The organism is Fundidesulfovibrio putealis DSM 16056 (genome assembly GCF_000429325.1).
In the GTDB taxonomy this organism is placed as follows: Bacteria; Desulfobacterota; Desulfovibrionia; order Desulfovibrionales; family Desulfovibrionaceae; genus Fundidesulfovibrio; species Fundidesulfovibrio putealis.
Window position 1 is genome coordinate 453,711 of record NZ_AUBQ01000004.1, and the last position, 57,671, is coordinate 511,381.

47 protein-coding genes, 1 tRNA gene and 1 pseudogene (2 of these 49 cut by a window edge) are annotated in these 57,671 nt (G+C 64.2%); 16 read left to right on the top strand and 33 right to left on the bottom strand.

What is annotated here, in order from left to right; translation table 11 throughout:
- The 8 genes and pseudogenes from G453_RS0105100 to G453_RS0105135 form a co-directional block, all read right to left on the bottom strand.
- A pseudogene (locus G453_RS0105100) lies at positions 1-501 on the bottom strand (ABC transporter ATP-binding protein); its annotated part reaches 96 nt to the left of the window's first position; the annotation flags it as partial.
- A 65-nt stretch (positions 502-566) separates the two neighbouring features.
- The gene (locus G453_RS0105105; protein ID WP_027190180.1) at positions 567-2,453 is read right to left on the bottom strand and encodes a heme lyase CcmF/NrfE family subunit; all 1,887 of its coding nucleotides are present in this window, start codon (positions 2,451-2,453) and stop codon (positions 567-569) included.
- 41 nt (positions 2,454-2,494) lie between these two features.
- Positions 2,495-2,920 carry a cytochrome c maturation protein CcmE gene (locus G453_RS0105110; RefSeq protein WP_027190181.1) on the bottom strand — a complete coding sequence of 142 codons (426 nt, stop codon included), beginning with the start codon at positions 2,918-2,920 and terminating at the stop codon, positions 2,495-2,497.
- Between the two features lie 187 nt (positions 2,921-3,107).
- Positions 3,108-4,154, bottom strand: coding sequence for a hemolysin family protein (locus G453_RS0105115; RefSeq protein ID WP_027190182.1), 1,047 nt, complete (start codon positions 4,152-4,154; stop codon positions 3,108-3,110).
- Positions 4,155-4,385: 231 nt separating this feature from the next.
- The gene (locus tag G453_RS0105120) at positions 4,386-5,240 is read right to left on the bottom strand and encodes a substrate-binding domain-containing protein (protein WP_027190183.1); all 855 of its coding nucleotides are present in this window, start codon (positions 5,238-5,240) and stop codon (positions 4,386-4,388) included.
- Entirely contained in the window at positions 5,237-6,424 is a 1,188-nt protein-coding gene (locus tag G453_RS22455) for an alginate O-acetyltransferase AlgX-related protein (RefSeq protein ID WP_051271733.1), read from the bottom strand. Before G453_RS22455 ends, G453_RS0105120 begins: the two co-directional genes overlap by 4 nt.
- A 47-nt stretch (positions 6,425-6,471) precedes the next feature.
- Positions 6,472-7,128 (bottom strand): nicotinate (nicotinamide) nucleotide adenylyltransferase, encoded by a 657-nt coding sequence (gene nadD, locus G453_RS0105130; protein WP_027190184.1) that lies wholly within the window; start codon positions 7,126-7,128, stop codon positions 6,472-6,474.
- Between the two features lie 78 nt (positions 7,129-7,206).
- A complete protein-coding gene (locus tag G453_RS0105135; protein ID WP_027190185.1) occupies positions 7,207-8,466 on the bottom strand; it encodes a glutamate-5-semialdehyde dehydrogenase in 1,260 nt (419 codons plus the stop codon).
- 177 nt (positions 8,467-8,643) lie between these two features.
- Between G453_RS0105135 and G453_RS22460 the strand changes: the two genes are divergently transcribed.
- From G453_RS22460 to G453_RS22470, 8 genes are all read left to right on the top strand, one after another.
- Positions 8,644-9,273, top strand: a complete 630-nt coding sequence (locus G453_RS22460) for a YfgM family protein (RefSeq protein WP_051271738.1) — start codon at positions 8,644-8,646, stop codon at positions 9,271-9,273.
- A 30-nt stretch (positions 9,274-9,303) separates the two neighbouring features.
- Positions 9,304-11,145 (top strand): indolepyruvate ferredoxin oxidoreductase subunit alpha, encoded by a 1,842-nt coding sequence (gene iorA / locus G453_RS0105145; protein ID WP_027190186.1) that lies wholly within the window; start codon positions 9,304-9,306, stop codon positions 11,143-11,145.
- Positions 11,146-11,733: an indolepyruvate oxidoreductase subunit beta gene (locus tag G453_RS0105150; RefSeq protein ID WP_027190187.1), complete on the top strand. Its 588-nt coding sequence runs from the start codon at positions 11,146-11,148 to the stop codon at positions 11,731-11,733.
- 13 nt (positions 11,734-11,746) lie between these two features.
- The gene (locus G453_RS0105155) at positions 11,747-13,303 is read left to right on the top strand and encodes a sigma-54-dependent Fis family transcriptional regulator (protein WP_027190188.1); all 1,557 of its coding nucleotides are present in this window, start codon (positions 11,747-11,749) and stop codon (positions 13,301-13,303) included.
- Between the two features lie 152 nt (positions 13,304-13,455).
- On the top strand, positions 13,456-13,833 hold the full coding sequence (locus tag G453_RS0105160) for a hypothetical protein (RefSeq protein ID WP_027190189.1): 378 nt from the start codon (positions 13,456-13,458) through the stop codon (positions 13,831-13,833).
- A 338-nt stretch (positions 13,834-14,171) separates the two neighbouring features.
- Positions 14,172-14,705: an RNA polymerase sigma factor gene (locus G453_RS0105165; RefSeq protein ID WP_027190190.1), complete on the top strand. Its 534-nt coding sequence runs from the start codon at positions 14,172-14,174 to the stop codon at positions 14,703-14,705.
- 11 nt (positions 14,706-14,716) lie between these two features.
- The gene (locus G453_RS26025; RefSeq protein ID WP_051271743.1) at positions 14,717-15,091 is read left to right on the top strand and encodes a hypothetical protein; all 375 of its coding nucleotides are present in this window, start codon (positions 14,717-14,719) and stop codon (positions 15,089-15,091) included.
- A gap of 125 nt (positions 15,092-15,216) precedes the next feature.
- Positions 15,217-15,585 carry a hypothetical protein gene (locus tag G453_RS22470; RefSeq protein ID WP_043644409.1) on the top strand — a complete coding sequence of 123 codons (369 nt, stop codon included), beginning with the start codon at positions 15,217-15,219 and terminating at the stop codon, positions 15,583-15,585.
- A 215-nt stretch (positions 15,586-15,800) separates the two neighbouring features.
- Here G453_RS22470 and G453_RS0105180 read toward each other — a convergent pair whose 3' ends face one another.
- A complete protein-coding gene (locus G453_RS0105180; RefSeq protein WP_027190191.1) occupies positions 15,801-16,118 on the bottom strand; it encodes a saposin domain-containing protein in 318 nt (105 codons plus the stop codon).
- Positions 16,119-16,498: 380 nt separating this feature from the next.
- On the opposite strand from G453_RS0105180, the gene hisH reads away from it, so the two are divergent.
- On the top strand, positions 16,499-17,140 hold the full coding sequence (gene hisH, locus G453_RS0105185) for an imidazole glycerol phosphate synthase subunit HisH (protein ID WP_027190192.1): 642 nt from the start codon (positions 16,499-16,501) through the stop codon (positions 17,138-17,140).
- Positions 17,130-17,909 (top strand): imidazole glycerol phosphate synthase subunit HisF, encoded by a 780-nt coding sequence (hisF, locus tag G453_RS0105190; protein ID WP_027190193.1) that lies wholly within the window; start codon positions 17,130-17,132, stop codon positions 17,907-17,909. The genes hisH and hisF overlap by 11 nt, the downstream gene beginning before the upstream one ends.
- Before the next feature lie 81 nt (positions 17,910-17,990).
- Here hisF and moaC read toward each other — a convergent pair whose 3' ends face one another.
- The 10 genes from moaC to G453_RS22480 all read right to left on the bottom strand — a co-directional run bounded on the left by moaC (position 17,991) and on the right by G453_RS22480 (position 31,922).
- Complete coding sequence (gene moaC / locus G453_RS0105195; protein WP_027190194.1) at positions 17,991-18,488, bottom strand: cyclic pyranopterin monophosphate synthase MoaC; 498 nt, start codon at positions 18,486-18,488, stop codon at positions 17,991-17,993.
- Positions 18,488-19,609 (bottom strand): molecular chaperone DnaJ, encoded by a 1,122-nt coding sequence (gene dnaJ / locus G453_RS0105200; RefSeq protein WP_027190195.1) that lies wholly within the window; start codon positions 19,607-19,609, stop codon positions 18,488-18,490. The genes moaC and dnaJ overlap by 1 nt, the downstream gene beginning before the upstream one ends.
- Positions 19,610-19,618: 9 nt before the next feature.
- Entirely contained in the window at positions 19,619-19,843 is a 225-nt protein-coding gene (gene rpoZ / locus G453_RS0105205) for a DNA-directed RNA polymerase subunit omega (protein WP_027190196.1), read from the bottom strand.
- A gap of 168 nt (positions 19,844-20,011) precedes the next feature.
- Positions 20,012-21,967 carry an OPT family oligopeptide transporter gene (locus G453_RS0105210; RefSeq protein ID WP_027190197.1) on the bottom strand — a complete coding sequence of 652 codons (1,956 nt, stop codon included), beginning with the start codon at positions 21,965-21,967 and terminating at the stop codon, positions 20,012-20,014.
- A gap of 45 nt (positions 21,968-22,012) precedes the next feature.
- Complete coding sequence (locus G453_RS0105215; protein WP_027190198.1) at positions 22,013-23,992, bottom strand: DUF6785 family protein; 1,980 nt, start codon at positions 23,990-23,992, stop codon at positions 22,013-22,015.
- 36 nt (positions 23,993-24,028) lie between these two features.
- On the bottom strand, positions 24,029-28,870 hold the full coding sequence (locus G453_RS22475) for an FtsX-like permease family protein (protein ID WP_084502108.1): 4,842 nt from the start codon (positions 28,868-28,870) through the stop codon (positions 24,029-24,031).
- Positions 28,871-29,611 carry an ABC transporter ATP-binding protein gene (locus G453_RS0105225; protein ID WP_027190199.1) on the bottom strand — a complete coding sequence of 247 codons (741 nt, stop codon included), beginning with the start codon at positions 29,609-29,611 and terminating at the stop codon, positions 28,871-28,873.
- 2 nt (positions 29,612-29,613) lie between these two features.
- On the bottom strand, positions 29,614-30,327 hold the full coding sequence (locus G453_RS0105230) for an ABC transporter permease (RefSeq protein ID WP_027190200.1): 714 nt from the start codon (positions 30,325-30,327) through the stop codon (positions 29,614-29,616).
- Between the two features lie 102 nt (positions 30,328-30,429).
- The gene (locus G453_RS0105235; protein ID WP_027190201.1) at positions 30,430-30,939 is read right to left on the bottom strand and encodes a hypothetical protein; all 510 of its coding nucleotides are present in this window, start codon (positions 30,937-30,939) and stop codon (positions 30,430-30,432) included.
- Positions 30,939-31,922: a pseudouridine synthase gene (locus G453_RS22480; protein ID WP_051271748.1), complete on the bottom strand. Its 984-nt coding sequence runs from the start codon at positions 31,920-31,922 to the stop codon at positions 30,939-30,941. The genes G453_RS0105235 and G453_RS22480 overlap by 1 nt, the downstream gene beginning before the upstream one ends.
- A 53-nt stretch (positions 31,923-31,975) precedes the next feature.
- Here G453_RS22480 and G453_RS0105245 point away from each other — a divergent pair, with 53 nt between their 5' ends.
- Positions 31,976-34,363: an AsmA family protein gene (locus tag G453_RS0105245; protein ID WP_027190202.1), complete on the top strand. Its 2,388-nt coding sequence runs from the start codon at positions 31,976-31,978 to the stop codon at positions 34,361-34,363.
- 53 nt (positions 34,364-34,416) lie between these two features.
- On the opposite strand, the gene G453_RS0105250 is transcribed toward G453_RS0105245, so the two are convergent.
- Positions 34,417-34,764: a hypothetical protein gene (locus G453_RS0105250; RefSeq protein WP_027190203.1), complete on the bottom strand. Its 348-nt coding sequence runs from the start codon at positions 34,762-34,764 to the stop codon at positions 34,417-34,419.
- Between the two features lie 214 nt (positions 34,765-34,978).
- Here G453_RS0105250 and G453_RS0105255 point away from each other — a divergent pair, with 214 nt between their 5' ends.
- From G453_RS0105255 to G453_RS0105265, 3 genes are all read left to right on the top strand, one after another.
- Entirely contained in the window at positions 34,979-38,317 is a 3,339-nt protein-coding gene (locus tag G453_RS0105255; RefSeq protein WP_027190204.1) for a UvrD-helicase domain-containing protein, read from the top strand.
- Entirely contained in the window at positions 38,314-41,292 is a 2,979-nt protein-coding gene (locus G453_RS0105260) for a PD-(D/E)XK nuclease family protein (RefSeq protein ID WP_027190205.1), read from the top strand. Before G453_RS0105255 ends, G453_RS0105260 begins: the two co-directional genes overlap by 4 nt.
- A gap of 133 nt (positions 41,293-41,425) precedes the next feature.
- Positions 41,426-42,253: a glycosyltransferase family 2 protein gene (locus G453_RS0105265; protein WP_027190206.1), complete on the top strand. Its 828-nt coding sequence runs from the start codon at positions 41,426-41,428 to the stop codon at positions 42,251-42,253.
- Between the two features lie 434 nt (positions 42,254-42,687).
- Here G453_RS0105265 and G453_RS0105270 read toward each other — a convergent pair whose 3' ends face one another.
- From G453_RS0105270 to G453_RS22490, 8 genes are all read right to left on the bottom strand, one after another.
- The gene (locus tag G453_RS0105270) at positions 42,688-43,287 is read right to left on the bottom strand and encodes a class IV adenylate cyclase (RefSeq protein ID WP_027190207.1); all 600 of its coding nucleotides are present in this window, start codon (positions 43,285-43,287) and stop codon (positions 42,688-42,690) included.
- Positions 43,288-43,291: 4 nt separating this feature from the next.
- Positions 43,292-44,368 (bottom strand): protein-glutamate methylesterase/protein-glutamine glutaminase, encoded by a 1,077-nt coding sequence (locus G453_RS0105275; protein WP_027190208.1) that lies wholly within the window; start codon positions 44,366-44,368, stop codon positions 43,292-43,294.
- Positions 44,369-44,379: 11 nt separating this feature from the next.
- Entirely contained in the window at positions 44,380-45,255 is an 876-nt protein-coding gene (locus G453_RS0105280) for a CheR family methyltransferase (RefSeq protein WP_027190209.1), read from the bottom strand.
- 19 nt (positions 45,256-45,274) lie between these two features.
- Entirely contained in the window at positions 45,275-47,368 is a 2,094-nt protein-coding gene (locus G453_RS0105285; protein ID WP_027190210.1) for a chemotaxis protein CheA, read from the bottom strand.
- 71 nt (positions 47,369-47,439) lie between these two features.
- Positions 47,440-47,799: a response regulator gene (locus tag G453_RS0105290; RefSeq protein WP_027190211.1), complete on the bottom strand. Its 360-nt coding sequence runs from the start codon at positions 47,797-47,799 to the stop codon at positions 47,440-47,442.
- Positions 47,796-48,131, bottom strand: coding sequence for an STAS domain-containing protein (locus G453_RS22485; RefSeq protein ID WP_043644413.1), 336 nt, complete (start codon positions 48,129-48,131; stop codon positions 47,796-47,798). The genes G453_RS0105290 and G453_RS22485 overlap by 4 nt, the downstream gene beginning before the upstream one ends.
- Positions 48,132-48,148: 17 nt before the next feature.
- Entirely contained in the window at positions 48,149-49,942 is a 1,794-nt protein-coding gene (locus G453_RS0105300; protein ID WP_027190212.1) for a methyl-accepting chemotaxis domain-containing protein, read from the bottom strand.
- A 237-nt stretch (positions 49,943-50,179) separates the two neighbouring features.
- A complete protein-coding gene (locus tag G453_RS22490; RefSeq protein ID WP_235731699.1) occupies positions 50,180-50,869 on the bottom strand; it encodes a DedA family protein in 690 nt (229 codons plus the stop codon).
- 314 nt (positions 50,870-51,183) lie between these two features.
- On the opposite strand from G453_RS22490, the gene G453_RS0105310 reads away from it, so the two are divergent.
- The gene (locus G453_RS0105310; RefSeq protein ID WP_169725289.1) at positions 51,184-52,437 is read left to right on the top strand and encodes an MFS transporter; all 1,254 of its coding nucleotides are present in this window, start codon (positions 51,184-51,186) and stop codon (positions 52,435-52,437) included.
- A 92-nt stretch (positions 52,438-52,529) separates the two neighbouring features.
- On the opposite strand, the gene G453_RS22495 is transcribed toward G453_RS0105310, so the two are convergent.
- A complete protein-coding gene (locus tag G453_RS22495; protein WP_051271750.1) occupies positions 52,530-53,354 on the bottom strand; it encodes an enoyl-CoA hydratase/isomerase family protein in 825 nt (274 codons plus the stop codon).
- A 273-nt stretch (positions 53,355-53,627) separates the two neighbouring features.
- Between G453_RS22495 and G453_RS0105320 the strand changes: the two genes are divergently transcribed.
- Entirely contained in the window at positions 53,628-53,870 is a 243-nt protein-coding gene (locus G453_RS0105320) for a helix-turn-helix domain-containing protein (protein WP_027190214.1), read from the top strand.
- 143 nt (positions 53,871-54,013) lie between these two features.
- On the opposite strand, the gene G453_RS0105325 is transcribed toward G453_RS0105320, so the two are convergent.
- From G453_RS0105325 to recD2, 4 genes are all read right to left on the bottom strand, one after another.
- Positions 54,014-54,096 (bottom strand) — tRNA-Leu (locus G453_RS0105325).
- Positions 54,097-54,337: 241 nt separating this feature from the next.
- Positions 54,338-55,141 (bottom strand): bifunctional hydroxymethylpyrimidine kinase/phosphomethylpyrimidine kinase, encoded by an 804-nt coding sequence (gene thiD, locus G453_RS0105330; protein WP_027190215.1) that lies wholly within the window; start codon positions 55,139-55,141, stop codon positions 54,338-54,340.
- Positions 55,138-56,097: a lysylphosphatidylglycerol synthase transmembrane domain-containing protein gene (locus tag G453_RS0105335; RefSeq protein WP_027190216.1), complete on the bottom strand. Its 960-nt coding sequence runs from the start codon at positions 56,095-56,097 to the stop codon at positions 55,138-55,140. The genes thiD and G453_RS0105335 overlap by 4 nt, the downstream gene beginning before the upstream one ends.
- A 23-nt stretch (positions 56,098-56,120) precedes the next feature.
- Positions 56,121-57,671, bottom strand: partial view of an SF1B family DNA helicase RecD2 gene (gene recD2 / locus G453_RS0105340; RefSeq protein WP_027190217.1) — the 3' portion only. It continues 624 nt past the right edge of the window; 1,551 of the gene's 2,175 nt are visible here — the last part of the coding sequence; its start codon lies off the right edge, out of view; the stop codon is at positions 56,121-56,123.

A 57,671-nucleotide genomic window follows, 5' to 3' on the forward strand; every position in this document is an offset into this window, starting at 1 on the left:
GGCCTTGGGCAGGTCGCGCTCCAGGTGATGGCTTACCCAGACCACTGCCCGCTCGCCGTCGCGGGCACGGGCGATCTCCTGGTGCAGCACGGCCTTGGAAGCCTCGTCCAGGCCGGTGTCCGGCTCGTCCAGGAACAGGAGCCTTGGCGCGATGCAGAACACCCGGGCCAGGTTCAGCCGCTGGGCCATGCCCCGCGAGAAATGCCCGGCGCGCTCCTCGGCGAACTTCCTAAGGCCCACGTGCTCGAGCGCTGCCAGAAGCGCCGCGTCGTCAAGCTTCAGGCCGTACAGCCCGGTCCAGAAACGCAGGTTCTCCATGGCCGTGGATTCGGCGTACAGGAAGGTCTGGTGGCCAAGATAGGCCATCTCACCACGCTCAAGGGAGGTCTCCACCGTCCCGGCGGACGGCCTGGACAGCCCGGCCATGACCCGCAGCAAGGTGGACTTGCCCGCGCCGTTGGCCCCGACCACCATGAGCGCCCTCCCCGGACGCACGGTCAGGTCCAGGCCCTTGAAGACCAGCCTGTCCCCGTAGAACTTGGCCGCGCCCTTGAGCGTCAGCACCCCTACTCCTCGCGCCCCTGGGAGCGGCCCAGGCAGAGAAAGCCCGCCAGACACATGAGCGTGCCGCCGATCCAGAACCAGTTCACCAGCGGGTTGATGCTCACCTTGATGCTGGCGCTCTTGTCCGGACTGAAGGCCAGCAGAGTGGAATACAGCTCCTCGCCAAGGGACGGGATGACCGACACTTCGGCGAAGGGCTGGGGGAAGTTGCGGTAGATGCGGCGCTCCGGGGTCATCTCGCCCAGGGTCTGGCCGTTCCTGCTGACCACGATCCTGGCCTGCCCGCCCGAAAAACGCTCGTTGGAGAGTTCCTGAAGATCAACATAGGTCAGGCGGTAGGAGCCAAGCTCCACGGTTTCCCCGGGAGATACCACGGCTTCCTTGGACTCCTGGTATGGCCCCGAAAACGCGACGCCCACCAGCACCATGGCCAGTCCGGCGTGCAGAAGCCACGCGCCCAGCCCTCCCTTCAGATTGCGGGACGCCTTGGAAGTGGACAGCAGCAGGGCCAGGCTGACCAGCGAGGAGACACCCGAGGCCATGCCCACCAGCGGCACGGGCTTCTGGTATCCCATGGCGTAGAACGCTGCGGCGCTGGCGACCATGACGCCGAGCGCCACCATGGCCCAGCGCGGCTCGCGCACGCCTTCCTTCCAGCTGAGCCAGGGGCAGAACGCCAGGATCAGGCCCACCATCACGAAGAGCGGGTTGCACACGCGGTTGTAGAAGTTGGCGTCCAGGCCCACGGTGCTTACGCTCCACAGCTTGGAGATCACCGGCCACATGGTGCCTAAAAACACCACCAGCGCGCAGGCCATGAGCAGCACGGCCAGTGCGGCCAGCATGCCCGGCAGGGACACCAGCCCGGACATGGGGCGCGAGGCCCGTACGGGCTTGCCGATCACAGCCACCAGAAGCGTCAGGCCCAGGCCCGTGAGAATGTAGGTCAGAAGCGGCCGGCTCACGCCGCCCTCGCCGAAGGCGTGCAGGGACTCGATGACGCCGCTGCGTACCAGATAGGTCGCGAAGAAGCACAGGAGCATGGTCAGGGCCATCAGCATCACGTTGGTGCGCTGCAAGGCCCCCCGGCGGGTTTCGATGACCGCCGTGTGGATGAAGGCCGTGGCCGAGAACCAGGGGATGAGCGAGGCGTTCTCCACCGGGTCCCAGGCCCAGTAGCCGCCCCAGCCCAGTTCCATGTAGGCCCACCAGCAGCCCAGGACGATGCCCGCAGTGAGCATGATCCAGGAGAAGATGGCGATGCCCCGCGTGCTTTTCAGCCAGGAGGTCTGCTCGCCGGAAATCCAGGCGGCCAGGGCCACGCAGCCGGGAACGGCGAAGCCCGCGTAGCCCAGGAACAGGAGCGGCGGATGGAAGATCATGCCGGGGTTCTGGAGCAGCGGGTTCAGCCCCTTGCCGTCGGCGGGCACGGGCACGAGCTTCAGGAAGGGGTTGCTCGGCCCGGTGAGCAGCAGCAGGAAGAAGGCCTCGGTCGCCAGGAAGAACAGCCAGAACCAGGTCTTGGTCTGGTCGGACAGGTTCGCGTAGCCCTTGGTCATGGAAAAACACACGCCGAAAAGCGCGGTCATCCAGGCCCAGAACAGCAGCGACCCGGCCTGCCCGGCCCAGAAAGCCGTGACGGCATAGAAGAGCGGCAGCACGCGGTCGGTGTAGCTGAACACGTACTCATAGGAGAAATCGTGCTTGATGAGAGCCACGAACAGGACCACGGACACTGCCGTGAGCACGGAGAACAGCACGCTCTGCGCGGCCTCGAACCAGGCGGCCTTGCCGGTTTCGCGGTTCCAGAGCTGCCAGGCGGCCATCCCGGCCACGACCAGCGTGCCGACCAAAGACAATAGAAGCGCCCAATGGGCGGTGAAATGCATAAAAGGACTCCCCCCTTTGGGCGTCTAGACGAGCGGCTTCTTCAGCCCCGGATGTCTTTGCGGTTTTCTTTCTGATATTTGGAAGGACATTTGGTCATAAGGGTGGTGGCTCCGAAAACCCCCTTGGAAGGGTTCAGGCCGCCCTCGACGATGACTTCGACCCCTGCCTTGAAGGTGTCGGGCACCGCGCCCTTGTACTCGACGTGCAGGGTTTTGCCTTGGTCGTCCTTGTCCAGCAGCGTGAAGCTGACGCCAAGCCCGCCAGGCGCAGGGGAGATGCCCTCTTCCGCCACGGTTCCGAAGAGCCGGGCCTTGCCCAGCTGCTCCGGCTTGGCGGCCAGGGCCTCGCTCACGTTGAGAAAATAGGCCGAGCCTTCGTCCAGGCCCGAATAGATCAGCCAGCCCAGCCCCCCGAGAAAGAGGACCAGCGCCGCCGCATAAACGCCCGTCTTGCTGCTGCCCGCCATACAACCTCCCAGCCTTGCGGCCCGATGTCCCGGCTCCCACCACAGGAGCCGCGACCCTTGCCGCCAGTTCAAGACACGCCCGCCCACGTTGCGCCCCACGCTTCGCTCGTCGGGCCTCACTGGCATCTCTGGCCTCCTGCCGCCGCCCGCACAGTCAGAAGCGGAGCAGAAAGGAGGCATCCGGCCGTCAGGCTCCCGGATTATGCCCGCGAAGCAGTTTTTCGCGCTGCACGCGTGCCAGCTCACGCATATCGGCCACCTCGTCGGTCTCGTCAACGATTTCCTTGCCCAAAATCTCTTCCAGCACGTCTTCAAGGGTGATGACGCCTCCCACTCCGCCGTATTCGTCCAGCACCACGAACAGGTGCATTCGCGATTCGATGAAGCGCAGAAGCGCCTTGTCCAGGGACATTGTGTCCAGCACGAACTGCACGGGACGCATGAGCTGGGCAAGCTTCACGCCGTGCTGGTCGTTGGCCAGGGCCTCGAACACCTGCCTGCGAAAGACTATGCCCACGATGTTCTCCGGGTCGTCCGCCTCGTAGACGGGAACCCGGCTGTGCGGCCAGAGCTGGTTCTCCTCCTTGGCCTCCAGAACGGTCATGTCCGCAGGCAGCGAGAAGACCACGGTGCGCGGCGTCATGATCTGATGGACGCTCTTGGTGTCCAGGGCCAGGATGTTGGAGATGGAGCGCTCCTCCATGGCGTTTATCTTGCCCGCGCGGCTGGACAGGCTGACCACGGCCCGGATGTCCTCCTCCGAGGCTTCCGGCCCCTTGGACTTGGGCTTGACCAGCTTGGTCAGGAAGCCGCTGGCCCAGATGAGGGGCGTCAGCAGCACCACCATGATCTTGAGCGGCCCAGCCAGGACGGGGCCAAGGCTGCGGGCGTAGACCACGCCGATGGTCTTGGGCAGGATTTCTCCGAAGACCAGGATTATCACTGAAAAAGCTGCCGTGAAATAGCCCACGGACTCTTCGCCCAGAACCTGCACCACCAGCGCGCCGGAGACGGCTGCGCCTGCCGTGGCCGCCAGGGTGTTCACAGTGAGGATGGCGGTGATGGGTTTTTCGATGTTCATGCGCATCTGGTACATGATCTCGCCGGAGCGTTTGCCTTCGGCGCGCATGCGTTCGATCCAGCTCCAGCGCAGGGAATACAGAACAGCCTCGCTCAGAGAACAGAACGAGGACATGACCAGGGCTATGGCCACTGCGAGAATGAGTTCAAACATGTGAGACACGGGGGGACAGAGGATGCGATGGTGGAGGCTGAGACACGTTTTCTTCCGTCAGGTTGCGGTTGATTTCGGGTTGATCATCACCTGTCATTCTAAGATATTCCCCGACATTGTAAAGCCCGATCCCGCCGGAACGTGCTGAAAACACCGGTCCCGACTCAGTAAACACCTCTGCGCCTGAACGCCCGGCCCCCGTTTCGCAGGAGCGGGCAGGCGGAGGCTGGCTCATGAGCCCCCCGCCAGTTTGTCCGGGTTGCCCACGGGCAGTATGCTCTCCCAGGAGGGCTTGTCGGCCAGGGGGAGGTAGCCGGTCTTTACCAGCAGAGCCTGGCCTTCAGGGCCGACCATGTAGTCCAGGAACGCCTTGGCGAGACGCGAGGGAGTCTGCTCGGTGACGGCATACATGAGTGCATAGACCCTGTAGCGGCCTTCCTTGAAGGCCTGCATCTGCGGCAGCACGCCGTCAACGGCCACGGGTTTGAGGCTCGCGTCAAGATCACGCAGGCTGATGCAGCCGATGGTCTCCTTGTTGCGCGCCAGGGTGAAGCGCATGGCGGGCTGGCTGGAGACGCTGACGTTGCCCGGCCTGGTGTCGGGTTTGCCTTCGGTTTCCGAGGCTTCGATGTAGATGGGCATGACGGGATAGTCGCCGCCGCCCAGGGCGTTCCAGAACCTGACCTTGGCGGAGAACACCTGCTTGAGCTGATCGGCGCTGAGAGGACCCACCGTGTTCACGGGATTCACCACCACTGCCACCGGGTCCACGCCGTAGGCCGCGGACGCAAGCGGCGCTCCGGCTGTGGAGATCAGGGCCGGGTCGCGGTCGAAGAGGCAGATGTCCGCCTGGCGCTGGCGGATGCGGCGCAAGCCAGTTCCCGAGCCGGTCAGGGCGAACTGCACGGAGATGCCCGGATTGTCGGCCATTATTTTGTCTGCGGCTTCGCGGAATGCCACCAGCCCCACATCCGAGCCCACGATGCGCAGCTCGCCCGAAAGCCCGGCAAACAGGTTCTTCTGGGCCATGGCGGGGGATGCGCCCAGGCAGCACAACACGGCGGCGATCAGGAAAAGCGGCCTCATTGTGCGCCCTCCCCGACCGTGGCCGCCTTGACGGCCACGGGAATGAAGAAGCGTTCGGCGATCTCCTCCACCACCACGTCGGGCTTTTCAGCCTCGATGAGTTCCTTGTCGAACAGGCTCTGCTTGCCCCCGAGCCCAGGCTTCACCCACACGTACACCGCCCTGCTGAAATGTTCCCCCAAGAAGCCCAGTATCTCCCAGAAGTAGGAATCGTGGAAGAACAGGGCCTTGGGCAGACTCTTGTCCTCCATGGCCGAGGCCTGGGCGGCCTGGGTGTATCCGGGCTTGAATATGCCGGTGCTCACGCCCCTGGCGCTCAGGGGGGTCTTTGGCATCATGAAGAACTTCTGTTCGGTGATAAGCTCCTCGATGCCCACCATGTAGGAAAGGTCTCCGCCCAGGAAGGTGAAGCCCTGAGGGAAGAAATTGGATGCCGGCATGGGCTTGAGCCCCGGGAAATCCTTGGCCAGCCGCTCGATGACAGCCTGGTAGGAGGGGAAAGCCCCGTTTGCGTTCCAGTGGCTGTCCGTGGAGTAGAACACCTGCGCGCTTTTCTTGGCCTCCAACAGGACGCCGCGCAGGTCCAGGACGTTCAGGGAGGATTTAGCCTCCAGATAGGCCATCACTTGATCCATGCGCGAGCGCTCGCCAACCTGCTTGAAGGCGTCGGGCAGATACTCGGGATAGATGGTGTCCTTGTTGGGGGCCACCACCACCAGGTAGCGGATGCCGCGCTCGGCCAGCCAGGCGCGGCGCTCTTCGTAGACGGCGGCCAGATGGGCAAGCTGCTCCTCCGTGAGGGGCTTCACGGCGCGGTGCTCCTCCAGCACGTCGATGGAGCGGTCGCGCGCCAGATACAGCCAGCCGTCCTTGCCCACCACTACGGGCGAGTTGGCAGACATGGAGCCGAACAACGTGGCGGAGGAGTAGTTGTACCAGCGGATGAGCGTGCTTCGGAAAGGAAAGTTCTTGTCCAGCCAGCCGGACGCAAGGGATTTTCCCGCAGCCTTCAGGGACGGCAGGGTCCAGGCCACCTCGGGAAAGGGGGAGCTGGTGGCTTCGGCCAGCTTGCCATGAGGCGCAAGCGAAAGAAGCTGCGCCGTCACCGGAAAGCAAATGGCCAGACAGAACAGGGCCGAACACCAGGCAGCGACGATCCGCCGCCCCGAAAAGACATGATTCACGCGCTATCCCTATAACGACACTGGTCGGATTTGATTTCAGGCCCGGTTCAGGTCCACAGTGTGAGAAGCTGGTCCCTGCGCCGGTTCAGCTCGTCCTCGACCCGCTTGGGGACGAGAAAACGCAGGTTCGCCCCGCGCCGGAAGCGGTCTCGTATAAAGGAGGCGCTGATGTCAAGCCGGGGAACGTCCACGAGCTCGATGCGCCTGCCGCATTCCTGCCGCCAGCGCCCGGGGCCGTCCGGCGAATATCCCATTTCCGGATGATCCGCCAGATAAGCCGCCAGCTGTTCCGCGCCGAGGCGGTCACGGGTGGAGACGGCAAGATTTGCCAGGGTTCCGAGCCGCGTCCCGTTCTTCCACGAATGCAGATTCAAGAAGTCCGTCACGCCCAGGATGAAGTAAAGCTCCACGCCGGGACGTCCGGCGGTCAATTCCAGGAGGGTGTCCCAGGTGTATGACGGTCCGGGCCGGTTGGCTTCCATGCGGTTCACGCCGACGCAGGGGAGGTCTTCCACCGCCATTTCCGCCAGTGCGGCCCGAAGCCAGAACGCAGGCATGGGGTCGTCCTGTTTGTGTGGCGGCCTGGCGGCCGGGACGAGCTCCACCCTGTCCAGGGCCAGGGCTTCCTGCATCTCCAGCGCCAGACGCACGTGTCCCACATGGATGGGATTGAAGGTGCCCCCCAGGATGCCAAGGCGCTGCATGTCAGCCGCGCCCGCCCGCCGCCCAGGCGCACCCGGGGAAGGCGCGTCCGGAACACAGCGCCGTCGCGGCGAAGGACATCAGGCCCGCACCTGTCCCTGGCCGAAAGCCACGAACTTGAGGCTGGTGAGCTCCTTCAGCCCCATGGGGCCGTAGGCGTGCAGCTTTGAGGTGCTGATGCCTATCTCCGCGCCAAGGCCGAGCTCCCCGCCGTCGTTGAAGCGCGTGGAGCAGTTGATGCCCACCATGGAGGCGTCGGCCTCGCGCAGAAAACGCATGGCGCGGCCGTGATCTGCGGTCAGGATGCACTCGGTATGGTTGGAACCGTAGGCTGCGATGTGCGTCAGAGCCGCATCCATGTCCTTCACCACGCGCACGGCCAGGACGTAATCCAGAAATTCATAGCCCCAGTCGTTCTCGCTGGCGGGCCTGGCCGTGGGCCCGAGCAGCGCGAGCGATGCAGGGCAGGCCCTGAACTCCACGCCGCGCCCGCCCAGGGCGGAGGCGATCATGGGCAGAAACGCCGGGGCGGCCTTTTCGTGCACCAGCAGGCACTCCAGGGCGTTGCACACGCCGGGGCGCTGGCACTTGCCGTTGTCGGCGATGGCCACGGCCTGCTCCAGGTCCGCATTCTCGTCCACGAAGAGGTGGCACACGCCCTTGTAGTGCTTGAGTACCGGCATGGTGGCGGCCTCGACCACGGAACGGATCAGGCCCTCGCCGCCGCGCGGGATCATGACGTCGATGTATTCGTCGAGTTTGCACAGGGCGGGCACGGCGGCGCGGTCGGTGGTGGGCACGAGGCGCACGGCCCCGCCGGGCAGTCCGGCCTCTTCCAGGGCGCGCGAAAGCAGCGAGGCCAGCACCATGTTGGAATGAAAGGCCTCGGAGCCGCCGCGCAGCACCACGGCGTTGCCCGCCTTGAGGCACAGGATGGCGGAATCCACGGTGACGTTGGGGCGCGATTCGTAGATCATACACACCACGCCAAGCGGGATGCGCATCTTGCCCACCATCAGACCGTTGGGACGCTGCCACATGGTCTCGATGGCTCCCACGGGGTCGGGCATGGCGGCCACGTCCAGGCAGGCCTTGGCCATGGAGGCCAGAACCTTGGGCGTGAGGCGCAGGCGGTCCAGCTTGGCCGCGTCCATGCCGGACGCTTCGGCGGCGGCGATGTCCTTGGCGTTCTCCCTGGCGATTTCCCCGGACTCGGACTCGAGCAGTCCGGCCAGCACGGTCAGGGCCTTGTCCTTGCTCTGGCCGTCGGCCTTGGCCATCAAACGGGAGGCGTCCTTGGCCTCACGGGCCAGCGCTTCCATCTGTTTCTGAATGCTCATGGGACCTCCGCGAAATATGAAGCACATCAAATAGCCTCGCGGCGGCGTCCACGTCAACGAGCGCCTTTTGACAGGGACTAAGCTTTAGGTATAGATGAGTCGCCTTTCGGCCCGGTTCCCCCGCTCAGGCGGGGTTTTTCGCAACCCTCAAACCTAATCAAAAATAAGCGGCACCCCATGGCAGACATCACTTTCGAGCGTCCCGAGCAGATGAGCCCCCTGGCACGTTTCCTTGCACATTCCTGGCGTCCCCTTGCGGCCCTGGTCATCGTGGCCGTGCTGGCCGCCGCCGGATACGCCGTGTACACCTCCAGCGCCAAGAAAGCCCAGATCAAGGCCGAAAATGACCTGGGAGCCATCATCGCCACCCAGACCGGGCCGGAGCGCCTGGCCGCCCTGGAAGCCTACGTCAAGACCGCCCCGGCCACCACCAAGGGCGCGGCCCTGCTGGAGATGGCCCGCACCGCGCAGGAGCAGCGCGTGTTCGACAAGGCCGCCGACGCCTGGAACCAGCTCTCGCTCATCGGCCCCGACGGCATGCGCGAGATCGCTGTCATGGGCCACGCCACCGCCCTGGCCCAGGGCGGCGACAACGCCAAGGCCGTGAAGCTTTTGTCCGATTTCCTGCCCAAGTCCCCCAAGGCCATGCAGCCCATCGTGGCCCGCCAGCTGGCGGCCGTGGCCGAGGAAGCCAAGGCATGGAACGAGGCCCTGGCCGCCTACGAGCGCATGCGCGACGCCGGTTCGGGCGGCAACAAGGCCTTCTACGAGTCCAAGATCGACGAAATCAAATCCAAGATGAAATAAGCGCCGCACCGCCGCAAAGGAAACGCATCCATGCCAAGCCCCCTGCTGGCCGACACCCCTGGCGAGACCCTGCTGCTGCTCGGAAACGAGGCTATCGTACGCGGCGCGCTCGAAGGCGGCGTCGGTTTCGTTAGCTGTTATCCGGGAACGCCCTCCTCCGAGGTGCCCGACACGTTCTTCAGGCTGAGCCGCGAAGGCGACTACATCTTCGAGTACTCCACCAACGAGAAGGTGGCCCTCGAGGTTGGCGCCGGAGCGGCCCTGGCCGGAGTCCCCACGCTGGTCACCATGAAACACGTCGGCGTCAACGTGGCGGCGGACCCGCTGCTCACGCTGTCCTACATCACGGCTCCGGGCGGCCTTGTGCTGCTCTCCGCCGACGATCCGGGCTGCCACTCCAGCCAGAACGAACAGGACAACCGCCATTACGCGCGCCTGGCAGGCCTGCCTTGCTTCGAGCCGGCCACGGCCCAGGAATGCAAGGACATGGCCCGCGACGCCCTGCATCTGGCCCACCGCACCGGCCAGCCGGTGCTCCTGCGCACCACCACCCGCGTCAACCACGTGCGCGGCCCGGTGAAGCTCGGCAACCTTCCGGCTGAGAAGGCGCGCAAGCCCTTCGTGCGCAACCTCCAGCAGTACGTGCCCATCCCGGCCCACTCGCGGGTGCAGCACCGCCAGCTCCTGGACAGGATGGCCTCCATCCGCCAGGAGGCCGAGCGCTCCCGCTGGAACAAGGTTTCCGGCCAGGGCGAGCTTGGCGTCATCGCTTCGGGCATCTGCCGCTGCTACCTGAGCGACGCCCTGTTCGAGGAAGGCCTCACCGGACAGGTCAAGGTTCTGGACCTCGGGTTCAGCTACCCCATGCCGGACGCCCTGCTGCTGGAGTTCGTCAAGGACCTCAAGGCTGTCCTGGTGCTGGAAGAGCTCGACCCGCTGGTGGAAGAGCACCTGCGCGCGCTCCTGCAGCGCAAGGGCGTCGCCCTTGAGGTGCTCGGCAAGAGCGAGACCCTGCCCGTGTGGGGCGAATACTCCACGGACATGGTCCGCCAGGCCATCCGGCAGGCCCAGGGCCGCCAGGCCCGTGGCCCCGAGCACTGCGCCCCCGAACAGGGGCTGGCCATGCGCCCGCCCAACCTGTGCGCCGGATGCTCACACCGCGCGTCCTACTTCACCGTGCGCGAAGTCTACGGCGACGAGGCCCTCTACTCCTCGGACATCGGCTGCTACACGCTGGGGCTTCTGCCGCCGCTCTCCGCAGCCGACTTCCTGCTGTGCATGGGCGCGAGCATCTCCACCGCCTCCGGCTTCGCCACGGCCAGCGGCAAGACCACCGTGGCCTTCATCGGCGACTCGACCTTCTTCCATTCCGGCATCACCGGGCTCATCAACGCGGTCTACAACAACCACAACATCCTGGTGGTGATCCTGGACAACCGCACCACGGCCATGACCGGCCACCAGCCTCACCCCGGCGTGGACCACACGGCCATCGGCCCCAACGAGCGCCCCATCGAGATCGAACCGCTGGTGCGCGCCTGCGGCGTGGAGCATGTCAAGTCGCTGAGCCCCTTGAATCACAAGGCCACCAAGAAGGCCCTGGAAGAGATGAAAGCGCTCTCCGGCCCGCGCGTGCTCATCCTGCGCGACCCCTGCGTCATCCACGAGCGCCGCGTGAACGGCAAGCCCAAGCCCCAGGTCGCCACCGTGGCCGAGACCACCGAAGGGTGCCTGGACGTGCTCGGCTCGCTGGCCTGCCCGGCCTTCCTGAAAGAAGGCGACGCGGTGCGCGTGGACGAGGAGATGTGCTCGGGCTGCATGTACTGCCTGCAACTGGACAAGTCCTTCAAGGCCAAGAAAAGGGGCGCATAGATGCAGCGCACACGTATCTTCTTTACCGGCGTGGGCGGACAGGGAACCCTGACCGCAACCAAACTCGTGTCGCTGACCGCCCTGGACGAGGGCCTGGCCGTCACCTCCGGCGAGATCCACGGCATGGCGCAACGCGGCGGCGTGGTGGAATCCACCGTGCTGATAGGCTACCTGAGCCCCAAGATCACCCACGGCGAGGCTGACGTGCTCCTGGGCTTCGAACTGCTGGAGACGCTCCGCGCGCTGTGCTACCTGAAGCCCGGCGGCAGGCTGGTGGGCAACTCCGAGTCGCTGCCGCCCCTGTCCGTGGCCACGGGCAAGGCCGCCTATCCCAGCCTGGAATCGGTTGAAGCCAAGGCCAAGGCCGTGGCCTCCACTGTGCTGTTTTTGCCCTGCCGCACCCTGGCGCAGCAGGCTGGAGCCGCCCAGAGCGCCAACACGGTGCTGCTGGGGGCCGCCTGCGCAATCAAAGCCCTGCCGTTTGGCATGGAGGCCCTGGAACGCTCGGTGCGCAAGTACCTGAAGCCCGCCCTGGCCGAAGCCAACCTCAAGGCTCTGGAACTTGGCGCCAAGGCCGCACTCAGGTGATCTGGAGCGCGTCATGAACGTCTTCTCATCGGGCGAGAGCCCTTCCCAGAAGTATCTCACGGCCCTTCGGGCCATTCTGGAAGAGTGCGTGCCCACCCGCGCGGCCCGTGACTGCCTGGACACCATGCTGGCCCGGCTGGTCGAGGTCATGGGCTATCATCGCGTCTATCTGGAGCTTCTGGACGTGCCGCTGGAGAACCTCCGGCTGTCGCTCTCGCGCGGCCAGGACGCCTTCTTCGGCACGCCCCAGGGTCCCGGCCCCATCGCCATCGGCCAGACCCTGGCCACGCGCCAGTCGCTCATCATCGACAACATGGCCGACCACCCGGACTTCTATGGCCGCCCGGCCAGGGAGCTGGAAAACCTGGCCTTCATCTGCGTTCCGGTCCTGGTGCCGGGGCGCGGCTACACAGGCCAGAATTCGGCCATGGGCGCACTGTGCGCCGACGTTCCCAAGGCTCCGCCCGTGTTCCTGGAGGCCCAGCGCGACTTCATGATGGCCGCAGCCGGAGTGTTCGCCACTGTGGCGCTTCGTCTGCGCGACGAGATGGTCAGGCCGCGCGCCAAGCCAAAGCCCGAGCCCGAAGCCGTGGCCGAGGCCCAGAGCAGGCACAAGGTGGTGGCAGTCTCCAAGAGCATGCGCCTTGTGCTGCGCCAGATCGACCAGGCCGCCCAGAACGACTCCCCCGTGCTGCTGCGCGGCGAGGAAGGCACCGGCAAGGAATACCTGGCCAAGGCCCTGCACGGCCAGAGCGCGCGCCGCAAGCGCACCTTCCAGCGCATGGTCTGCTCGGCCGAGCCGCCGGAATCCATCTATCGCGCCCTCTTCGGGGTGCAAAAGGGCGAGGCCTCCAAGTCCACCCAGTCCAAGCGCGGCGCGCTGGAGTTGGCGCAGGGCGGCACGCTCTACATCGAGGACGTGGAGGAGCTGACTCCCGAAGCCCAGCAGGGGCTGCTGCGCTTCCTGCAGGAAGGCGTGGTGTTCCGCTACGGGTCGGACCAGCCCACCAGCCTGGACGTGCGCGTCATCGCCTCCAGCCGGGCCAACCTGGAAGAGCTGGTCAGCAGCGGCGAGTTCCAGGAAGACCTCTACTACGCCCTGTCCGTCATCCCCATCTACGTCCCGCCCCTGCAGGACCGTGCGGGTGACGTGCTGCCCCTGGCCGAGTACTTCCTGGAGGAGTTCTCACAGGTCGAGGGCAAGGAGTTCAAGCGCATCTCCACCCCGGCCATCGACCTCATCAGCCAGTACCACTGGCCGGACAACGTGCGCGAGCTGCGCTCCTGCATGGAGCGCGCCTTCGAGCAGGCCGAGGACGGCGTCATCCGTGCCTATCACCTGCCCCCCACGCTCCAGACCGCCGAGAGCTCCAACACCGAGGCCACCCTCTCCTTCGGCGAGGCAGTGGACCAGTTCGAGAAGGAGCTCCTGATCGAGGCTCTGAAAAAAGCCAAGGGAAACATGTTCCAGGCCGCCAAGGACCTGCGCGAGAGCTACCGCATCATCAACTACAAGGTGAAGAAGCACGGCATCGACCCCAAGCGCTTCACGCCGGGAAGGCGACGCTAAGCTTCCTGGAACGCACGCTTCGACGACATCCGGCGCGCCACCCACGTGGCGCGCTTTTTTTATTTCCCCCCTTTGTACGCGCCGGGGATTCTGCTATGGCTGAAGCTAGCGCGGCAGCCGTCGCGCCGAATATCCCGCGTCAAGGAGGCCCTATGACCCGTCAGATTTCCTTCACCCGTATTGAACAGGCACAGCTTCCCGCCTTTCGGGAACGCATGGACCGCGCCGAATCCACCGAGGATGTGCGCAAGTTCTTCGCGGAGTGCGCCTCCACACTCCTCTCTGATGCCGTCGGAAACGCCGGAGCCGTCCGACACGAGGACGTCTCCCTGGCTCCCGGCCAGACCGACGGCTATATTCTCTCCGATCGCCTGAAGTCCGACCCGGCCTTCACCACCGTCTGGCAGGACTCGGACCTGCCTCGCATCATGACGTCCATGGCGCGCGGCGCGGTGAACAGGCATACACACCTCAGCAAGAACCCCGAAAAGACCGAATCCACCTTGTTCCACAAGCAGGGCAAACGCTGATCCCCCGCGTGCCGGACGCGCATACGCGTCCGGCACGCGCCCAGCGACCACGGCAGCCCCGTCTCCGAAATGTTTTCTCCGGCAAATGCCGCAACTATCTCCTGGCACTTCGCTGGGCATAATCACAAACGCTCATCAGCCTGGCACACCGCCTGACAGGCGTCTCCCCTATCGTCACAAGCGCCCGGTCGGGTCTCTTCCAGCTTCCGAGTCGCCTCGGGACCATGTATTGTTCGCATTCCGCGCTTTCTGATGCTTTCCGTGGGCAATACATGCAATAATACGCCTCCTCCCGCGTCTATTCTCTCAGCAGCGACAGTGCGCGTACCGGGAATCATGTGAAGACACTTCAATCATCATTCGCACAGACCATCGAACGGGAGAAAAACAAGTTTTTCCGGTATGTTCGCAAGCGTCTGTCCCGCATCCCCGCAATGGACGTGGAGGACATCGTATCCGACATGATCCACGGGCTGCTGAAAAGGGCGGACATCTTCGGAGAGATCGAGAACCTCACGGCCTACGCCTACAGGTCGCTGGAAAACCGCATCATCGATTTCCGGCGCAACAGCCGCCCCACCGAATCCCTGGATGACGAAGAACACGCGGACGCGCTCACCTTCAGCCTGCCCTCAAGCGCGGACAATCCCGAACGGAGCGTGGAACGGCTGCAATTGCAGGACAGACTGCTGTGGGCCATCGGCCAGCTCTCCGCCAAGGAGCGCGCCGTATGGATCGCCACGGAGATCGACGGCCACGGCTTCCGCGACCTGGCCGAAGAGTGGGACGAACCGCTGGGAACGCTTCTGTCCCGCAAAAGCAGGGCCAATGCCCGCCTGCGGGAACTGCTCAAAGACTTCACCCCCAACTGACAGGAGAGGCCATGTGCTCATTTCATCGTAACGATTCAAAGCCCGAACGAAGCCGGTTCTATCTGGTCACGGTGCACATCGTGTTCGGGCTGCTTCTGGCGGGAACCCTGGCGTTGGTGTTCGGCTATGTGGTCATGCTCCTCTGGAACAGCCTGATACCGGACATCTTCGCGCTTCCCCCGATCACCTACTGGCAGAGCGTGGGGCTGCTCCTGCTGGCGCGCATCCTCGTGGGAGGGTTCGGGCACGGCAAGGGCAGGCACTCCCGCCCCGAACGCCGCGACGGGCCGCAGGCCTGGAAGGAGTATGACGAGTGGTGGAAAGAAGTCGGCGAGCGCTCTTTTAGGCAGTATTCGAGTGAAGACAGCTCGAAAATCATGAAATAATCCTGATGTGTTCGGATCATTCCCGATTACTTTTCAGAAAACGCGCCACCAGCGCAATAAACCGGGTGCCTGCTCGTCTTACAGTGTAGTCCGTCGCACACAGGCGAGGACTCAGGAGGCTTTTCATGGTCGATCAGAATGTTCTCGACGCTTTTCAGATGATGTGGGGCCAGTTCCCCGAACCGGTAATGCTCTTGCACAAGAGCCGCACCATCCTGGCGGTCAACGACGTGGCCCGGACTGCCGGAGTCCCCCTGGGGGTGAAGTGCTCCAGCCTGAACCCGGCAAACGAAGGCGACCACCACTGCAGGCAGTGCAAGGCCTCCCAGGCGCTGCGCGCCAGGACTCCCGTGGTCGAGACTTCACAGATCGGCGAGCGCCACGTGAAGGGATACTGGATTCCCCTCAGGGACTTCGAAGACGTGTACGTGCACTTCGGCGTCACCATCACCGAGGACATCAAGGCGGCCCTCAGCGAGGCCAAGACCGCATAGCCAAGCCCCCCGCAGGGTTCGAATAATAAGGCGGTCGCCGGGATTTCCCCAGCAACCGCCTTACTGTTTGTTTGCATGGTCTCGCACTCTCAAAACAACACTCGTTCCCAGCAGGTAACAGTCTAAAATAACTAGTCTTACCCAGAGGAACAGAGTCACGTTATTCAAGCTGCTCGTCATGGCCACATAGCGCCAACGATGTCTCTTTCTCTTCTCTACTGGCAATAATCCATGGAGCGGCAGACGCTCTCCAGATTTTCGCCTTTGGCGCGCTTGTCCTTCAGGGCCTTGATGAACTTCGGCCCCATGGCCGCGTAGAACTTCACGCAGGCTTCGCGGTCCGCCGCTGGCAGCAGCGAACACTGCTTGCTGGCGTCCACCACCACGTCGCCTTCTCCAGCGGAGCTTTCCACCAGGCCAAGCACCAGCTGGCAGGCCGCGCACTCCATGTAGCTGGCCGATTGCGCCACTGGCGCGCCCGCCGACACGAACAAGGCCAATGCGGCTATGGCGGCAAATATAAGTCGAGTCACACGATTCTCCTGTTTTTTTTTACTGATGCCGGGCTCCGCCCGGACCCGGCTATCAGCTTCGCGGTCGCGTGCGGCGGCTGGGGGCTGTAACGGACGCGTCCTGCTCGGCGGGCGACGAATCGTCTTCATATCGATTCTAGACCGCCGAGCAGGGCGTGTACGGAACAGCCCCCAGCCGCCGCTCAAACGCCATACCACCGCGCTGAAATGCGAAGCGGAGAGGGTGTCCAGAGGGCGAAGCCCTTTGGCCGCCGGAGGCATCCTCCTGCCATCACCGCGCGCGGCGACACTATGGAAGCCCGCCCTGAAATTCAAGCGTGCCCTTCCCCTCTTGCCTCGAACCGGAAATTCTACTAGCTACGCGACCACTGGAGGAAACCATGCTCGCCATTCTCGACTACAAGGCCGGCAACCAGACGTCCGTGCGCCGCGCCTTCGATTTTCTCGGCATCCCGTGCAGCATCACCGCTGATCCCGAAACCCTGCGTCAGGCTTCCGGCGTCATCTTTCCCGGCGTGGGCGCTGCCGGACAGGCCATGCACCAACTGACCAGCACCGGCCTGGACCAGGTGCTGCGCGACGTAGTCGAATCGGGCAAGCCGCTTTTGGGCATCTGCGTGGGTTGCCAGATCCTGCTGGACTACTCCGAGGAAAACGACACCAAGACCCTGGGGATCGTTCCCGGCGCATGCGCCATGTTCAACCGGGGGCTCACCGAGGAAGACGGCCAGCCCATCCGCGTGCCGCACATGGGCTGGAACAAGGTGTCGCTCCAGGCCCCGTGCGAACTCTTCGAGGGCGTGGACGCCGACTCCGAATTCTATTTCGTGCACAGCTACTTCCCGGTACCCAAGCCGGAGTTCGTCATCGGCACGACCTTCTACGGCATGGATTTCTGCTCCGTGCACGGACGCTCCGGCCTGTGGGCCATGCAATTCCACCCGGAGAAGTCCGGCAGGCCGGGCCTCAAGCTGCTGTCCAACTTCGCTAAGTTCTGCGGGGAGGTCTCCAATGCTCAGTAAGCGAATCATCCCCTGCCTGGACGTACGCGACGGCCGCCTGACCAAGGGCGTGAAGTTCCTGGACAACGTGGACATCGGTGACCCGGTGGAAACCGCCAAGGCCTATTACGAGCAGGGCGCGGACGAGATCGTGTTCTACGACATCACCGCCTCCTCCGAGGGCCGGGGCATCATGCTCAAGGTGGTGGAGAAGGTCGCCTCGCAGATCTTCATCCCCTTCTCCGTGGGCGGCGGCATCTCCACCGTGGACGACATGCGCGCCGTGCTGCTGGCGGGCGCGGAAAAAGTCTCCGTGAACTCGGCGGCGGTCAAGAACCCGGACATCATCAGCCAGGGCGCGGCGGCCTTCGGGGCGCAGTGCGTGGTGGTGGGCATGGACGTGCTCAAGGTGGGTGTCAGCGAGCTTATCCCCTCGGGCTACGAGATCGTCATCCACGGCGGACGCAAGAAGATGGGCCTGGATGCCATCGAATGGGCCAAGACCGTCGAGGCGCTGGGCGCGGGCGAAATCTGCGTGAACTCCATCGACGCGGACGGCACCAAGGACGGCTACGAGCTGACTCTGACGCGCCTCATCAGCGAAGCCGTGACCATCCCGGTGATCGCCTCGGGCGGCGCGGGCTCGCCCCAGCACATGGTGGACGCCGTAACCGAAGGCAAGGCCAGCGCGGCGCTTATCGCGTCCATCGTGCACTATGGCGAGTACTCCATCACCCAGCTGAAAGAATACATGCACGGCAAAGGCGTGAAGACGCGCATGGTCTGGTAAGAGAAGACGCAAGAGAAATACAAAGGCCCGGCGATGACCGGGCCTTTTGATTTGGTGCTATGATTCGCCGGAGGCAAGTTCCTACTTCGCCCGAAACTCGCCGCTCTTGCCGCCTGCTTTGTACAGGAGCCGGACGCTCTCGATGACGATGTCCTTCTGCACGGCCTTGCACATGTCGTAGAGCGTCAGCGCGGCCACGCTGGCGGCGGTCATGGCTTCCATCTCCACGCCGGTCTTGGCGACGAGGCTGGCCTCGGCTTCCACGCGCACGCTGTGCGTGGCTTCGTCCAGCTCGAAGCGCACGTCCACGGCGTCCAGGCCCAGCGGATGGCAGAGCGGGATCAGCTCGGCGGTCTTCTTGGCGGCCATAATGCCCGCGATGCGGGCGCAGGCGAAGGCGTCGCCCTTGGGCATGCCCTCGCCTGTCAGGATGCGGTAGGTCTCGGCGGAGAGGCGCACCACGGCCTCGGCGACGGCCACGCGCGCGGTGACTGTCTTGCCGCCCACGTTGACCATGCGGGCCTGGCCCTGCTCGTCCAGATGGGTGAGCCCGGGGGTGAGCGGGAAGTCCTGGCTCATCAGGACCCCATGGCGGCGTCTTTGGCCTTCTTGAAGAAGTTCTTGACCTTCTTGAGGGGCTTGTCCTCCTCAAGCGCCAAAAACTCGCGCAGGAGCTCTTCCTGCTTCTTGGAGAGGCCCTTGGGCGTATTCACGATGATCTCCACCAGCAGATCGCCGCGCTGCGAGCGTCCAGGATGAACCAAGCCCTTGCCGCGAAGCGAAAAGACCTCGCCGGACTGGGTTCCCTTGGGGATGTCCATGGTCTCCTCGCCTTCGAGGGTGGGGACCTTGAGCTTGTCGCCCAGGGCGGCCTGAACCATGTTCATCTCCAGGGTGACCACGAGGTCCTGTCCCTGGCGGCGGAACACCTTGTCCTCCTCCACGTAGATGACCACGTAGAGGTCGCCGGGGGGGCCGCCGTGCATGCCCGGCTCGCCTTCGCCGCGCAGGCGCAGGCGCGAGCCGTCGTCCACGCCGGCGGGGATGCGCACCTTGAGCTCGCGCACGTCGGGCGTGACGCCCTTGCCTTTGCAGCGCGGGCAGGGATTGGCGATGACCGTCCCCTCGCCACGGCAGACCGGGCAGGTGACGGCGATGCGGAAGAAGCCCTGGTTCTGCTGCACCTGGCCCATGCCGTTGCACTGGCGGCAGGTCTCGGCCTTGGAGCCGGGAGCCGCGCCGGTGCCGTCGCATTCGGCGCAGGAGACGTGCTTGGGAATCTTGAGCGTGGCCTCAGTGCCTGCGGCGGCGTCGCGGAAGCTGACGCGCAGGTCGTAGCGCAGGTCGTTACCGGCCTGGGGCCGGGGACCGCGCCCGCCGCGCGATGCGCCGCCGAAGCCGAAGAATTCGCCGAAGATGTCGGAGAAGGTGCCGAAGATGTCCTCGGTGCTGGAGAAGCCTCCGAAACCGGTGTCGCCCAGTCCCTGATGCCCGAAACGGTCGTACCGGGCGCGCTTCTGCGGATCGCGCAGCACTTCGTAGGCCTCGGCGGCCTCTTTGAACTTCGATTCCGACTCGGCGTCGTCCGGGTTGCGGTCGGGGTGAAACTTGAAGGCCATCTGGCGATAGGCCTTCTTGATCTCGTCCTCGCTCGCATCCTTGGGGACGCCCAGGATCTCGTAATAATCAGCCTTGGTCATGAACAGGACCTACTGGTCGGGGGATGCGTAGATTCCCGCTTCCTCGATGGTCTCGGCGGGCAGCACCTTGCCTGCAGCGATCTCGCGCAGGGAGGTGACGATTTCCTTGTTGTTGCATTCCACCAGGGGTTCGTAGCCCTCGCGGAACTGCTTGACCCTCTTGATGGCCATCTGCACGATCATGAAGCGGTTGTTGATCTGTTCGAGGCAATCTTCGACTGTGATGCGGGCCATGGTGTCCTCGTGAAATATGCCGGTGGAGTTGAATCTCCAACCGGCTCGATTTGATGGATAATCAGGATCGGGGTTCCGTCAAGGGGGGATTTTTCATCCCATGCACAAGATGGAACAGAACTTTTTAGTCGATGCTGGAGACAAGGTCAAGCCGAACCATCCGCAAGCCTAATACGCCAACTTCCCGAGACTCTTGAGGATCAGCGTGCAGCCCATGGCGAACATGCCGGTGAGGCCCATGCCGCAGGAGAAACCCGCCAGGAGCACCGGCGCGTATTGGCGCCACATGGCCCCGTACTTCTTGTGGAAATAGTAGCGCCCCAGAAGCGCGCCTATGACCTCCAGGATAAGGCCGTGCGGAATGTGCTGCCCGAGGCCACGCACCACGCCATACACCAGGAGCACCGGAAGTCCCAGGGCGTTCAGCCCCGCGTAGGTGACGAGCCCGAGCCCCAGCCCCGCTCCCATATAGCTGCCGTTGAGCGCCTGGAAGAACAGCGAGTTGCCCTCCAGGGTGGAGGTCTGCATGAGCAGGTTGTTCAGGGCCTGGAGATGCCAGAGTTCCTGCGCGTAGGGGTAGGCCGCCGAGGGGATGGGGGCCAGCTGCCAGATGAACTGGGAGAACAGGAGGCTCGCGATCATGACCACGGGGAAGACCACGATCTCGGCCTTTATTATGCCGCGCAGGCTGGTGCCGGTCAGCTCGATCTCCCGAAAGTCCACGGTGGCCTTGCCGTAGTTGTGGATGGGGATGGGCGCGTACCATATCTCGATGCCGTGGTAGCCGAAGAATTTAGCGCCTGCGATGAAGCTGGCTTCCCGCACAAGCGGCAGGCTGACGAACTGCCCCGCTATGCCCTCCATGCGCGCGGTGATGTAGGAAATCACCGGCGTGTAGATGAAGCCGTAGAGCACGAAGAAGATCCAGGGGAAGTCCGGCACCAGCCACCGGCACAGCAGCACGTAGGCCAGGGTGGAGACCAGATAGATGGCGATGGACACCCAGAAGTTGATGTCGCCGCGCCCTGGATGGCTCTTGAAAACGTCGCGGTAGTTCACCCCGCCAGGGCCTTTGCGGAAGCTCCTGACCACATGCCAGATGCCGATGACGCCGATGGCCAGCCCCAGGCCCAGGCCGAAGCTCAGATAAAAGTCGAAGTTGTTGGCGAACACCGTATCAACGGTCCCCATGCCCTTGTGCCAGCGGTGCAGGATGCCGTGCTCGAAAAGGATGGGGTTGGCGATGAAGGTGATGAGCTGGCCGATCAGGCCGCCGATCACCGCCCAGAACGGCAACACCATGCCCGTGAACACCAGGCCCAGGTCCAGCTGAAGGCCTGTGGCGACGGCGGGCATCACGTCCTCGGTGTGGCGCGTCAGGTCGATCCAGGGAATGGGGATCAGACGCACCGACTCCGTGAAAATGAGCCCGGATAGAACCGGGAAGAGCACGTAGATGCAGCCAAAAAGGATGCCGATGACCCCGCCGATGGAGAAGACGCGCCACTTCCAGCCGGTCTTGCGCTCCTCGGAGGTCTCGGCCAGGGCCATGGTGCCAAGCGCGCCCACGGGGGCCATGGGGAAGGGCAGCTTCTCCACGTCCGAGGTGATGCGGTACAGCGCGTAGCCCAGGCCGAAGTGGTCCACCCGCTGGACGATCTGCGAACCGATCAGCAGAAGTATCGGCACCAGCCAGTCACGGTGCAGGAAGGACCGGGCCGTCAGCGATTCCGAACCGATGCCCGGAGCCACCCAGGAGGGAATGTACTCGGTGAGGCCGAGCATCTTGGCCGCGTCAGACTGCACGAGGTACTGGTTCCAGAGAAGCCCGGAGAACGGCGAATGCATGGCCGCGCCTGCCATGTAGTACAGCAGGAAGACCTCCTGCTGCTTCATGTCCGTGAAGGCCCGCTTGGCCACCTCGGCAAACAGGATGATGGTCACCCAGCGCGCTGCCGGGCCGATGCCCGCGCCGATCACCAGGTTCAGGTACATGGAGCCGGGCATCATCAGGAAGCCGATGAAGATGGCCCCTGCCACGGTCTTCCAGTCAAACCCCTCTTCGAAGTGCTCGGGGGTCTCCAGAAGGTCCCGGTATTCTTTCAGCTCTTTATCGTCATACATGGCGTTGCCCTGCCCTGGCGGCTACGGATGGATCGAAATGGGACGTCATGACGGCAACACCTGATAGCTCTGGCCCAGCCACAGCCCGACCACGGCGAACACGCCGCCCATCAGGAAATCTCCCAGGATGAGCCCGATGAAGAGCATGCGCACCTTGCGGAACAGTTCGATGCCCCCGTAGCGCAACGTGACCTGATTGCAGACCCAGCCGATGAAGAAGCTGAACCACAGGATGCGCATGGCGGAGCTGTACATGGTGAGGTAGCCCACCGGGTGCAGCGGCCACCAGTAGAAGCGCTGGAAACACAGCAGCAGGCCCATCATGACCACCGCGCCAGTAGAGGCGAAGATGATGATCCAGCTGTTGGGGCCGGAAGGCGCGTCCAGCAGGCGCTGGGCGTCCTCGTAGACGCGCAGAACCGTGGAGATCTCCCACTCGGCCTGAAGATCGCGCACGCCAACTTTGTGGCACAGGGCCAGCATGGCCACGAAGGAGACCACCACGCCGATGCCGAGGGCAAGGCACATGCCGATGAAATACAGGCGCTTTCGCGTGATCGGCTCGCCGACCTTGGCGGCGTGCACCAGCGAGGGCATGAGTGACTCGCGAAGATCCAGGAACTGCACCTTCTGCATCACCGCGCCCATCACCAGCCCGGCGCTGGTGAAGAATCCTGAACCGAAGAGGGCCAGCAGTCCGTCGGTGGGCGCGGCTGTCAGGGTGAAGTAGGCGATGCCGCCCTGGCAGATCACCCGGCTGGCCACCAGCGTCACCACGAAGAATGCGGCCAGCAGGAGCACGGAGACCAAAAGCGGCATGCCGAAATGCACGCACCAGGCAGTGAGCCCGGCTCCACCCAGCACCAGCCCCCAGAAGGCCAGGCGGGAGGAGAACCACTCCGATTCGTTGGCAGGCACGGACTTGGTGCTGAAGGCGTTTTTGACCACCTCCAGCAGGTGATGTCGCGCAAGCCACACGATAAACAGGAAGAACACGCCGTAGGCCCCGATCATCTGGGTTTCCTCGGCCATGGTCAGGGTCGGACCGAAGGTGACTCCCAGGGCCGACTGCGGCACCTGGTAGCCCACCACGGACAGGAACCCGGTCAGCAGGCCGCCCAGGATGAAGAAGGCCCAGAAGCTGAGCGATATCTGGCGCGAGGCCAGGAACGCGAAGCCGATGTAGGCCGGGATGAGGTAGATCTTGAGTTTGGTGAAGCCGGAGAACAGGCCGGTCTTGGCAAAATACGGCCCGGCCAGCAGCACCGTGGGAATCTGCGGGATGGTCGGAATGTAGGTGGCCAGGCCGTTGACCGTGTGCAGGGTCAGGGGAATCAGGAGCCCCACCAGCAGGAACCGGTCTGCGAAGAAGCCCCCCACCCTGCCCTCCTGGAAGGACTCCTCCATCATGTAGGGCAGGCGCAGAAGCGGAAAGTTCATGCGCTCGTTGACCACCCACTGCCTGCTGAAGAGGTTCACCAAACAGATGAGTACCAAAAAGCACAGCAGGATGAAGATGCCCCAGGCGGCCATGGGCGCGGCCCAGGCACTCCAGGGGATTGCGCCTAAAATCTGCTGCCAGGACAGGGCGCGCCCGCCCGGCAGGCCGTTGTACAGGAGCTCCACTGCGGCGGGGTCGGAGACGGTCCAGGCCTTGGGCAGAAGCGGGACCAGGGTCTCGGACCAGCGGTTGCCCGCCGTGGCGAAGTGGTCCACGGCGGTGATGTTCAGGAGGAACGTGCGCATGAGCCCGGTGTAGGCAATGCCGGACACCACCACGGACAGCATCCAGGTGGTGAGCAGCTCCGTGCCGGTGAGGATGGGCCGGGCCTTGAAGACGCGCGCCGTGAGCGCCACCAGCACGGTCAGGCACACCAGGAGGATGAACGGAGCCAGGGGAAAATGGCCGCCGCCCAGCGGCGTGGCCGCCAGATACATGTTGTTGTAGGGCGTGGCCAGACACAGGAGCGTGCCTGCCAGAAGGCCTAGGAGGATCGCCCGGGGGCGGATGGAGCTTTTGTGCATGCCGGTTTTGCGCCGTGTGTTCTCGTCGTGTTCCCGTTACGTGTTTTCCGCCCCGCCGTCTTGTTCAGGAAACGGCGCGGGCGCAGGGGCGTCGGGGTTCTTGGTGCTTACGTCCACGCTGGACTCGTAGGAGGTGCGCCTCTCCTCGTCCAGGGAGCGCCACACCAGCATCTGCTTGCGCAGATCGTCCAGGAACCCCTTGTTCAGGCGCTTCCACATGCCCGCCTCGCCCGCTTCCCGAGTGAGCGTGACCACGATCTCCAGATAGCCCGGATGCCACATGGCGGGCGAGAAGGATATGGTCACCTGCTGGTTGATGCCGAAATCGAACGGGGCCAGCCAGACGCGGGCCATGATGCGCAGGCAGGACTCCAGCGAGCAGAACTCGCCGTGCAGCTCGCCCGGATGCGGATCGGCTCCGGGGGATTTCCAGGGACAGACGAAGTCCTGGCGGACCTCCGCCGTGGAGAACAGCCCGTGGGACACGTCCTGATGGGCTTTGTAATATTCCAGCAGGAAGCCGCCCGCGCAGTCCTGCTCGCGGATGTGCATGAGGAAGGGCAGCGTGGCCGTGATGGTGTTGCCCACAGGCTCGGGCAGCGCCCAGGAGCGGTTCACGTCCGGGATGGCGATGTTGGCCGCCACCCGCGAGGGATAGATCACCGAGAGCAACACCACCATGATGACCAGCCCCATGGCCGCCACGCCCGCCAGCGAGCTGTAGTTGGCGGTCATTCCCTTCCAGATGGCCGTGCCGGAGAGGAGCCCGGCGGCGACCTGGGCCAGGAGGTAGCCGAGCACCGCCGAAAGCACCGCGAAGGCCAGGGCCTCGGCGATGAACAGGAAGGACACGTGCGTGGGGGCCAGCCCTACGGCGGTGTACACGCCGATCTCGCGCTTGCGCTCGTACACCGCGCCGATCATGGTGGAGAGTACGATGAGCATGGCGATGGCCAGCGGAACAACGATGTTGGGGACTCCCGCGTAGTTGATGGTGTCCGAGGAATGGAACACGAAGGTCCCGTTCGGCAATCCGGCGAAGATGGTCAGGCCGAAGCGGTCGGCCAGCCTGCCCGCAAGGTCCTTGGCGCCGTCGGCGGCCACGGCCACGCTTTTGAGCTGTCCGCCAAGACTCATCACCGTCTCGTAGGGCAGGATGAGCACCTGGTCGCCGTGCACGTGCTGGTAGCGGCCCTGGTAGGAGACCACGTCCTCGCCGGTGTCGATGGCTTCCTTCTCGGTCTCGCTGACCTCCACCGCCGTCTCGCTGGGGAAGATCACGGGGGTCAGGGGTTCGCCGTCCAGGTCGGTCAGGTTTTCCAGCTCCTTGCCGGAGAACACGCCCGCCACTTCATATTCCTCGCCCCACAGCAGCACCTTGGAGCCCGGCTTCGCGCCGATGCGCTGGGCCAGGGACTCCGGCAGGATGGCCGCGCGGCGTTCGCCTTCGCGGAACCAGCGCCCTCCGGTGAGGATGCGGTCCATCTGGGTGACCGGGGCCTCGGCATAGGACAGGCCCAGTACGCCCTGGACAGTCTCGTGTTTGTCGCCTGCGCGCACCTGGGTGACAAAGGGGCTTATGCGGTCGCGCGATTCGATGACTGCCCTGGGGGCCGCCTTGCCCTGCCCGGCCTGGTCGGAGAGGACGTTCTCGGCCTCCACGGGGATGGACTTCCAGCCCAGGTTCTTGAGCATCACGCCCTGGTAGGTGCTCTGCTCCGAGTAGCGCACCGCGTGGTCCACGCGGGCGCTGCGCACCGAGGTGAAGCTCATGATGGTGAAGGTGAGGATCACCAGCGTGGCAACGGTGAGGCTGGTGCGGATCTTTCTGCGCCGCAGGTTGGTGACGCCGATGGCGAACGACGCGGCAAAGGCTTTCAGCTTGCCTATCTCAGAGGCCTTCACGTGCTTGGCGCGGCGTTGCAGCTCCTCCATCTCCTGCTCGAAACGCATGATGATGATGAAGGACACCACAACGGCCATGCCGATGATGAAGAAGGCCAGGATGACCACCATGGGGCTGTAGGTCAGCTTGAAGGCCGGGTGCACGTTGTAGATGATGGCTATGACCGTGCTCAGGATGCCCAGGAAGCCCAAAAGGCGCTTGTGGATGTCCGCGAAGGCGAAGATCAGGCGCTCCATGCAGTAGGCGAAGGGGATGAACAGCGCGATGTAGAACAAGACCCCCATCAGGACGTCCTTCTGGGTCTTTTCCACGTCGTTATAGACCCTGGACGCGAAGGCCCAGGAAGCGCGCGCCAGGGACATGGCCTCGTCGTAGCGCTTCTCGGCCTTGAGGGCATAGGCCTGGGTCAGGAGGTCCCGCCCGGTGTTTCGCATCTCGCGGATGCGCTCGTTGAAGATGCCGTGATTCTCCAGGTTGGTGATGCGCGGGTCCAGAAGGTCCCACATGTCCTCGGAGGCGTGCAGTTCCGTCCAGGGCAGGAGCGGCCAGTCGTCCACGGAGTAGCCGGTGCCGTCGGGCCGCTCCTTGGTGGAATCCAGGAGGATCATCTTGCGGGCCAGCACCGTGTCCGACAGGATGAGCTTGTAGCTGATCCCCGGTTCCAGGAACACGCTGAACAGGGTTGAGCTCAAGGTATCCAGGCGCGAGAACCAGTAGCGCATGGGTTCGGCCTCGCGCCTGCCGTCCAGGATCTCCACCTTGGTGAAATAGCGGAAGGTGCGCGGGTCGAAGGTGGAGAATATGGTGCTCTGGCGGCTGGCGAACATCACCAGGTCCGTCTCACTGACCAGCCGACGCAGGCGCACCCGGTAGGCGTCCTTGCCGGTCTGCTTCTTGTCCACTGCCCAGACGGCCTCTCCGGTTTCGGGAGACAGCTTGAAGCCTTCGATAACGGCCTTGTCCAGCACGTGCTTGCCGTCTGCAAGGCCTGACACCCGGAAGGAGCCGTCCGAACCGGCCATGGCCATGAAGCGGGTCTCTCCCTGATAGACGAGCATCACCGTACCGGGCGCGGCCCGGTCCGGGAAGAGCTCGCCCTGGCGGATGAACTTGGCCCGGCCGTTCAGGGTGGCGAAGCCGTTTCTAGGCAGGCTTTCGGGCAGGCCGAACGGGTCGTTGGCCAGCGACGACGCCAGACCGCAGACCAGCGCGGACTGGCGGGCCAGATTCTCGCGGTCCACCCTGGCAGGCACGTCGTCCGGGGTTCCCCAGAGGAAGCGCCCGTCGTTGACCGTGGCCAGGGTCAGGCCCAGAAGCCCGGAGATTGCGCCTACCTCGCCGCCCAGTTGCGGGTTGTCCACGAAGTAGCTGCGCCAGGGACGGGCGCGGTCGGCGCGCAGGCCGTTGACGAACCGGACGTCGTCTTTGGGATAGCCCAGCTTCCGTGATGCTTCGGTCAGGAAGCCCGAAATACCCGAATAGGCCTGGACGCGGTTGATCTCTGGCTTCAGGGCGTAGAGCCAGCCGTCGTTCATGGCCCCCACGCCGTCGCCGTGGCTGGAAAGATGCAGCGAGACTGCGGCCATGATCTCGGCGTCGCCCGTGAGCTGGCGCAGTTCACGCGTGGACTCCACGGAAGCCAGCTGGCGCTTGGCGTCGGCCTCGATGTCCTGGTAGCGGTCACGCACCTGGGGCAGAAGCTCGCGCACCAGGGCAGCCTCGCCATCGCTCAAGCCGTTGAAGCCGCCGCGCCAGCTGAGGGCGCGCAACAGGCCGCGCCTCGCAGTGAGTCTGGAGAGTTCCTGTGGGGACGCGCCCGACCCGGCCAGACGAAGGCGCATGAGCTGCGTGCTCACGCGGTCCACCTCGTCCTTCAGGGCAGTCTCCAGCGCTGGGACCAGGGCCGGATCTTCCAAGGGGACGTCCGGCCTGTTTAGAAGGGCCAGGACGCTGCCCGCGTCCTTCACCTTGTTGGCCATTTCGCCGCGCATGGTGCGCAGCTCCTTGCCCTTGATGCGGAATGCCGCAAGGAAATCGCGCCATCCGGCCAGGGCCTGGGCGTGACCCGCCGTGGCGGCAAGCAGCACGGAGCGCTTGGGGCGCTCGGCCTTGAACCTGCGGGCCATGTCCATGAGCGCGGTCAGCGAGGAGGCCTCGTCCGCGCCGGGGGAGCGCCCGGCCACGAAGGCCTGGCTGTCGTAGAAGGCCTCGAACAGCAGGAGCTGCTTAGAAAGCTGGGGGTCGCTGCCCTCGATGTACAGGTAGACGTTCTCGGCCAGCAGGGGCTTCCAGGCAGCCTGGGAATCGACCATCACCTGTTTGCCCAGGGCGGGCGTCAGCTCGCGCCGGGCGGTGTCCGCGTCTACCCAGAAGCGCGGGAAGAGCACCGGAGTGAGTTCGATCTTGTCCTGGTAGACGCCTTTAGCCGCCGGTTCGCTGCCCGAGGGGCGGTCCACGTAGATGACGGCCCGCGCGCCGAGCAGGGCCGCGTTCATCCAGTTCTTGCCGGAGTCCAGGTTCATGAGAACCACAGCCCCGGCCACGTCCTTGCCGTTGAAATCGGCCAGCTCCCCGGCCCCGGCCTCGATCAGCTGGCCGCCCAGGGCCTTGGCCGCCGCCGGGGTGAGCGCATTTAAGTCGGTGGGATGGATGGGCACGTCCCTGCCGTCCACGCTCAGGACCGAGCGCCCGTACATCTTGGCTGGCATCTGGAAGGACTGACGGCCCACCGTGCCCAGTTCCAGGCTCTCAAACCATGCGTGGATGAGCCCTGCGGCTTTCGCCGCGCCGGGCGAGCCCGTGGAGCGGTCCCCCAGCGCGGAGAGCATGGAGAGAGGGTCCTGCCCGAAAGCCGCCACCTGAGCCGGGTCGGCCTTGGGCACGGCCTGAGCGTCCCCCTTCTTGGCGAAGCAGGGCGCGGCGCAGACGGCCAGGAGCATCATTGCCCACAGCACGGCGGCAAGGCGCTTCATCTAGTATTCCTTGGCCCCGATGCCGCCCAGGGTGATCTTCAGCTGGTCGCGCTCCTCGATCTTGTCGATGCGCCCGTCGCGGATCCAGACCACGCGGTCGGAGACGTTCAGCATTTTGTAGTCGTGGGTGGCGGAGATGATGGTCACGCCCCGGTCGCGGCTCAGGCTTTTGAGCAGGGCGATGATCTCCTCGCCGGTGGTCAGGTCCAGGTTGCCGGTAGGTTCGTCCGCCAGCACGATGGCCGGGGTGTTGGCCAGGGAGCGGGCGATGGCCACGCGTTGCTGCTGGCCGCCGGAGAGTTCCATGGGCTTGTGGGCGTGGCGCTCGCGAAGCCCCACCAAGCCAAGAAGCTCCAGGCCTTTCTTGGCGGCGTCCTCTTCGGGGACGCCCGCGAAAGTCATGGGCAGGGTGACGTTCTCCAGGGCGGTCATCACCTGGATGAGATTGAAGGTCTGGAAGATGTAGCCGATCTTGCGGTTTCGAAGCCAGGCCAGCTCATAGGCGTCGAGCTGGGCGATGTCCACCTCGTCGATGAACACCTTGCCGGTGGTGGGCTTGTCCAGGCCGCCGATCATGTTGAACAGCGTGGACTTGCCGGAGCCCGATGGCCCCATGATGGACAGGTATTCACCGGAACGGATGGCCAGATCCACGCCCTTCAGGGCCTGCACGGTGAGCTTGCCAAGCTCGAAGGACTTGGTGACCCCCGAGACGCGAACGATGTTATGCTTGTCCGACATGCTTATTCCTCGGCGCGCATGGCCACGACAGGGGGCATCCGGGAGGCCACCAGCGCCGGATACGACACGCCCACCAGGCTCAGGATGAACCCGACCAGTACCGACCAGCCCATGCTGGCCGCCACGTCCTCAAACCGCAGATATGTGAGCGCGGGCATCCCGAAGCGCATCATGCCCACCAGAACGCCCGTGATTCCGCCCAGGATCGCCCCGACGAAGGAGCCTGCCAGCCCCTGCATCCCGGCCTCCAGCAAAAAAAGCCGCAGCACGAAGCTGTCCAGCGCGCCCAGGCACTTCATGGTGCCTATCTCGCGGAACCGCTCGGTGACGGCCATGAGCTGCGCGTTGACGATGCCCACCGCGCAGACAAGAAGAGACAATATGACGATCCAGCGGTCCTTGGCGCTGGCAGCCACCTCGTAGCTGCCGGGGTAGCGTCCGGGAGCGAGGTCGAACCCGGCCTTGACCAACTCCGACTGAAGCGAGGGCTGCCCGGAGGCCAGAAGCCCCATGGCCACGTCGTGCCCCAGGAGCGTGAACGCGAGGAAGGCCACGGCCAGCACCAGGCTCATCACCGTGATCAGCGAGCGGAAAAACCGCACCTGAAGGCTCCGGATGCTGATGTCCAGGGACTTGCGCATGGGGAGCACCACCTGTCTGGCGATGCCTTCCGCGCCCGAGGAGAAGAGGCCTTTGTGAGTGCTTTTCTGGTCCATACCGTTATGTGTCGTATGTGCGTGGTATTCCGATTATTTAAGTCTGTAGCCCAGTTCCGGCCAAATGGGAAGAGCCCGGCGGATCAAGAACGGGCAATCCGGCTATTCCGTGATCTTCTCGCCAGCCAGGCCGCGCAGGTTCTTCCAGGTCTCCTCGTCCAGCGTCCGCACGATCTCGGATTGCTCGGCGAACTGAGCCTCCAGGCGCTTGCGCTCAGCGGGGTCGGCAGTCCTGCGGGACGCCAGCAGCGCGGTCAGTGCGAAGCTCTCGTGAATCTTGGCCAGCCGGTAGGAGCGCTCCTTTTCAGGATAGCGCTGCTGGGAGGCGTTGTAGACCTCCAGGGCCTTGTCGTTGTCCGCGCGGGCCGCAGCGTAGTCGCGCAACACCAGATACACGGTGTTGCGGGTCAGGTAGCTCTGGTAGTCCTCCGGGGCCTCCGCCACGATCTCGTTGGCCACCACCAGGGCGGCCTTGTCGCGCCCTGCATCCAGGAAGGCCGCCACCTGTTCGGGCTTGCCGGAAGAATCGCGCTTTGAACCGGAATCGCCTGAGAACAGGGAACAACCCGAGAGGGACAGGCCGAGAATCAGAAGCATCATGAGGATGCGCATCAGTATTCCTCCAGAGAAAGTTCAAGTGATACATCAGCAGTATTCCACGCGGGCCACTCCGGCCATTGGGGCAGCGCCCGGACCTCGAAACCGGCGAAGGTCGAGCTCCAGTGGTGCAGCCGAAGTCCCGTCCAGGCCGGGCCGCCGTAGCGGGAATCGCCGAGAATGGGGAACCCGGCACGTGCCAGATGCGCCCGGATCTGATGCCTGGCCCCCTTGGCGATGCGGGCCTCCACCAGGGTCAGGCCGGATTCCCCGCAAGGCCCGGCTTCAGCCGGGCAGGCCTGCTCGCGCCCATTTGCCGACGCGTCCGCAAATGCGTCCGTGCAGGCGTCAGGAAAGGCTGCGCCACGGGTGGGAATCCTATGTGCCAGAGGCCGCACGGATGTAAAGCGGAGTTCGTCCCGCGCGTTCTCATCCAGGACTTTCACGGTGGCCCGGTCGGCCATATCCAGAGCCCAGGCCAGGAGCATCGGTTGTACAAGATTTCCGGCCACCACGGCCAGATAACGCTTGTCCACCGCACCCAGGTCCTCAAGCGCCCTGAAACGCCGGGCCGAAGTCTCGTCCAGCGCCCCCAGCACAATGCCGGAGGTGTCCTGGTCCAGCCGGTTCACCAGCCTGACCGGACCATCCGGGTACAAGTGCCCGAGCATAGCTTCCAGGCTCGGGCCGCCGCCGCCCGAGAGCTCCACGGTGTGCAGGCCGGAGGGCTTGAAGAAGGCCGCGAAGCCTCCTTCCGCCTTGAGGAGGCGCGCTCCCAGGCCCTCAGGAGCGCCGTTCCCGTGTGTTTCGATACGCACGCCCTGCCCTTCATGCAGCTTGTACGAAGCCTGCCGCGCCGCGCCGTCCACCAGAACCGCGCCGCGCTCCAGGAGCCTTCGTGCCGAACGCAGGCTGAGCCCCGCCGCCTCGCACAGGAAGCGGTCCAGGCGGAGCCTCGCGCCCTGCCCGTCCACAAGAAATCGTTTTTCGTTTGTCATGGCCACAACCAGGGTTTATAGAACAATCCGAACCTTTCCAAGGAGCGTTTGCGATGACACGTACCATGAAGATTGCCCTGATCGCTGCAGGCGGCGCGGCAGCTTTGCTCATAGGCCTTCTTGTTCTCGGCATGAACCTCGACCCCAACTCCTTCAAGTCGCAGATCGCCAAGACCATCCGGGACACCACAGGGCTGGACGTCGCCTTCGAAGGTCCTATCGCCGTGACCTATTTTCCTTCGCTTGGCGTGAAGCTGACCCAGGTGACCGTGACTGTTCCGGGCCAGCCAGGCGTGCAGGACAAGCTCCCTCTGGCCAGGCTGGCCAAGGCGGACGTGTCCGTGAAGCTCATTCCGCTCATTTCTGGCAAGGTCGAGGCAGGCGCGACCAGCCTGGACGGACTGGAGCTGAACATCGTGCGAGATGTTCAGGGCAGGCTCAACCTGCCCATCCCGCCCATCAAGGAAGTGAAGGTCGAGGGCGACAAGGTGGTCGTCATTACCGAACAGGACGAGCGCTACGTGCTGGATTACCAGATCGAAGCCGTGCATCTGACCAACGCGCGCTTCACCTTTGATGACCGCTTGGCCAAAACCCAGACAACCCTGTCCGACTTCGAACTCTCCACAGGCAAGGTGGTCCGTGGCAAGCCCTTCCCGGTCAAGCTGGCCTTCGGCTACGGCCTGACCCAGCCGGACGCTTCCGGAAAAGTGGAACTGGCCGGGCAGGCGTCCGTCCTCCTCGAGGCCATGCAGTTCGCCTTCGAGAACGCCAGCCTGAAAACCACCGTGGCGGGCAAGGGCCTGCCCGTGAAATCAGCCGAAACGCAATACACCGGGACCATCCGGGTGGATCTGAACAAGCAGGTCTACAGCGGCGACCAGCTGAAGCTCGAGGTCCAGGCCAGGGGTGGCTTCCTGCCCGACGCGGGGGCTGGCTTCAGCCTGGGCATGAACGTCAGGGCGGACATGGCCGCAGGTGTGGCGGACATCACCGGGATGTCCATGGAGTCCATGGGCTTTGCCCTCACCGGCGAGATCCACGCGACGAACCTCAACCAGCCGGAAGGCGGGCAGATGACCCTCCAGATGGCCACCAACGAGTTCAACCCCAAGCAGGTGCTCGATAAATTCGGCGTGTCCATTCCCGACTCCGGCACTGCCAAGGCCCGCTTCAATGCCCAGGTGGACATGGCCAAGGGCACCTCCGACCTGACCGGCGTGTCCGTCCAGGCACTGGGACTCAACATAACGACCGAGGGGCATGCCACCAACATCAGGGGCGTCCCCAACGTGACCGGCAAAGTTGCCGTGGCCGAGTTCAACCCGCGCCAACTCATGGCCAAGCTGGGCCAGCCCCTGCCGCCGACTGCCGATCCGGCGGCATTCACTAAATTCCAGATGAGCTACCATTTCGAGGGCCAGGGCGATCGCTTCAACCTGCGGACCGACTCCTTCAAGCTGGACGACACAACCATGACCCTGGCCCTCGACGTGGACAAAGCCGGAAAGACCAAGGTGAACATGGCCTTCACCGCCGACGCACTGGACGCGGACCGCTACATGCCTGCGGCGGACTCCGGCAAGGGCCAAAAGGGCGAGTCCAAGGCCGACCCCGTGGATATCCCCGCCGACGTGACCGGAACAGTGCACGTCGGCTCCCTCAAGGCCGCGAAGCTGCGCATGCAGAACCTGAACGCCAAATTCTCCGTCAGGGACAACGTCCTGGAGGTCAACCCGGCGCAGCTGGCCCTGTACCAGGGGACCGTCAAGGCGACCCTTCGCGCCGCCCTGCGCGGCGGCCAAAACGCCCCACTCTCCCTGTCGGCGAACGCGGATGGGATCCAGGTGGAGCCCCTGCTGACCGACATGCAGGGCAAGGCGCAGGTCACGGGCCGCGCCAACCTGAGCGCCAACGTCACGGCCAGGGGCCAGGAGGCGCGCCATATCCTCCAGACGCTGGGGGGCAAAGCGTCCTTCGCGCTTCGAAACGGCGCGCTCCTGGGCTTCGATCTCTCGCCGGACATTTTCTCCTCTCCGGACAAGCTCCTGGCCCAGGGCAAGGGACAAACCCAGACCAACTTCGAGGTGGTCAGCGCGAGCTTCGCCATCAACGGCGGCGTGGCCCACACAAACGACCTGCTGGTGTCCATGCCGCCCCACAAGATCACCGGCCAGGGCTCCGTCAATCTGGCCGCCGAGACTCTGGACATGCGGGCGCAGGCCAACTTCGCCAGGCTCCCGACCATCCCGGTACACCTGAGCGGTAACATCGCCTCCCCCAACGTGTCCGTAGATGCGGCGGCGATGGCCACGGGCGTGGCCAAGGGAGTGATGGATACCATTATGAACTCGCCCCAGGACGCGGCGAAAGTCCCAGGCAACGTGGGCAAGGGCGCGCTGGACGCCGTGGGCAATATCCTCGGACTGCCGAAAAAGTAGGATGCTTTGGGCGAACGAACAAAAAAGGGGGGCTTGCGGCCCCCCTTCCCGGTTTAATGAACCGTGCGTGGTTTTATCGTCCAATGATCTCCGGACACGCGCACCAGATGCAGGCCGTCTCCAGCCGCCGCGCAGAGCACCAGCTCCAGCGAGTCGTCTATCCAGAAGGCCGTGATGCGCGGGCCAGAGGCCAGACTTCCGTCCAGGTCGCCGCTTCTCAGCGCGTCCTGCTCCATCAGGTTGGAAGCCAGGTCGTGCATGGTCTTGACCACTGTTTCAGAGACGAACAGGTCGTCGAAATCGACTTCGTTGATGTTTCTTTCGCCGATGCCCAGGCTGCTGGCGATGCGCCGGGTCAATTCGGGATGCGCCGGGGCCGGGACATGATGCTGACTGTGCATGATCCGCCTCCTTGCGAGTCTTCATGGTTCATAAAGCAATTCCCATGCCGAACCTGAGGGTGATGCATTTGCCTGGGCCGCCGCCTTTATCCGGGAGTGCTATCCTACAATATTGTAGGAAGAACCTACCATTTCGTCAGCTTCGCGGTGATTGCCCAAGCGCGCCGAACCGATTACAACCCCTGGACCAAACTCCCTCTACCCACACCGAGCGATGATCGAACAATTGCACGCTTCTGCCGGTTCCGGCAAGACATACCGGCTCACCAGACGGTTTTTGCATCTGCTGATGCAAAGCGGCAATCCTGCGCCCGCCTGCGGGCCGGTGCCGGGCCAGGGCTACGGGCCGGAAAGCATCCTGGCCATCACCTTCACCAACAAGGCCGCCGCCGAGATGAAGGAGCGCGTGCTCCTCTCGCTCAAGTCCCTGGCGCTTGGCCTGCCGGACCCGGATTTCACAGGCCCGGAAGCCAGGATCAAGGCCCGCTCCTGGCTGGAGCGCACCCTGCGCCACTTCCAGACCCTGAACATCCGCACCATCGACAGCCTTTTGAACCAGCTGGCCCGGCTTTTCGCCCTGGAACTGGGGCTGGCCCCTGACTTCGAGACCAGCCTGGACGAGGCCCAGGTGTTCGAGGCGCTCTACGACGCGGTGACCGGACAGATGGCCGCTCCCACGCAGGCATATCGCCACGGCGAGCGCAGCCAAGAGGCACTGCCGGACTTGGCCGGTCAAGGCGACGCCAGCTTGTACAGTGAGTCCCCGAACCCGTTCGGTCAAGGGGAGGAGATTCAAAAAGGCCTGCCCGGTGATCACGCGGACCGGGCCGCCCATTCTGTGGAAGCCCTGATGGGCCGCATGACCGACGCCCTGACCGTCATCGATGGCGTGGAAGGTTTCTGGCTGGCCAAGCGACTCGAGAAGCGCCTGCGGGAGGTGTTCACCTACCTGCTGGACGCGGGCGAGGCCCCGGCATGCGACGCCCAGGCCATGCACCAGGAAATGGAGGCGTTGCGCGCCGCGCTGGTCGCCTCCGCCCGGACCATGGCCGAGAGCCTCGCGCCCGCCGGCGTCAAGCCCATGAGCAACTTCAGCTCGCTTTTGGCCACGCTTGGCGGCCTGACCACGCTTAACGCCGTGCCGGAGTCGGTCTACGCCCGCAAGGCCAGCCTGGAGGAGTGCGTGCTGGCCGGTTCGCGCGCGGCGGTGACGCCCGGCCTGGAGAATCTCTATGCCACCTTGCGGGAAGACTACCGGCGCGCCCGGACGCGCGGCAGGATTCTTGCCAAGGCGCTGGCCTGGCAGCCGTTCATCGAGTTCGGCGCGCTGCTTCTGGAAGCTTTCGACGCCCACCGGCGCGACAAGGCCGTGGCGCTTCTCTCCCAGCTTCCAGGAAGCGTGGCGCATCTTCTGGCCGAATCCGGCGGCGTGCCGGAGGCCTACTGCCGCCTGGGCTCGCGCCTGAATCATCTGCTGATCGACGAGTTCCAGGACACCAGCCTCAGCCAGTGGGACGTACTTTCCCAGCTGGCCCAGGAGTGCCTGTCCAAGGGCGGCTCGCTCTTCTACGTGGGCGACGTGAAGCAGGCCATCTACAGCTGGCGCGGCGGCGAGGCCGAACTCTTCGAGGCGGCGGCGAGGCAGCCGGAGCTGGCGCTTATCTGCCCGCACCCCCATCGGGAGCACCTTGGCCGCAACTGGCGCAGCGCCCCTGAGATCGTCAACTTCAACAACCGCGTGTTCTCCTGCCTGGAATCGGAGCAGAACAGCCGCATGGTCTCCCAGGCGTTGCTGCCCGACGCCCCGGAGGGAGTCCAGGCAGCGCTCCAGAGCGCCATGGCGGCCTCGTTCGCCGGAGTATCCCAGGACGTGCCGCCCGGGCGCGAGGAAGCTGGCGGACTGGTAAAGATCACCCGCCTGCCCGGCGACTCCTCCGAAATCCACGAGGACTCCGTGCGCGAGGCGCTGGCCGCGCTGTTCGAGGACGACCTCCTCAAGCGCCGCGCCCCCTCCGAGATCGCCGTGCTCACCCGCACCAACGACGAGGCCGCCAAGGCCGCCGAGTGGCTGGTGGACCTGGAAATCCCGGTGGTCACGGAGAACAGCCTGCGTCTGGCCGAACATCCCGTGGTACGCGGCGCGGTGTCCTTCCTGGCCTTTCTGGACTACCCCCCGGACAATCTGGCCCTCTGGGGCTTTCTCTCCTGCCGGGAGCTCTTCTGCCGCTCGCAGAACATCTCGCCGCAGGCACTGACCGACTGGCTGACCACCCAGGGCAGGGGTCCACTCTACCGCAAGTTCCAGACGGATTTCCCGGACGCCTGGCAGCGTCTGGTGGAGCCGTTCATCAAGGGTGGCGGTCCGGCCAGCCCCTACGATCTGGTGCAGGAGCTGTTCACGGCCTGCGGCGTGTTCAAGGCCTACCCCGGCGACGAGGTCTTCCTGCGCCGCTTCCTGGAGTTGGTGCACAACGCCGAGACCCAGGGGTTCGGCTCGCTGTCTTCCTTCCTGGAGTTCTGGCGCGACAAGGGCCACACGGAGAAGATTCCCCAACCGGAGAACGCCGGGGCGGTGCGCGTGCTGACCATCCACAAGGCCAAGGGGCTGGAGTTCCCCGTGGCGGTCATCCCCTTCAACCTCCACCCGTTCCGTCAGCCCGGGGGCCTGACTCGCATCCAATCGAGCGATCCGGACGGGCAGGAACTGACCGCCCCCCTCTGCAAAGAACTGGGCGAGGTGTTTCACCGGCAGGCCGCCAAGTCGCTTTTGGAGCAGATCAACCTGCTCTACGTGGCCTGGACCCGTCCGGAAGAGGAGCTGCACATCTTTTTGCCTGGCGCCGACAAGCTCATAAACCGCACGCCCTTGGCCAAGGCCACGCAGCTGATGCTGCGCGCAGCCGGATTTTCCTCGGACGAGCCCGAGACGGTCCTGGGCAAGCGCCCGCCCAGGCAGGCCGAGCTAGTGACCTCGCGCGGGCCTGCCCATCAGCCCCCGGAGCCCGGCCCGCTGTCCGAGCCGCTGGGCGCGTCGCCGCCGCTCGACTGGCTGCCGGGCCTGAAGATCGCCCGCCGCGAGCTGGGCGACCCGCTGGAGCGCCTGCGCCTGACCGAACGCAAGCGCGGCATCGTCCTGCACAAGGCCCTGGAGATCTTGAAGCCCGGCGGCGACGCCTTGTCCGCCGTGCTCCAGGCCATGGCCGCAAACGGCCTCGCAGACGAGGACGCCGCCCTGGAGCTGGCCGAGGGCCTGGAGTGGCTGGCCGCGCAGGATTTCTTCCCGCAATGCCAGCAACGCGGGCTGCGCGAGGCGGAGCTTCTGGACGCGGACGGCAACATCCACAGGCCGGACCTCATGGCCTTCACCGGCCAGGAGGCCCTGGTGCTGGACTACAAGACCGGGCGCGAGGACCCGTCGCATCATGAACAGCTGCGGCGCTACCTGCGCCTCGTCCAGCAGTTGCCACAGGCCGAGGGCCTCCCGGCACGCGGCCTCATCGCCTATCTGGACCTCAAGACCCTTCGCGAAGTGCTCCCAGGAGAGACCCTGTGAATCCCATCACCATAATCCCCTGGGACCGCGATTTCATGACCGGGCTGGCCTCCCATCTGGTGGAGCGCTTCCAGGGACGCTTCGAGGACCTGATCGTCCTGTTCCCGCACCGCAGACCCCGGCGCTACCTGCTGGACAAGCTCGCGGAAGACGAACGCCTCCCCAAGCCCTGCCTATTGCCGCGCATTCTCTCCATTGACGAGCTCTTCGCCGAACTGGCCACCGAGCTGCATCCCCAGCCTCTGCGCCCGCTCACGGAGCTGGACCGGGTGGGCGTATTGCACGCGGTGGTCACCCGCCTCAAGGTTGGGCTTCGTGGCCCGGACAACGCCTTTCCCGCCGAGGTGAAGGACTTCTTCCCCTGGGGGCTTAAGCTCGCGGAGCTTTTCGAGGAACTCTTCCAACAGGGCATCGACGCCGACAACCTGGACCACGTCCAGGACATGGTGCTGCCCACTGCCGCCGCGCTGCTCGGCAACCTGAAAACCATCCAGGCGGCCTACCGCCGGGAGCTCCTGGAGTCCGGCTCCTGCACGCCGGGGCTTCTGCGCTCCCTGGTGGCCGCGCAGGCAGAGCGAGCCGTGGACATCCTTGCGGACAAGCAGGTGCTGGCCTGCGGCTTCCATGTGCTCTCGGGCAGCGAGGAAGCACTGCTGAAGCCCCTCTGGCAGAACGACCGGGCGGAGCTGCTCTGGCACACCGACCCAGCCGTGGCCGAGCCCGGCCAGGAGGCGCACTGGTCCTGCCAGGAGCACCTGAGCTGGCTCAAGGCCTGGAAGGCCAAGGCTCAGACCGCGCAGGACGAGAAGCGCTCCCCCCTGCCCTCCTGGCGCACCCGCACTGACCAGTTCAGCCTGTTTTCAGCGGCCTCCGCTCCCGAACCCTCACGGCGCGCCCGCATCACCTTCCATCAGGGGTTCGACCTGCACTCGCAGCTCATGGCCTTGCGCCAGGAACTGGACGCCGTGACCGACACCGCCGGATTCGCCGTGGTGCTTCCCGACACCAGCATGCTCATGCCCGTGCTGCACCATCTGCCGCGCCGGGACGTGAACGTGTCCATGGGTTTCCCCATGTGGCGCTCGCCGCTCTACCAGCTCATCGAGACCATCCTGCGCCTTCAGGAAGGGCGCATGCCCGGCGGCTACCACTGGCGCGAGGTCATCGCGCTTCTGCGCCATCCCCTGCTGAAGCTGCTGCGCATCGGCGAGGAAACACCGCTACGCCTGCTCTTTCACGATTGGGAAGCGGCCATACGCCAGGGCGAAAAATATCTGGACCCGTCCGGGTGGACGCCCCCCGAGGCCGTGCCCGGCGGTCCGCCCGAAGCCTCGCCCGAGGCCAAGGCCCTGCGCGAGCGCGTGGTTGAGGTCTGCTTCACCGCCTTCGAGGACGCCACCACCCCGCGCCGCATGGCCCAGGCCCTGGTGGGGCTTGCCAGCCTGCTGCTGGACCCCGAGCACTCGGGCGGCCGCTGGGAGCGCTTCATCATCGACGCGGCCTGTCTGGCGCGGCTCATGGATCAGGTGATCCCCGAACTTCACGACAGCGCCATCAGCGCCGAGCTCTTCCCGCCCGAGGCCGTGCGCTCCATGACCCGCGACCTCCTCAAACGCCAGCGCGTGCCCTTCGAGGCCGATCCCCTGTCAGGGCTCCAGGTTCTGGGCATGCTGGAGACGCGCCTGCTCACCTTCGAGCGGGTGTTCATCCTGGGCGCCACCGAGGAAGCCCTGCCCGGCACCCCCAGGCCCGACCCGCTCCTGCCCGACCCGCTGCGTCAGGCCCTTGGTTTGCCCGGCCAGCGAGAGCGCGACATGATCGCCGCCCACACCTTCTACCGCCTCATCCAGGGCGCACGCGAGGTGGGCATTCTGTACTCCTCCGGCATCCAGCCCGGCCTTCTGGACGGCAAAAGCCTGCCAAGCCGCTACGTGGAGCAGCTCATCTGGGAGGAGGAAAAACGCCAGGGACGCCTCATCGCGCCCGGAGAGGAACCGCGCCGCCTGATCACCCTGCCCATGCGCGGCGTGCGCCCGCCCGCCCCGGACGTGGAGAACACCCGCGCCTGCCGCCTGAAGCTGGAATCGCGCTTGCGTTACCAGGGCGTGACACCAACGCTGCTGGACAGCTTTCTGCGCTGTCCGCTCGCGTACTTCTTCAAGTATCTCACACCGCTGGAGGCACTGGACGAAGTCGCCGAAGAGGGCGATCCGCCAGCCTTCGGAAACCTCGTCCACGAAGTGCTCCAGGACTTTTTCCGGCCCCTTATCGGCAAACGCCTGGAAGCCGGGCAGCTGGACGGCCAGGCCCTGGCAGATCTCTTCACCAAGCGGCTGCACGACTCGCAGTTCTTCCGCCAGATGCCCGTCCACGGTCGGTTGATGCTTGAGCGCACCGCCCGCCGCCGTCTGGCCGACTTCGCCCAGGGTTCTCCGGCCTGCACCCCCCTGGAGCTGGAAAAGCGCATCGACGCCGAACTGGAACTGGACGGCGCGCGCTACCGGCTGGGCGGCACGCTGGACCGCCTGGACGAGCGCGACGCCGGGCTCTTCATCCTGGACTACAAGACCGGGTCCCCCAAGAAGCCCGGCAAAAAGTTCTGGGACGACCCAGACATATGGGATGTGGTGAACGCCGGAGATGTCGACTCCGGCCTGTCCATGCTGCCCGAGCTGGCCCAAAAACTCGTCTCCATCCAGATGCCGCTGTACCTGCACGCCTTCTGGAAGGCCACGGGGCGCGAGGCAGTCAACGGAGCCTTCGTCTGTCTGGGCAAGGGCGGCGACGAAGCCGCGCTCTTCGGGGCGGACATGGACCCGGACGCCGCTGCCGCCGCCATTCAGGACAAGACGCCACTTCTGGCCGGATTCATCCTGAAGATGATGCTTCAGTCCCCGCACTTCAGCCCGCAGGTCTCGCCGGGCTGCGCCTGGTGCGCCTGGAGGCAGGCCTGCCCCAGCGGCGGGGATGAATAGAGAAGAACAATATCGGGCTCCGCCCGAACCCGGCAGGGCTCTGCCCTGCACCCGCCAGGGGGATGATCCCCCTGGAACCTCAGTGGGCTTCGCGTAGCATGATGTCAAAGTTCAGAGTGCCGGGAGTATTGTCATGCCTGCGGTGAGCGTCATCGTCTCGCTATACAACCACGCTCGCTATCTCTCCCAGTGCGTACAGAGCGTTCTGGAGCAGAGCCATTCCGATCTCGAAGTCGTCATCGTGGACGACGCCTCCACCGACGGCGGCCTCGACGTGGCGCACGGTCTGCAACGCCAGGACCCGGACCGTGTGAAAGTCTATGCCAATCCCAGGAACCTGGGTGTAAGTCGCACCAGGAACTTCGGCGTTTATAAATCATCCGGACCTCTTTTAGCGTTTCTGGACGCGGACGATTACTGGCGGCCCGACAAGCTTGAAAAGCAGGTGCAGGCTTTTGGCGAGGACCCTGCGCTGGGGCTATGCCATTGCAGCGTGTCGATCGATTGCGACGAGCAGAGTGCCCGCTGGCTGGCCGAGAATCGCGGCATGGACCAGGACGCGCTCGTACGTTGGGGCGGCAGTTTCGACGCGTTCTGCCGCGAGGCGGTCAGCTTCAACCAGTTGGACTACTTCCGGCGGCTGCTCGTCTCCAACAACATTTGTCTCTCCTCCGTGATGCTGCGGCGGGACGTGTTCAAACAGGCGCGTGGCTTTCTTGATGGCGCAACCTGCCAATCCGAGGACTGGCTCCTGTGGTTGAAGCTCAGCATGATCACCCGTTTCCGGGCGCTGCCAGAGCAACTGGCTGTCTACAGATTCCACCACGAGAGCCATACTGCGCGGGTGTTCATGGGCGAGGACTTCGACTTTCAGGAGGTTCGGTCCGAGATTGTCCGCGCGGCCAGAGCTTTTGATCCTGTCCGTTTCGATGCGCTGTTTGCCGCTGCCTGCGATATTTAAGGGATATGCCTCCGGCGGCCAGAGAGGAAACTTTTAAGTAGCTTCGCGTCCCAGCGCGGCATGGTGTGGTTCAGGCGGGTGCCGGGGCTGTCCCGTCCACGCCATGCGCGGCGGGCTAGAACCGATGTGAAGACGATTCGTCGCCCGCCGCGCATGGCCGTCCGTTACAGTCCCCGGCACCCGCCGGCCAAACCCGCCCGCTGTTGCCCTCGGCATACGCCAGCCAGAGCCCGACCGGACAGCATCCAACGCTCTGTTAACGCCGGAACGTCGATTTCAAGAATTATTGAGCCCTGAAGCGCGGCTTTGCGCGCTTCAGGGCTTTCTTGCGAATTCTCTGAACAGTAACGGTGCTGCCCGCGAAGCCCACTGAGGGTCCAGGGGGATCATCCCCCTGGCCGCCGGAGGCATATTCCGTCTTGGCTTTCCAACTCCTACAATCCGGGAATTTCGCACAGCGAGCTGAGGCGGGCCTTGTCTTTTTCGGAAAAAATAAACGAGTCCTGCGGCGGAAGGCCCAGGCGCTTCAGGTGTTCCTGGTAGAGATCGTGATAGGTAAGGGCCTTGGCCTTGCCCATGTCCAGGCCCAGACAGTCGGCGGCCTTGGCTATGGTTGCCGGTTCGCCTTCGATTTCGATGAACTCGCCGAAGGGCAGCACGTCCAGGCAGACCAGGGCGTCGACGAGTCGCCACTGTTCGCGCAGCTTCTCGTACCAGAGGGCTTCCACGTAGCCCAGGCCGTGCAGGATCTCCCGCATGGCCTCGAAGTCCGCGACCTGGGTTTCCACCTCGTCCATGACCTTGACGCCGGTCGGCGCGGGATGGCTGGAGGGCTGCTTCCAGGTGAGCACCACCTTGTCGGTCTGGCGCAGGCGCAGCAGTTCTCCCTTGGCGCGCAGCTCACGGGTGGGGGTGTCGAACACCGCGTTTCGTTCGAAGCGGCAATTCTTGACCACCGCCCCGATGGAATTCAGCATGGCTCGGATGGGAGCCAGGCTGTCCACGGAGAATTTCGCTTCCACTTCCCTTGCCATGGCATCATCCACTGCACGCGCGCAGGACCTCCCTGGCGATGTCGTCCAGGGGGAGAATCTTGTCCACGCCGCCAAGCTTGATGGCCTCCTGGGGCATGCCGAACACCACGCAGCTGGCCTCGTCCTGGGCGATGGTGTAGGCCCCGGACTCTTTCATCTCGCGCATGCCCTCGGCGCCGTCGTCGCCCATGCCGGTCATGATGACGCCCACGGCGTTCTTTCCGGCGTAACGCGCCCCGGAGCGGAACAGCACGTCCACGCTTGGGCGATGCCGCCGCACGAGAGGGCCGTCCTTGACCTCGACGTAGTAGCGCGCGCCAGAGCGTTTGAGCAGCATGTGTTTGTTGCCGGGCGCTATGAGGGCCTGGCCGCGCAGCACCGTGTCGTTGTCCTTGGCTTCCTTGACGGTCACGCGGCAGATGGAGTCCAGGCGCTTGGAGAATGCGGCGGTGAAGTTCTCGGGCATGTGCTGCACGATGGCCACGCCGGGGCAGTCGCTGGGCAGGGCTTCCAGGAACACGCGCAGAGCCTCGGTTCCGCCGGTGGAGGCTCCTACCAGAACCACTTTTTCCGTGGTGCCGAACATGGCCTTGCCCGTTGGGCCGGGCAGGACGGCGTCCGCCGAGAGTTTGGGCTGCACCTGGATCTGCGGCGCGGGGATGCGCATGCGCATCTTGGCCTTGGCAGCGCCCTTGACTGCGTCGCAGATGCGGATGCGCGATTCGTCCAGGAACTGCTTGGCCCCGAGCTTGGGCTTGGTGATGATGTCCACCGCGCCGTACTCCAGGGCGCGCAGCATGGTCTCGGACCCGGCTTCGGTCAGGGTGGAACAGATGATGACCGGCAGGGGATGCTGGGCCATGATCTTCTTGAGGAAAGTCAGCCCGTCCATGCGCGGCATTTCGATGTCCAGCGTAATGACGTCGGGGACTTCCTCGGCCATGTGGGACGCTGCGTGATAGGGGTCCGACGCTGCGGCCATGACCTCGATGTCCGGGTCGGACGTCAGAATTTCGACGAGCGCCTGGCGGACCAGGGCTGAATCGTCCACCACCAGAACACGAATTTTTCCATTCTTCACGGAATTCGTCCTTATATCTTGCGGTAGACTGTGGGAGCTACGGGAGTCAGAGGCAGGTCCATGCCGGTGATGCTTTCGGAATGGCCGATGAAGAGGTTTCCCCCCGGCTCCAGGCTGTTGCAAAAGCGGCTCAGAAGATTCTCCTGGGTCTTGCGGTCGAAATAGATGATGACATTGCGGCAGAAGATAATGTGCTTGGGTTTGTCGAACCTGAACTCTTCCATGAAATTGAGGCGCTGAAAGCTTATGTGGCTGCGCACTTCCTGATTGAACCGGATGAGCCCCGTACATCTGTTCTTGCCGCGCAGCATGTAGCGTTTCTTGTACTCCATGGGGACGTTCGAGAGCTTCTCCTCGGGATAGGTGGCGCGCATGGCCCGCTCCAGCACTTGGGTGGAAATGTCCGTCGCGAGTATGGAGAAACGGAACCCCTGGTTCTCCCGGGCGTATTCTGAGAGCACCATGGCCAGAGTGTAGGGCTCCTCGCCGGAGGAACATCCCGCGCTCCAGAGGCGCAAGGGCTCCGAGATGCTGTGGCGCCGCAGATAATCGGGCAGCACCTTCTGCACCAGTATGTCGAAGTGCTTGGGTTCGCGGAAGAATTCGGTGGTGTTGGTGGTGACGGTGTCGATCAGGCAGATGAGTTCGTTGTCCATGCCCGACTGCGTGAAGAGGTAGTCGCAGTAGGCGGAGTAGGAATCCATGCCCAGCACGCGAAGACGTTTGTGCAGCCGGGCTTCGAGCATGGTTTTCTTGGCGGGCGGCAGCTTGATGCCGCACTCCGAATAAATGAACTCCGCCAGGCGTTTGAACTCGCGATCGGGCAGGCTCTGCGAGCGCGTCGTCGAGCCGTTCCTGCCGGGTTCCGATGTGGTGGCTGAAAACATGCGCTCGCTCATGACAGAATTATCTGACCTCGCCAAGAGACAGGCGAACTATACGTTTTACGTCCAGAATGAGCGACATGGTGCCGTCGCCCTGGATGGTGGCTCCTGAGAAGCCTTCCAGTCGGCGGAAAACAGGGCCGAGGCTCTTGATGACCGTCTGGTGCTCGCCCACCACGTGGTCCACCACCATGCCCATCCGGTTGCCGTCCACATTGAGGATGACCACCTGTTCGATGGAAGGCAACTCGCCCGGCAGCCGGAACCATTCCCTCAGGGAGATGATGGGCACGACCTCGCCGCGCAGGTTGATCATCCGCCGCCTGCCTTCCGCGCCCAGATCCTTGCGGTCCAGTTGCACGCACTCCTCCACCACGTCCAGGGGCAGGACGTAACTCTCCGTTCCCACGCACACCTGGAGCCCGTCGATGATGGCCAGGGTCAGCGGCAGCCGGATGGTCACCACGGACCCCTTGTGCAGTTCGGTATCGATGTCGATGCTGCCTCGCATGGCGTTCACCACGCGCTTGACCACGTCCATGCCCACTCCTCGCCCGGACACGCTGGAAACGGTCTGCGCAGTGGAAAAGCCAGGCAGAAAAATGAGCTCCAGGGTTTCACGCAGGGTGAGTTCGGCATTATCGGAGATGAGGCCACGCTCCACGGCCTTCTGGCGGACTTTCTCCGGATCGATGCCCTTGCCGTCGTCCACGATCTGGATGACCACGTCGCCGCCGGAGTGCTCCGCGCCCAGTTGCAGGGTGCCGCGCCGGGGCTTGCCTGCGGCTTCACGCTGGTCCGGTGTCTCGATGCCGTGGTCGATGCTGTTGCGCAGCAGGTGAATGAGCGCGTCCCCCAGGCGGTCCAGCACGGTCTTGTCGAGCTCCGTGTCCTCGCCGCTGGTGACCAGGTCGATCTCCTTGCCGATCTCGGCGGAGAGATCGCGCACCAGGCGGCGATAGGTGCTGAATGTCGAGCCGATGGGGAGCATGCGGATTGCCAGGGTGGAGTCGCGGATGTCGTCGCTCAGGCGCTCCAACTGCTCCGCCAGGGTGACGATCATGGAGTTGCCAAGGCTTGGGGCCACCTGCTTGATCTGCGCCTGCACGATCACCAGTTCGCCCACGAGGTCCTGGAGCAGGTCCAGCTTTTCAGCCGAGACGCGCAGGCTGGAGGTGCCTTCCGGCCCCTTTTTCTGCTCCTGCTTCTGCTTGACCAGACTCTGTTCGGCCAGGGCGGCCTCGACCGACCTTTCGGGCAGCATGCCCGCCTCGGTCAGGATGGCTCCCAGCCTTTTCTGCCCGCTGAGCGCCCGGTTGATACCTTCGGCGGTTATGTCTCCCCGCTCGATGAGGATCTCGCCGAGTTTTTTGAGCTCCACGTCGCCCGAAGTCTCCACCGTGCTGATGGAGAAGTCGCACTCGTCCTCCACGAAGATGAAAACGTCGCGGATGGCGTTTTCGGTGGCGTCGGAAGTCAGCAGCACGTCCCACCAGATATGGCAGTTCTGCGGGTCCAGTTCGCGCAGAGGCGGGATGTCCTCAATGTGGGCGAAAACCATGGTCTGGCCAAGGCTGCGCAGGTCCTCGATGAGATACTCGGGGTTGTTGCCCGTGGCGTAGATTCCGGTTTTGGGACGCACCCGGACCCGATGGACCGAGCCGTCCCCGGCTTCTCCGTTCTCCAGGGGAAGGTCGCAGACGCCCGGTTGCATGGCGGAGTCATCACCTGGCGCAGACTGAGCCGCCAGAACCCTGAAACCGTTCAGCACGGTCTCTGCGGCGTCCACATAGTCGCCCAGATCGGTCCCGTCATGCTCCAGGAGCACCTTCACATGGTCTTTCGCCTGAAAGGTCAGATCCAGCAGAACCTTGGTAACCTGAAGATGGCCTGAACGAACCTGATCGAAGACGGTTTCGACCTCGTGTGTGAACTGGGCGATATCGTCGAAGCCGAACATGGCTCCGGACCCCTTGAGGGTATGCATGGCGCGGAACACGCGATTGACGAGTTCCATATCACCGGGGGAGTCCTCAAGCTCGAGCAGGGCAGATTCGAGCTCCACCAGAAGATCGGCGGCCTCGTCCCGGAATGCCTGGCGATGGATGTCTTCCATGTCCGCCTTGGGTTCGTTGTTGTGAGAGGAATAAAACCGGGACCCATGCGGCAGCCCGGAACTGTGCTGCGCTACCGCAGGACTTTCTGCACCACGGCCAGCAGCTGTTCGGGCTTGAAGGGCTTGACGATCCAGCCGGTGGCCCCCGCGTCCTTGCCTTCCTGCTTCTTGCCTGCCTGGGACTCGGTGGTGAGCATGACGATAGGGATGAACTTGTAGGCAGGCTGCGCGCGGACAGCCTTTATGAGCGAAATGCCGTCCATGTTGGGCATGTTCAGGTCGGTGACGACCATGTCCACCGAGCCCTTGAGCTTGGACAGGGCGTCCTTGCCGTCCACGGCTTCGATCACGGCATATCCGGCGTTTTTCAGGGTAAAAGCCACCATCTGGCGTACGCTTGCGGAATCGTCAACGGTCATGACGGTTTTCATCGAACTTCCTCATTGTGAAACACGTGCTCGAAATCCCTCCGGGCAATTCCCAGTTCCTCGGCCCTGTGGCACAAGGCGTCCGGCATGGAGGTGTCCAGAACGACACTCTTGCCGTCCAGGCGGGCCTGGGCGGAAAGAGCGAAAAGCAGTTGGAAGAAGGTCAGGTCCACATCGGCCACGTCCTGAAGATCCAAGGCCAGGGAGGCTTCCGAATCGTTCAGCGCGTCCACCATGGCCTGCTTGAGCCCCTGGGCGTCCGCCAGCGAGAACCCACCCGAACAAACAAGTCGAATGCGGCCAGGTTGGCCGGTATCGAGAAAGAATGCGCCCATAACGTGCCGTCCTTGCCTTAAAACAATTCGACGTTGTCGCCGTATTCCCCCTCGGACTGCGCGGAAGAGACACCCGAGGTGATGCCCAGGGCGTTCTCATGCACCAGGCGTTCGGCGTCCATGGTGTAGCGTTCGAGCATCTCCCGAAGCTTGGGGGATTGAGAAAACTCCGCTCCCGGAGGCAACACGCTCTGAAGGCTGCCCACGAGTTGCGCGAAGCGGTCCTGAGCGGCGGCCATGTCGTCCAGCAGTCCGTACTGGAAGGACAGCGACTCGATGGCGCCTGAAATTTCGTCGGACAAAGCGGACGCCATGCGCTGCACTTTGACAGCCAGCCCCGACGCCTGGGACTCCAGGCTCTTGATGCCCTCGACGTCGCGGTCCAGATCGGCGAGCACCTGCTCGAATTCCTTGTCGCTGTCCTCGTAGGCTTCCACTCCGGCCAGTTCCAGCGAGGATGCGTCCACCGAGCCGAGCAGGTCCAGTATCCTGTCGGTCTGCATCCGGGCATCGACCGACAGTTTCTGGATGGCTGAGGCCAGAACGCCGAGCGCCTTGCCCTCCTCGCCCGTATGGGCCGCCTTTACCGAGGCGTTGATCGCGATAAGCTCAATTTCGGACCCCACCTCCTCGATTTCAGCCACGGTGGCAGACATGTCGGAAATGGAAGCGCTCACGGCGCGCATCACCGAGCACATGCGCCGCTCCAGGGCAGAGTGATCGCGCAGGGCCTGGGCTATCTGGCGCATCTCGTCGTCCATGCGCCCGAGTACTCCGCCTTGCCCTCCTTCCTGGGCGGCGAGGGCTTCCGCGCGCGCCGCCATGTTGCGCACGCGTAGAGCGATCCCGGAAAGGCCCGAGCTGAGCGACTGCATGGCCTCTCCGAAGCGGGTGCGTGCGTTTCCGAGCTGCGACTCCTGCAGGACCAGCACGCTCTTCACCCAGCCCCCCAGTTCCTCCCAGCTTTGGGCGTTGTGCCCGCCCTCGGTCATGGGGCCGTCCAGGGCCATGGCGCGCGCTTCGCCGGCGGCTTCCGCCACATGTTCGAGCTGCTGGCGGATGATGTCGTGGAACTGCATGGAATGGACCGCCTCCGACACGCTCTGCACCATGCTCTGTGCCTCGTCGGCGATATCGGACGCAGTCTCGCGGGAGCTGGCCTGCAACGCTTCCATGGCGGCAAGGTCGGCCTGGAGCACATCGGTCGCCGAACGCGAACAGGCGTTGCGCGCGACGTTCATCTCTTCAAGGCTCTTGGCTGCGTCCCGGCACTGGCCGATGAGTTCCCGCGAGCGGAAGAGAATCTTCTCCGAGGAGGATGCTATCTTGCCCGCCAGCTTCTCCACGTCGTCGGACAGGGTGCTGAACCCCATTCCCTGGCTGCCCAGGCGGGCGCTCTCGATGCGCGTGGCGATGCCGAGCATGGTCAGATGCTTCACGAGGCGGGTAAAATCCCTCATGTTGTCGATGAGCTGCAATCCCATGCCCGCCACGGCGTCCAGGCTGGTGACGTCGTTTCCGGAGATGGAACGATTGCATGTGTCGCCGAGGCGGCCAAGATGCGAGGTCAGGCGCGCAGTGGCATCGGCCAGGGCCTCCCCCGACGTCAGTCCGGCCAGTTCCGAAGCAAGGCGGGAGACATCCGCAGCCTTTGCGTTGAAGCCTTCCAGGTCACGCCCGAGCCGCAGGAAATCGTTCTCGCGCCCATGAAACGAGGCGAGGAATCCGTCGCCGAGACCTTCCAGCCCGATGGCGCATTGTCTCGCCGTATCGGGAACAAGGCCGTTGTCTTCCGGCAGCGGGGAGGTCATTTCATCCTGCCTTGGGAGAAAGGTTGTCCATGTGCCGGGCGATAATATTGCGCGGCATCATCTTCGATCTGCTCATCAGAGGCTAGGTTTGTCTCAACAGGCAGCAAAAATCAAGGCGTTTTCGAGTACTGCCACACTCCGACTGGCACGAACGAAGCAATGCCTGATGCACAACGCCTGCGTTCGCCTCTGGGGTCGGAGCCAGGGCATCAGGACTGGCAGGAACCCGGACAGCGGCTAGGCGTCGCCTTTCCCGGCCTTGTCGATGTCAGCCGGATCGGAAGCCGCATTCTCCACCACGCAGGAAGCTTCCTCCTTCTTGCGTTTGCGGCGCTTGACCAGCCACAGTACCAGGAGAAGCACCACCACGCCGATCAGGATGTATTGCTCGATCTGCTTGACGTCTTTCAGCACGGTGGTCACCAGCGTGCCGAAGAAGTAACCGGCGAAGCCGAACGCGACAGCCCAGATGGCAGCGCCGATGGCGTTCAGCACGAAGAACTTGAGCCCGGAGATGTCGGTGGTGCCCAGGATGAAGGGGGTCAGGTTGCGCAGGCCGTAGAAGAAGCGGAACGACAGGATCAGCACTTCATGGAAGCGTTCCAGCATCTTGTGCACGCGCTCGACGCGGCACTTCCATTTGGGCCTGTTCTCCACGAACTGCCTGCCCTTCCACCTCCCGATGTAAAACGCGGCCTGATCGCCGCTGAGGCTGCCCACGAAGGCCGAAAGAATGCACAGGGACAGGTCCAGCGTACCGGCCTGCGCCAGAAAGCCCGCTACAAGCAGAATCGTCTCGCCCTCTAGGAAGGTTCCTATCAGAAGGGCGAGATAGCCGTACGTGCCGACGAAATCCTGGAGAAACTGGAGAAAGTTGAAGTTCTGGAAAAAAACCATCAGATCCTGGTAAAGCTGGGCTATATCCATGATTGCTGCTGTCCTGCCTTGCGGTAAGAGTGCATCCGGGCGCATCCGGCAGCCACGCCTCCGCTTCGGGAGCAAGCGCGGCGATGCCACCGGGGGCCGGGTGTCGTGAACATTTCGATGGGCTGCCGGGGTAGGTGGCGAAACGGAAGGGCCGCACGCGGACAAAAACCCGGCATCGGATGTTTATGCGTCCCCCGCTCCGCTGTCCACTGTTTTGAGACCCTAGCTTTCAGGCTGTTGCCAGGATCCTGCATTTTGGTCTACCCCCACCCATGCGCGCAGTCCCGTCCCTTCGCCCCCAAACCTACAGGGGCATGGTCTTCGCTGCCCTGGGCCTGAGCTACATGTTGGTGACTTTCCACAGGCTCTGCCCTGCCGTGGTGGCTGTGGACATGATGCGCGACCTCCACGCGGGCGGCGCGCTCATCGGCATGCTCTCCGGCGCTTTTTTTTATTCCTACGCCTTCATGCAGCTCCCGGCTGGATTGCTGGCGGACTTCTGGGGGGCGCGCCGGACCACATCCCTCTTCTATCTGCTGGCTGCCCTGGGAGCCCTGGGCATGGGACTGGCTCCAGACTCCACCTGGGCCACCTTCGGGCGCGTCCTCGTGGGACTTGGCATGTCCATGATCTGGGTCTGCACCCTGAAGACCCTGGCCGAGTGGTACCCGCCTGAACGCTTCGCCACCATGACCGGGCTGCTGGTCGCCGTGGGCGGCGCGGGGTCTCTGCTGGCTTCCGCTCCCCTGGCCTGGGCCGCCCAGGAGTTCGGCTGGCGCACGGCTTTCGTGGCGCTGTCGATCCTAAGCCTTGGCCTGTCGGGGATGCTCTGGGTCGTGGTGCGCGACACGCCCGCCCTGGCGGGGTTCAAGGGTCCGGATTTCCCGCACGGCCTGCCTCCGGGGCGTCAGGCGCTGATGCCGGGGGTCAGGGCCGTGATCGCCAACCGCTGGGCCTGGCTGGTGGCCGCATGGCTCATGCTGGACAATGGCGTGTTCTTCTCCCTGGCCGGACTGTGGGCCGGACCGTACCTGAGCCACGTGCACGGGTTCTCGTCCACGCAGGCCGGGTTCGCCCTGGCCATGTTCTCGGTAGGCGTCATCTCGGGAGGCCCGCTGCTGAGCCAGTTGTCCAACAGGTTGTTCAGGAGCAGGAAGAAGACGCTGGCGTTGTCCGCTGCGTCGCTGTGCGCCCTGACGGGGTTGCTTTCCTGGCGGGCCGGGGTGATGGGCGGACTCGAATTGTACGGCGTATTCTATCTGATCGGCGTATTCGGAGGCGCGACCCCGGCCATCGGCTTCACCACCGGCAAGGAGCTGTTCCCCATCTCGCTGGCCGGGACGGCGCTTGGCATCCTGAACATCTTCCCTTTCGTGGGCGGCGCGCTGTTCCAGCCTCTTTTGGGGCTGATCCTGGAGCATCACGGACGCGGCGCGGACGGCAGCTTCACCTTGGAGGGCTACAAGGCCGTGTTTCTCACGCTCAGCCTGACTTCAGCCCTGCTGCTCGCGGTCTGCCTGGCTCTCAAGGAGACATTCCGCCACGGCGCGCAACGCCACACGACATGATCTCCTGGCCATGACGAATGACCGGCAGCCGGCAGGCCGGACTCGATTCCCTTGAAGTCCGGCCGGGACCGCCGCTGCCGGACGTTACTGCGTCATTTTGCGCAACGCAGGGTTTCCATGTCGCAGCCGTAGTTCTGCACGCAGTATTGTTCGAAACTCTTCTTGAATTCCGCCGACTCCAGGCGCTCCTTTATGAGCTGGTCTTCCAGTTCCAGCGTGCGCTGAAGCTCCGTCAGGTCGCATTTGAGCAGTTTGCGTATTCCAAGCAGTGTTGATGCGGGGCCTGCCAGACTGGATTTCAGGAACTGGAACGTCTCATCCTCCAGCTTCGCCGCCGGGACGATCCTGTCCACCAGACCGAACTGCAAGGCCTCTTCTGCGGAAAACGTCTTCCACTGCAGGATCTCCGTGGCCTTCTTCACTCCCAGAATTCGCGGCAGGTAATATCCGCTCCCCTTGGTGATCAAGCCTATACCGGCGTTGTGGTTCTCGAACACGGCGTCGTCCGTTACTATGCGGTAGTCGTACGCCAGGCTGAGGTTCAGGTGGAAGAGCGAAATCCTCCCCTGTCCAGCAAAAACGGTTATCCCGTTGAGAGTAGACAACGTGAGGATCAGGCGGTTCACCACGTTGGCGAGCCGGTCCATGACCTTGTTGTCGCGGCTGGCGAGAATGGCCTTGCACAGGAAACTGCCGTGCTCCACATGCGCGTCCTGTTCCTGGTGGCTGAAGACAGCAAGCGCCTTGTAGGCCTTGCTGGAAAACATGGACTCCAGATACTCGTAAAACCCGAATATCGTATTGATTTCCTGGGTCAAGTGCAGAAGGTGCTGCTTCTGCCTGATGACCAGGATGTCATCAACCAACGAGGAGGAAAAGACATCGTTGTCGGTCGCAAGGCTAACTTTCGCTTTCATGGGTCGCTCCTGCGTTTGGGATCGCGTGTTCACGGGCTGAAACATGCAGCCATGGGCCGGGGGCCTTTGTGCTATTCTACACAAGAGAAGCACAACCGTGCACAACTTTCTGCACAAGAGAGGGAGGCTATATATTTCATTTCATAATCGATGCTTATGCCACATGCGGGCAAACCCGGAAGCGGCCTGCTGCACGGCGCCGTGATCACGCAGGGAGGGACGAATCGCCACGCGGGGGTTGTCATCCGCTCGGCTTTCATTCTATGCCCGCGCATGACCAACACAGAAGCGAACATTCCCCCGGAAGTGGCCGAACTGGCCGCCAACGGGCGTAAAAGTCTTGCCCGCGCCTGGCGCGAGCATCTGGGCCTGACCAAGGAGCAGGTGGCCGCCAGGATGAACATCTCTCCTGCCGCCCTGGAGCAGATCGAGGCCCGCACGGCGAAACCGCGCCGCGCCACCCTCAGCAAGGTTGCGGAGGCGCTTGGGGTGCAGGTGGAGCAGTTGATACGGTAGGCTCCCTCCGGCAGGCCGCCGGAGAGCGTGTCCCAGGGCGCTGCCCCTTGAAACACAAATTAAGAAGCCGGACTGTCGCCAGTCCGGCTTCTTGGCATTTCTCAGGGTTTATGGACACGTGCTGCCAACCCTGGCTGGTCGTCTGGTGCGAGAGGGGGGACTCGAACCCCCACGCCGAAGCGCTGGAACCTAAATCCAGTGCGTCTACCAATTCCGCCACTCTCGCATTGAGGCACACGCGCCTATCATGACTCGAAAAAGATCGCCAGTGTCATTGCGGCCGGTGCGCGGCAGCCGGGCGGCCATTCTGAGCGGCGATGGCCGCGCCGGTCGCGGAGTTCCCCGCGCCGCGACATCGCACCTTTCGAGCGCATCTCCGGCACAAATCATCGGAAGCTGATGGATCGTGCTCAGGCGGCCCAGGCATTACGGCGCTCGTCAGCTGCGCCATCTGCAAGCGCCGAGAATTAGCGCAATCCCGCCATATGGTCCGGCGGGGACGCGCCCCGCCCCACGGCGTAGCCGCTGGCCAGCGCCTTGTTCAGGAAAATCTGGGCGTTCTTCACCGCATCCGCCAGGGCGTCGCCAAGCGCCAGCCTTGCCGTGATGGCGGCGGACAGTGCGCACCCCGTGCCGTGGGTGTGTGGGGTGTCCACGCGGGGCACTGGCAGCGGCAGCGGCTCCTCGCCGGGCCTGCCCAGCCAGTCGGTGAGCATGCCGCCCTCTTCGTCCATGTGCCCGCCCTTGATGAGCACGGCCTTGGCCCCGAAGGACAGCATGCGCTCAAGTGCCGCGAACAGGCTCTCCCGACCGGTTATGGCGATTCCGGTGAGCAACTCGGCCTCGGGCCGGTTGGGCGTGGCCAGGTCGGCCAGGGGCAGCACATGTGCGCGGATGGCTTCCACCGCGTCGTCCTGCAAGAGCGCATGCCCGCTCTGGGACACGCACACCGGATCCACCACCAGCGGGAAGGCTTTTGTACCCGCCAGCACGCAGGCCACGGACCGGGCGATGGCGGCGGAGAAAAGCATGCCGGTCTTGGCTGCGCGCACGGGGATGTCCTCCAGGACGGTGCGCAGTTGCAAGGCTACGAAGTCCGCGTCCGGGGCGTGGATGCCGGTGACCCCCATGGTGTTCTGCGCGGTGAGCGCCGTGATGACGCTTGCGCCGTAGCACCCGTGGGCCATGAAGGTTTTGAGATCGGCCTGGATGCCCGCCCCGCCGCCCGAGTCTGACCCGGCGATGGTCAGGACGCAGGGATGGGCGCTCACGCCTCCAGCCCCTCGTCGCTCTTGCGGATGGACTTCAGCGACAGGCCGCTCCTGGCCAGCACCATGAGGCCGGAAACGGTGGTGGGAATGTACTGAATCATGTGGATGAGAAGCCCAATGGCCAGGGCCAGTTCCTTGTCCACGCCGAAGATGCCCAGTCCGAAGATGACGGCGGCCTCGAACACGCCCACCGCGCCCGGGGACGAAGGCATGGCCATGCCCAGGGCCGAGAGGATGAACACCGCCAGGGTCTGGCTCATGGTGAGGTCAAGCCCGGCCACCCAGTTGACCACCAGGAACGTGGGGATGGCGTAGAGCATCCAGACCAGGGCCGTGTAGCAGCCCAGGATGATGAGATAGCGCAGGGTGACCTCGTGCACCATCTGCTGCTTGACCTCGATGATGAAGCCGCGCAGGCGCTCGAAGGGCAGCATGGTCACCAGCCTCATGGCCAGTTCCGGCCACTTGCGCACCACGAACAGGCAGGCCCAGATGCCGCCGACGCCGAGCGCCAGGGGGAAGAAGGCCATCTTGAGCTTGAACTGGAAGGCGACCATGAGCCCCATGAACAGGATGGCGTTAAGGTCAAAAAAGCGCTCCCAGAAGACCATGCTGATGGACTGGCTGAGGGAGTATTTGCACTCCTTGCGCAGGTAGAAGGCCTTGGCCAGCTCTCCAAGCTTGGCGGGAACAACGTTGTTCACGGCCATGGAGATGAGAAACGCCTTGAGCCCCACCATGTTGCCGCAGGTGTAGCCGGACAGGAAGTTCATGCGCAGCGCCATGGCCCAGTATCCCACGAAGGAGAGAATGGTGGTGACGATGATGGCCAGGGCGTTGAAGCGGCCGAAAGCGCGCCCAAGCTCCACGAAGTCCACTCCCCAGAAAGCGTACACCAGGCAAGCCCCCACCAGGGACGTGCGCAAAATAAGGCTGATGGTTTTTTTCATGAGCATTGTTGATCTGCTTTTCGTTGCGGTTACCGGTTGAAACTTTCCTGGAGCCGGTAACGCAGGTGCGTGTAGCGCTTTGCCGCGCCCACGGAATTAAGGCCGATGCCCAGCGCCCTCTTGCCGCCTATGATGACAGCCAGTTTTCTGGCGCGGGTCAGGGCCGTATAGATGAGATTTCGCTTAAGCATGACGAAATGCTGCGTCACCACGGGCACGATGACCGCCGGGTACTCGCTGCCCTGGGATTTGTGGACGCTCACGGCGTAGGCCAGGGTCAACTCGTCCAGATCGGCGGATTCGTAGGGCACTTCCCGACCGTCGAAATCAACTACGAGCTCGTTTTCGCGCGGATCAACCGCGACAACCCAGCCCAGGTCGCCGTTGAAGATGTCCTTTTCATAGTTGTTGCGGGTCTGCAAGACCCTGTCGCCCGCCCGAAAGCGGTTTTTTCCGCGCACAATTTCGCGTCCGCCGGGATTCAGGCGCTCCTGAAGCAGTTCGTTCAGGGCCTGGGTGCCGACTTCGCCCCGGTGCATGGGCGAGAGCACCTGGATGTCGCGCAGGGGATCGAACCCGTAGGTCTTGGGGATGCGGTTGGCCACCAGGTCGATGATCTTCTCCTGCACCTGGGCGGGATCGTCGCACTCCACCCAGAAAAAATCGGCCTCGGGCGGCTTCTTGGCGGACTGGGCCGGGAACTGCCCCTCGTTCACCCGGTGGGCGTTGACCACGATCATGGATTCCAGGGCCTGACGGTAGATGTGGGTCAGGCGGGCCTGCTCCAGCGCCCCGGAATCGAGCATGTCGCCCAGCACGTTGCCCGGCCCCACCGAGGGCAGCTGGTTCACGTCGCCCACCAATACCAGCCGACAGGTCAGCGGCAGGGCGCGCAGGAGGTGCAGCAAAAGCTGCACGTCCAGCATGGAGGCCTCGTCCACCACCACCACGTCGGCCTTGAGCTTGTGCTCCTCGTTGTGGGCGAAGCCGCCGCCGGGCTGGGTGCCCAGCAGGCGATGCAGCGTGGAGGCCGGAAACCCCGTGGCCTCGCTCATGCGCTTGGCCGCGCGGCCCGTGGGCGCGCACAGCTTCACCTTGAAGCCCAGCTTGTCCAGCACGCGCACCACGGCGCGGGTGATGGTGGTCTTGCCCGTGCCTGGGCCGCCGGTGATGATGAAGCTCTTGTTTGTGCAGGCCTGGGCCACGGCCAGATGCTGCTCGCTGGAGAGCTTGATGCCGGATTCGGCCTCCACGGCGGGCAGAAGCTTGGCGACCTTGTCCGCCGCCGACGCCGCCGGGTGCGAGGAGATGGCCCAGAGACGCTCGGCGATCTCGCGTTCCCACTTGTAGAAGTGCGTGAGGTACACGGCGTGGGAGATGTCCTGCTGCGGGAGGGCCTCGATGCGCACGCGCTTTTGCTGCTCCAGGTTCTCCAGGGCCTCGGCCAGCAGGTGCAGGCCGACTCCGCCCAGCATGGCGTCGACTTTTTCGAGCAGTTCATCGCGGGGATAGAAGAGGTGGCCCGAATCGCTCTGGGTGAACAGGCCGTAGACGATGGCCGCCTCCAGCCGCTGGGGGCA

What these genes read in the sequence shown, in the direction of transcription:
- iorA (WP_027190186.1), top strand. Translation starts at nt 9,304, where the DNA reads ATGCCAAGCCCCCTGCTGGCCGACACCCCTGGCGAGACCCTGCTGCTG.
- G453_RS22480 (WP_051271748.1), bottom strand. Translation starts at nt 31,922, where the DNA reads ATGACAAACGAAAAACGATTTCTTGTGGACGGGCAGGGCGCGAGGCTC.
- G453_RS0105225 (WP_027190199.1), bottom strand. Translation starts at nt 29,611, where the DNA reads ATGTCGGACAAGCATAACATCGTTCGCGTCTCGGGGGTCACCAAGTCC.
- G453_RS26025 (WP_051271743.1), top strand. Translation starts at nt 14,717, where the DNA reads ATGTGCTCATTTCATCGTAACGATTCAAAGCCCGAACGAAGCCGGTTC.
- G453_RS22475 (WP_084502108.1), bottom strand. Translation starts at nt 28,870, where the DNA reads ATGAAGCGCCTTGCCGCCGTGCTGTGGGCAATGATGCTCCTGGCCGTC.
- G453_RS0105215 (WP_027190198.1), bottom strand. Translation starts at nt 23,992, where the DNA reads ATGCACAAAAGCTCCATCCGCCCCCGGGCGATCCTCCTAGGCCTTCTG.
- hisF (WP_027190193.1), top strand. Translation starts at nt 17,130, where the DNA reads ATGCTCAGTAAGCGAATCATCCCCTGCCTGGACGTACGCGACGGCCGC.
- G453_RS0105335 (WP_027190216.1), bottom strand. Translation starts at nt 56,097, where the DNA reads ATGCTCATGAAAAAAACCATCAGCCTTATTTTGCGCACGTCCCTGGTG.
- G453_RS0105155 (WP_027190188.1), top strand. Translation starts at nt 11,747, where the DNA reads ATGAACGTCTTCTCATCGGGCGAGAGCCCTTCCCAGAAGTATCTCACG.
- moaC (WP_027190194.1), bottom strand. Translation starts at nt 18,488, where the DNA reads ATGAGCCAGGACTTCCCGCTCACCCCCGGGCTCACCCATCTGGACGAG.
- G453_RS0105255 (WP_027190204.1), top strand. Translation starts at nt 34,979, where the DNA reads ATGATCGAACAATTGCACGCTTCTGCCGGTTCCGGCAAGACATACCGG.
- G453_RS0105105 (WP_027190180.1), bottom strand. Translation starts at nt 2,453, where the DNA reads ATGCATTTCACCGCCCATTGGGCGCTTCTATTGTCTTTGGTCGGCACG.
- G453_RS0105245 (WP_027190202.1), top strand. Translation starts at nt 31,976, where the DNA reads ATGACACGTACCATGAAGATTGCCCTGATCGCTGCAGGCGGCGCGGCA.
- G453_RS0105310 (WP_169725289.1), top strand. Translation starts at nt 51,184, where the DNA reads ATGGTCTTCGCTGCCCTGGGCCTGAGCTACATGTTGGTGACTTTCCAC.
- G453_RS0105160 (WP_027190189.1), top strand. Translation starts at nt 13,456, where the DNA reads ATGACCCGTCAGATTTCCTTCACCCGTATTGAACAGGCACAGCTTCCC.
- G453_RS0105270 (WP_027190207.1), bottom strand. Translation starts at nt 43,287, where the DNA reads ATGGCAAGGGAAGTGGAAGCGAAATTCTCCGTGGACAGCCTGGCTCCC.
- G453_RS0105120 (WP_027190183.1), bottom strand. Translation starts at nt 5,240, where the DNA reads ATGAGGCCGCTTTTCCTGATCGCCGCCGTGTTGTGCTGCCTGGGCGCA.
- G453_RS22485 (WP_043644413.1), bottom strand. Translation starts at nt 48,131, where the DNA reads ATGGGCGCATTCTTTCTCGATACCGGCCAACCTGGCCGCATTCGACTT.
- G453_RS0105150 (WP_027190187.1), top strand. Translation starts at nt 11,146, where the DNA reads ATGCAGCGCACACGTATCTTCTTTACCGGCGTGGGCGGACAGGGAACC.
- G453_RS0105115 (WP_027190182.1), bottom strand. Translation starts at nt 4,154, where the DNA reads ATGTTTGAACTCATTCTCGCAGTGGCCATAGCCCTGGTCATGTCCTCG.
- G453_RS0105230 (WP_027190200.1), bottom strand. Translation starts at nt 30,327, where the DNA reads ATGGACCAGAAAAGCACTCACAAAGGCCTCTTCTCCTCGGGCGCGGAA.
- G453_RS22490 (WP_235731699.1), bottom strand. Translation starts at nt 50,869, where the DNA reads ATGGATATAGCCCAGCTTTACCAGGATCTGATGGTTTTTTTCCAGAAC.
- G453_RS0105135 (WP_027190185.1), bottom strand. Translation starts at nt 8,466, where the DNA reads ATGAGCATTCAGAAACAGATGGAAGCGCTGGCCCGTGAGGCCAAGGAC.
- G453_RS22470 (WP_043644409.1), top strand. Translation starts at nt 15,217, where the DNA reads ATGGTCGATCAGAATGTTCTCGACGCTTTTCAGATGATGTGGGGCCAG.
- G453_RS0105290 (WP_027190211.1), bottom strand. Translation starts at nt 47,799, where the DNA reads ATGAAAACCGTCATGACCGTTGACGATTCCGCAAGCGTACGCCAGATG.
- G453_RS0105210 (WP_027190197.1), bottom strand. Translation starts at nt 21,967, where the DNA reads ATGTATGACGATAAAGAGCTGAAAGAATACCGGGACCTTCTGGAGACC.
- G453_RS0105250 (WP_027190203.1), bottom strand. Translation starts at nt 34,764, where the DNA reads ATGCACAGTCAGCATCATGTCCCGGCCCCGGCGCATCCCGAATTGACC.
- G453_RS22495 (WP_051271750.1), bottom strand. Translation starts at nt 53,354, where the DNA reads ATGAAAGCGAAAGTTAGCCTTGCGACCGACAACGATGTCTTTTCCTCC.
- nadD (WP_027190184.1), bottom strand. Translation starts at nt 7,128, where the DNA reads ATGCAGCGCCTTGGCATCCTGGGGGGCACCTTCAATCCCATCCATGTG.
- G453_RS0105265 (WP_027190206.1), top strand. Translation starts at nt 41,426, where the DNA reads ATGCCTGCGGTGAGCGTCATCGTCTCGCTATACAACCACGCTCGCTAT.
- G453_RS0105300 (WP_027190212.1), bottom strand. Translation starts at nt 49,942, where the DNA reads ATGACCTCCCCGCTGCCGGAAGACAACGGCCTTGTTCCCGATACGGCG.
- G453_RS0105110 (WP_027190181.1), bottom strand. Translation starts at nt 2,920, where the DNA reads ATGGCGGGCAGCAGCAAGACGGGCGTTTATGCGGCGGCGCTGGTCCTC.
- G453_RS0105285 (WP_027190210.1), bottom strand. Translation starts at nt 47,368, where the DNA reads ATGGAAGACATCCATCGCCAGGCATTCCGGGACGAGGCCGCCGATCTT.
- G453_RS22460 (WP_051271738.1), top strand. Translation starts at nt 8,644, where the DNA reads ATGGCAGACATCACTTTCGAGCGTCCCGAGCAGATGAGCCCCCTGGCA.
- G453_RS0105320 (WP_027190214.1), top strand. Translation starts at nt 53,628, where the DNA reads ATGACCAACACAGAAGCGAACATTCCCCCGGAAGTGGCCGAACTGGCC.
- hisH (WP_027190192.1), top strand. Translation starts at nt 16,499, where the DNA reads ATGCTCGCCATTCTCGACTACAAGGCCGGCAACCAGACGTCCGTGCGC.
- rpoZ (WP_027190196.1), bottom strand. Translation starts at nt 19,843, where the DNA reads ATGGCCCGCATCACAGTCGAAGATTGCCTCGAACAGATCAACAACCGC.
- G453_RS0105280 (WP_027190209.1), bottom strand. Translation starts at nt 45,255, where the DNA reads ATGTTTTCAGCCACCACATCGGAACCCGGCAGGAACGGCTCGACGACG.
- dnaJ (WP_027190195.1), bottom strand. Translation starts at nt 19,609, where the DNA reads ATGACCAAGGCTGATTATTACGAGATCCTGGGCGTCCCCAAGGATGCG.
- G453_RS0105235 (WP_027190201.1), bottom strand. Translation starts at nt 30,939, where the DNA reads ATGCGCATCCTCATGATGCTTCTGATTCTCGGCCTGTCCCTCTCGGGT.